The sequence below is a fragment of the Streptomyces sp. NPDC005803 genome (assembly GCF_040630435.1).
GTDB lineage: Bacteria > Actinomycetota > Actinomycetes > Streptomycetales > Streptomycetaceae > Streptomyces.
Map to the genome: position 1 here is coordinate 219,807 of NZ_JBEXXO010000009.1, position 57,671 is coordinate 277,477.

Consider the following 57,671-nt stretch of genomic DNA (forward strand, 5'->3'; position numbering starts at 1 on the left):
TCCCCGTCCGACCGGGACGCCCCCGGCGGCTCGGCGGACGACTGCCGGGCGTCCCCCACGGCCGGTGACTCCCCGACGGCCGGTGACTCCCCCGGCGCCGGCGCGGGCGCTTCCGACGGCTCAGCCGCCCCTGGAGCTCCCGGCGCTTGCTCCGGCCGGGGTGATTCTGACGTGTGCTCTGATGCCACGGGACCCCTCCCCACCGGCAGTGCGCGCACGCGAGCCATGGGCAGCGCGCCCCCCGGCGTCTCATTCGGTGCACGCCCGTGGTGGTGATCACCGCGGGCGGCGTGGCCGAAAGAGTAACCGCCTGTGACGATCGTCAGCCCTACAGGGCAACGCTGTGGCAGTTCCGTGACAGTCGGGCACCGACGACGGCGGCGGACGGCGTGGTGGCGCGCGGCGCTGTCGGGCGCCGTCGGCGGCCTACCGCGTCATCCAGTCGGGCAGCTCTTCCGTCTGCGCCGTCCACTCCGCCGGCGGCGCACCCGCGGTGCCCGCCGCGACGACCCCGCCGACGATCGCGCACGTCGTGTCGACATCGCCGCCGGCCTGCGCGGTCACCCAGAAGGCCTGCTCGAAATCGCCGAGGCTGCGGGCCGCGGACCAGAGGGCGAAGGGGACGGTGTCGTGCGCGCTCGTGCGGCGACCGTTGCCCAGGACCGCGGCGACCGTGCCCGCGTCCTTGTAGTCCAGCATGTCCCGGGCCCTGCGCAGCCCGGCGCCGACCGCGCTGCGCGGCACGAGCGCGATCACGCCGTCCAGGAGATCGGTGGGCGTCGGGGGCCCGGTGGGCGAGGCCGCGAGCGAGGCCGCCGCCGCGACCGCCATCGCGCCGACGACGGCTTCCCGGTGCTGGTGCGTGGTGTACGAGGAGATCTCGGCCTGGTGCGTGGCCTGCTCGGGGTCGTCCGCGTACCAGGCGCCGAGCGGCGCGATGCGCATCGACGAGCCGTTGCCCCACGAGCCCTGTCCCTGGAAGAGCGCAGAGGCCAGCTCGCGCCAGTCCTCGCCCTCCCGGACCAGCCTGAGCAGGCGGTTCACGGCGGGGCCGTATCCCCGGTCGAAGTCGTGGTGCACCGCGAAGGAGCGGGCGAGCGCGTCCTGGTCGATGCGGTGGTGCTTCGCGAGCACGGCCAGCACCGAGGCGGCCATCTCGGTGTCATCGGTCCACTGCCAGGGCCCGGGCGGCAGGGCCCGGTCCTTGAGGAGCGGATAGTTGGCGGGCACGAAGAACTGGGAGCCCAGGGCGTCCCCCACGGAAAGGCCACGCAGGCTGGCAAGGGCGCGGTCGAAGCGCTGGTCGGAAGCGGATGCGGTCATCGCTCCCACTCTATCCGGTGATGCCGTACGGCTCAGGGGTGCGCCAGCGCTCGAACGGCCTGTCCAGCGTGTAGCGGCCGTCCTTTCCGAGTACCAGCGCCCGGTATTCGCCGTTGCCCGGATTGGAGAGCGATTCGAATTCGGCCACGGACCAGTGGAACCAGCGCATGCAGAAGAGCCGCATGGTCAGTCCGTGGGTGACCAGCAGGACGTTCGGCGGGTGGTCGGGGTCCTCGAAGCTGCGGTACAGGCTCTCCAGGAACGCGCCCACCCGGTCGTACACGTCCGCACCGGACTCGCCCTGCGCGAACCGGTAGAAGAAGTGCCCGTAGGCGTCCCGGTAGGCCTTCTGGAGGCGGACGTCGTCCCGGTCCTGCCAGTTCCCCCAGTCCTGCTCGCGCAGCCGGGGCTCCTCACGGACCCGGACGCGTTCGAGATCCAGCCCGAAGGACCTGAACGTCTCGTGCGTACGGCGGTAGGGCGAGACGTACACGCTCACCCGCTCCTCGCCGAAGAGTTCGCTCAGCCGGGCCCCCGTCTCCCGGGCCTGCCGCAGTCCGGCATGGGTGAGTTTCAGTGCGTGGTCGGGCTCGCGCTCGTACACGGTGTCGTCGGCGTTCCCCTCGGACTCACCGTGCCTGACGAGGACAATGCGTTGCGGTCGTGCCATGTACCGACCCTAGATCGAGTGGCGACCGTTCGAGCAGTTGTCCATAACCAGGCGGTGCATGTCGCCGGTGAAACCGCGGTTGCGCCGGCCGGTCAGACGGTCCAGGCCGGTTCGAGCTGGACGACGTCGCCGGCGAGCGAGGCCACGTCGTCCTCGGTCTGCGCCCGCTGCGAGAGCCGTTCGACGCTCGCCGGCCGGTACTTGCCGCGCTCCGCGCTCGACTGCCACATCGACAGGACCAGGAACTCGTGCCCGGGCGCCTCCCCGCACACACCGCGCAGCATCCCGGGTGATCCGGCCATCGCCGGGTTCCAGACCCGCTGCTGCATCAGCGCGAAGTGCTCGACACGGTCCTCGTGCACCCTGCTGTGCGCGACCCTGACCACATCGGCGTCCGTGAAGTGGGGTTCGAAGCCGGTCTTCACGTCGAAGCGGTACTCGAACAGCTTGACCTGGATGTCGTTGCACGTACCGGCCTGTGCCGCGGCCAGGGCGTCGTGCCCGCGCGCCATGAACGAGTCGTAGAAGACCCTGTTCTCCCAGAACGCGAAGACATGGGCCACCTCCGGCCGGCTGCGGCTCCAGCCACCGCCCTGCCCCCTGAACCCCGGCTCACCCAGCAGCCCCGCCCACTTCCGCTGCCCCCGCTCGAAACCGCGACGGTCCCCCACACTGCAGCGAATCCACTTGACCAGCACTGAACCATCGTACGGGTGACGGACGTGGCGTGGGTCACGCTCCGTCGGAGTGCGTCAGAACCGGTCACGGGTGATCGCACAATGATCGCCATGACCTCGCTGCACACCAACCCACTGTTCGAACGCCTCGATGCGGCTGAACGGATCCTCGTCGCCGGTGCGGGCGGCGGCTTCGACATCTACGCGGGGCTCCCCCTCGCGCTCTCCCTGATCCACCGGAACAAGCGGGTGCAGTTCGCCAATCTGTCCTTCAGCGCACTCGAAGGACTTCCCCTCGACTCCTGGCTCGCCCCCGACCTCGCCGTCATCACCCCCGAAACCTCCCCGCACCAGCTCTACTTCCCGGAACGGACCCTCGCGCAGTGGCTCGCCCTGCACGGCTACCCCGGGACCGTCCACGCCCTGTCCCGCACGGGGGTCCAGCCGCTGCGGGCCGCCTACCGCGCACTGATCGAGCGGTACGACATCGATGCCGTCGTCCTCGTCGATGGAGGCACGGACATCCTGATGCGGGGCGACGAGTCCGGCCTCGGCACCCCGGAGGAGGACCTGACCAGCGTCGCGGCGCTCGCCGCGATCGAAGGACCGGACCGCCTGGTCGTCTCCATCGGCTTCGGCGTCGACGCCTACCACGGCGTGAGCCACGGCCTGGTTCTGGAGAACATCGCCGCGCTCGAACGCGACGGCGCGTACCTGGGAGCGTTCTCCGTGCCCCGTACGACCCGCGAGGGCGCGCTGTTCGTCGACGCGGTGGCCCACGCCCAGGAACACACGCCCGATCATCCGAGCATCGTCAACGGATCGATCGCCGCGGCGGTCCGTGGTGAGTTCGGCGACGTCCGGTTCACCTCGCGCACGAGCGACAGCGAGCTGTTCGTCAATCCTCTGATGTCGCTGTACTTCGCCTTCGAGCTGGAGGGGGTCGCCCGCAACTGCCTCTATCTGGACCGCATCGAGCACACCCACCTCATGCGTCAGGTCAGCAGCGCGATCGAGGCCTTCCGCGACGAGGTGCGCACCCGTCCGCCGCGCCGGATCCCGCATTGAGACACCCGGTCGTCCTCGATGGCCCGATTACACCCTCGCGGCTCCGAACCGGTTGGTTCCAGGGGCCGTTGCGGACATGATCGGGCTATGAACCGGAGCGACGGCCCCGCGCGAAGGAGCGAAGCCCGATGAGTACTCCCAACAAGGACATCGAGAAGGTCGAGATCAGGGTCAAGTGGGACCCCAGTCCTCACGGCGAGCCCGCCAACGACCTCGACATCATCGCGGCGACCTACGCGGTGGAGGAGCCGTACGGCGCCCCCGCGTACCTCGTGCACTTCGACAGCCGGGCTCCCGACGGCACCATCACGCTCAACCGCGACAGCCGGACCGGGCAGGGGCTGGGGTACGACGAAGTCATGACACTGGAGCTGAACCGGCTCTCGGAGGCGTACTCCCGGGTCGTCGTCGGCGTCGCCATCCAGCAGCGCGACGGCCGCAAGACGTTCGGGGCGATAGAGAGCACCGGCGTGCAGATCCGTGAGGGGTACACCAGCCTCTCCGAGGACGACTTCTCGGGGGTCGGGGCGGCGACGGCCGCCGTCGTCGCCGAATTCGTACGGGACTCCTCAGGAGTCTGGCAGTTCCATGACACGGTGCGCGGCTTCGACGGCGACGCCGACTCGTTCGCCGCGGCGATGGGCAGCCGCCCGCCCGGGCCGTGAGGCTCCGGGGGGACGGCCGAAGGGGGCGGGCAGGAACTCCGTGACCGGAGTCCTGCCCGCCCCCTTCGTCGGGCCTGGCCCCTGCCGGGGCACCCGGTCCGGTACTGGCGGAGACCACTTATTCCTGGCGTGCGCTATTCCTCGGCATCCGGCTCTCGATCGGGGAACGCACGCAGCCTCAACTGTGGCGCCCTGTGATCGGCGAGCCACCGCATCCGGTTGTCATCCGCCGCCAAGCCGGCGCGTGCGGTGTGGGTCCACTCCTCTCGGTCGAGGACCTCGAGGTACGTCGACCGGAGCTCTTCCTGCTGCGTCGCGGTGCACCCCGCAGCCTTGGGAGACTCCGTGGTCAGGTGCTGAGTGAGCAGAGCGATCGTGAAGTAGCGCTCGACGGTCGGGCTGAGAGAACCCACATGGCGAGCATGAGCTTCCAGGACCACTCCCGAATGGGGGTAGTGAGCGAGGGTCAGCCCCATCCCCCCGCAGTCGCTCATCAGATGGAGTATCCGACCGATATGGTCGACCATCTCGCTGTCAGAATCGAGGTCTGTAAGCGCCTCATGGAGCTTAGCGACTGTGGCGACCTTGCCGGCGAAGTATCCGTTGAGGAAGTCGCCGTCACAGGCCCTGCGAAGCAGCCACGGCCGGGCAGTTGGATCGTCGAGCCTGCAGAGTGCTTCAACGACATACACGCGTCCCCAGCCTGTGACTCGCTCGGCGAGCCAGATCAGGGCTTCGACTCCTCCTGTCTGCTGCTCGAAGGCGTGCGCCGCCAGTGGCCCGAAGCGGTCGGAGAGCAGCCCGATCGTCTGAATCAGTGGGGTGTCGTCAGCGGTTGCCACAACGGCGAGCAGGGCGAGCCCGACGGTGACTGAGCAACGATCGGTGCCATAGCGGACGAGCCAGCGGCCCGTTTGACGAGCGCGTTCTGTCTCCACCCGCGCAGCCGCGGCGGCAATATGCTCGTTGTGGTGAATCGGGATGTAGACGTCGTGAAAGACGTCGGCCAGTTCGCTGGGCAGGGCAGCGACCCTCGCGAAATGCGTATCCAGAATGAGCGCAATTTCCTTGCCGGCCAAGTGCCGGTCTTCGGGTGCCTTCGGGCCTCGGCGACGGTGCAACGCGTCGTCGGGATAGGGGTACCCGTCGCGCGGAAGCGGATCATCCGGAGCTTGTTGGTGTAGCCACAGCGCGTGTTCGAACAGCGTTGTCGGTGATCCGGGCAGTCCTGTCCCGGTCGTCTCGCTCATCGGCGGACGGCGGACTCGATTCTCTTGATCATGGCTCGGAGCATGCCACGACAGCAATCGCCACGACAAGCCCTCGACTCGGCGGCGGGTTGCATCAAACGCAATAGCCAGGCGTCACGCGTGTCAGGGCGGTGGAGCCGCGAGTTCGGCTCCACCGCCCTGACCAGCCACTTCATGCCCCTCAAGGCACTCGGTGTACTGGCGGAGGGGGCACCAATCTCTGAGGTGCCGTATTCCTGTGGGATCACATCCTGTGCCGTTGCGGCCAGGGGTAGCCGAGCTGGCGGGCGAACTCCGGCGAGCCGCCGCAGACTTCGGCTGCCACGCGCGGGTCCCCCGCCGTGAGTTCCTCCACCAGCCGGCGGGTCTGGGTCGCTGGGTCTCCGCTGGAGATGTTCAGGGTCACCTGGAACTGGAGCCAGGGGCGGTCTTCCGTGATGGCGGATCGGCCCGGGTGGAAGAGGAAGAGATTGATCTGGTCCGGTGGCTCCCAGAGCCGGGCGGACACACTGCCAAGCTCGCAGTCCCAGCGTTCGAGCCAAGCAGTCCGCTGCCGGAGTTCGTCTTCAAGCAGCCGGGCAACAGTCCTTGCTGGCCATTCCCAGGAGCGATCCAACGTTGCACGCTCGAGCTCTGCTCGGTATTGCTGAGCGTCGAACCTGAACTCTGGCAGGGCAACCTCATCTTCATCGGGGTTACGCCACGCATCCCAAACCACTTGGTCGCCATCACGACGGATCGTCACATAAAGAGCTCCGCAGCACCCTTCAGTGCAAGTTGCCTCCGCCAATCGGACCTCGCGTGGGTCCACGCTTGCATGCAGCGGCCCGTCGGGAAGGAGGAGGTAGCGAGGGTCCTCGCCCGGCCCCTCGTCGAATACCTCAGCCACTACGTCCCGCCCATCGATGTGGGGACGTACTTCCACTGCACTTCCACGAGACACCTGGTCCGGAACAACAACACGGAGGACGAAACTCTGCAGGTCAAGGGTCACGGGACGATCGTCGGCCAGTGGCGGGCCGTTGTCACCTGGTTTCCTGCGGGCCATCTCCGCTGGAAGCCCTGGCCTCGATGAAGGCAGCCCAGTCACGCTTCATGTATCGCACCCAGTCGACTGCCGTATTGATGTGCACGCCGAGGATCTCGCTGAGGATGGACGCAGGCAAGTCAGAAGCGAGAGCCAGCACCGCACTGTTCTTTGCCGGCCGCACAGCGATGCCATGGGAAATGAGCCTATTCGCCAGTGGAGTCGCGCCCGTTGGCCGGCCGGCCAAGTCCGGCCAAGTTGCCAGGGAAGACCCACTTTCTCGTTGTGTTGGGCCTCTCGACCAGCGAGCGAGGCACCGTCCTGGCCTGCTCAACCACAAGTTGAGCGACGGCGGGAGGCATGAGGACTGGATGCCGACCGAGAGTGATATAGGTACCGCTGGACCGCTCTTCGACATGCTCCAGAGTTAGTTGAACAATCCGGCTGACAGGTACTCCGTAGAGGAGAACAAGGGATCCGGCGGCACGAACATCCAAGGGCAGGTCCGCGTCTTGGACGCAATGCTTGAGGAGTTCAACCTGCTCCTCTTCGCTGTGGAAATTCTCAGGATCGCCTGAAGTGGGTGCTTCCCGACCACACCGCTTCCTGACACTTCCTTGCGTACCGACTGGTCCACCACAACCACTTCGATCAGTTGCTCAACACCACAGCCGAGAATGTCGCAAAGCGCAGCCAGCGTGTCCATGGAGAGTCGCTGCGGAGGCTGCGTGACGAGTCGGAAGACTTGCTCACGCGACAGATGAACACCACGCTCGGCAAGGAGCGGGACCAGGTCAGTTGTCTGAAACATTCCCTGGGATGCCATTAGCTGGCGAAGGTGCCAGTTGTATCCCATCTTCTTAATCATTCTCCTGGACCCCATAGATGCGCGTGACGCGATTTCAGGGATCTCTGCACTAGTCGGTTCCGGTACTCATCAGAAACTCCCGAGTAGATGGCAGTAGTTGATGCATACTCATGACCAACCTGATCCTGAACAAATCGCTCCGGGTAATCAAATTCAAGCAGGTGCGTAACGTACGAATGCCGCAGGCAATGGAGGTCGAGCTCGTCAGGGAGACCAGCTAGGGTTCGAGCCGTACTGAACGCCTCATCCAAGCGCCGCAAGGAAAGGCGCCCGCGGCGCTCTGTTACCCATAGAGCCGGATGCTTCCCTGGAAGAAACTCTGGACGAACTTCTTCGAGATACTGATTCAAGACGTCAACTACCCAGTCGAATTCTGGGACAGTCAAGACTGTGCGCCGTTTTGGGCGTCCCCCCTTGGAAGACTTTCCGTAGCGGACGAACAAGGCACCGTAACGCCCGTAGTCGGGCACCTTGGGATTGCGCCGAAGGTCTGCCAAGTCCAGCCAGCAAGCCTCTCGCCGTCTCAGACCAAAGGCGTAGACAACCTTGAGCGCAGCGGAATCCCTCAGGGCTGCCAAAACGCCCTTTCTGCGGCGAGATCGAATCGAATCCGTTCGACCATCAGCTGCATCAAACAGTGCCTGAACTTCGTCGTACGTGAACGGCCGACGCCCAGGTGCCCCCTCGTACTCGCTGGAATGGGTGACGGTATTCCACTCGTGCAGAATCTGCGCAGGCACTTGGCCAAAGGCGTCCAGGCACTTGATGGGCCAGCCATAACGAGCGTCGGTTACGTACTCACAGAACAGCCTTAGGGCATTTTGGTAGCCACGTGCGGTCGAAACCGCCAAGTGTGGCCTCCGTGACCGCAGATGGCCGATGAAGGCCTCGGCTTCTTCTGCCTGCCACTGCCACGGATACTGGTTGGTGAACTCCGCGAATCTCTGAATCAGCCTGAGCCGCGGCGTGATCGTACCGTCCTCGTCCAGGAACCTGGCCCGTTGCTGCACGGCCCAACCAGCCAGCATCGCTTCGAAGGCCGCGGACTCCGGGTCCAGATACACAACCCCGCCAGCCATCACCAGGTGTGCCGCACCTGGGAGATCCACCCCTCTACTCGTGATGCATCTAACGCAACATCGTTGAATTGGTTACGCAGCCCAGGTCCCGGGCACGACGAAGGGGACCGACCAAAGGTCGGTCCCCTTCGTGAGCTGCTGGTCAGCTACGTGCGCGGGCTACGTCGGATGTTGCATCCAACGCAATTCGCCTGGTTTCAGCTGCAGCCGCTGGTCGAGCCGCAGCCCTCGCAGATGTAGCAGGAACCGGCGCGCTGCATCTTCGTACCGCAGGAGAAGCAGAGCGGGGCGTCCGCGCTGATGCCGAGCTGCATCTCGACGAGCTCCGCCGACGTGTGCGCCGTCCTCGGCGCGGCGGTCTCGGTCTCCGCGACCGGGGCCACCGCCTTCAGCGGCTCCGGCCGCACGGGGGCGGACTGGGCCAGGCTCTCGGCCTCCATCTGCTCCTCCTCGAACGACGGCTCGTAGGAGCCGGTGTCGAGGTGACGCTGACGCTCCTCGGCGGAGTGGATGCCGAGGGCCGAGCGGGTCTCGAAGGGCAGGAAGTCCAGCGCCAGGCGGCGGAAGATGTAGTCGACGATCGACTGCGCCATCCGCACGTCCGGGTCGTCCGTCATACCGGCCGGCTCGAAGCGCATGTTGGTGAACTTCGAGACGTACGTCTCCAGCGGGACGCCGTACTGCAGACCGACCGAGACGGCGATGGAGAAGGCGTCCATCATGCCCGCGAGGGTCGAGCCCTGCTTCGACATCTTCAGGAAGACCTCGCCGAGACCGTCGTCCGGGTAGGAGTTGGCGGTCATGTAGCCCTCGGCGCCGCCCACCGTGAAGGAGGTGGTGATGCCGGGACGGCCCTTGGGCAGGCGCTTGCGGACCGGGCGGTACTCGACGACCTTCTCGACCGCGGTGCGGATGGTGTCCTCGGCCTTGGCGGTGACCGCCTCCTTCTCCTTCTCCTTGGTCTTCGCGGAGAGGGGCTGGCCGACCTTGCAGTTGTCGCGGTAGATCGCGAGCGCCTTGACGCCCATCTTCCACGCCTCGAAGTAGACCTCTTCGACGTCCTCGACGGTGGCCGTCTCCGGCAGGTTCACCGTCTTGGACAGCGCGCCCGAGATCCACGGCTGGATGGCCGCCATCATGCGCACGTGGCCCATCGCGGAGATGGAACGCTCGCCCATCGCGCAGTCGAAGACCTCGTAGTGCTCGGTCTTCAGGCCGGGGGCGTCGATCACATTGCCGTGCTCGGCGATGTGGGCGACGATCGCCTCGATCTGCTCCTCCTGGTAGCCCAGGCGGCGCAGGGCCTGCGGGACCGTGCCGTTGACGATCTGCATCGAGCCGCCGCCGACCAGCTTCTTGAACTTGACCAGGGCGAGGTCGGGCTCCAGGCCGGTGGTGTCGCAGGACATCGCGAGACCGATGGTGCCGGTGGGAGCGATGACCGAGGCCTGCGCGTTGCGGAAGCCGTTCTTGGCGCCGAGGCGGATGACGTCCTGCCAGGCCTCCATCGCGGCGGCCCAGACCGGGTTGTCCAGGTCGTCGGCGTGTACGGCCACGGCGTTGGCGTCGGCGTGCTGCTTCATGACGCGCTGGTGCGGCTCGGCGTTACGGGCGTAGCCGTCGTACGGGCCGACGACCGCGGCCAGTTCGGCGGAGCGCTTGTACGAGGTGCCGGTCATCAGCGAGGTGATGGCACCGGCGAGCGCGCGGCCGCCGTCACTGTCGTAGGCGTGTCCGGTCGCCATCAGCAGGGCGCCCAGGTTGGCGTAGCCGATGCCCAGCTGACGGAAGGCGCGGGTGTTCTCGCCGATCTTCTCGGTCGGGAAGTCGGCGAAGCAGATGGAGATGTCCATCGCGGTGATGACCAGCTCGACGACCTTGGCGAAGCGCTCGGACTCGAAGGACTGCTTGCCCTTGCCGTCGTCCTTGAGGAACTTCATCAGGTTCAGCGAGGCGAGGTTGCACGAGGTGTTGTCCAGGTGCATGTACTCGCTGCACGGGTTCGAGCCGTTGATCCGGCCGGACTCGGGGCAGGTGTGCCACTGGTTGATCGTGTCGTCGTACTGGATGCCGGGGTCGGCGCAGGCCCAGGCCGCCTCGGCCATCTTGCGGAAGAGGGACTTGGCCTCGACCTCTTCGATGACCTCGCCGGTCATCCGGGCGCGCAGCCCGAACTTCCCGCCGGACTCGACGGCCTTCATGAACTCGTCGTTGACCCGGACCGAGTTGTTGGCGTTCTGGTACTGGACGGACGTGATGTCGTCGCCGCCCAGGTCCATGTCGAAGCCCGCGTCACGCAGGGCGCGGATCTTCTCCTCCTCCTTCACCTTGGTCTCGATGAAGTTCTCGATGTCGGGGTGGTCGACGTCGAGGATGACCATCTTGGCCGCGCGACGGGTGGCGCCACCGGACTTGATCGTTCCGGCGGAGGCGTCGGCGCCGCGCATGAAGGAGACCGGTCCCGAGGCGTTGCCGCCGGAGGAGAGGAGTTCCTTGGAGGAGCGGATGCGGGAGAGGTTCAGGCCGGCGCCGGAGCCGCCCTTGAAGATCATCCCCTCTTCCTTGTACCAGTCGAGGATCGACTCCATGGAGTCGTCGACGGCCAGGATGAAGCAGGCGGAGACCTGCTGCGGCTGGGGCGTGCCGACGTTGAACCAGACCGGCGAGTTGAAGCTGAAGATCTGGTGCAGGAGGGCGTACGCCAGCTCGTGCTCGAAGATCTCGGCGTCCGCGGGAGAGGCGAAGTAGCTGTAGTCCTCGCCGGCCTTCCGGTACGTCTTCACGATCCGGTCGATCAGCTGCCGCAGACCGGTCTCGCGCTGGGGGGTGCCGACGGCCCCGCGGAAGTACTTGCTGGTGACGATGTTGACCGCGTTCACCGACCAGAAGTCGGGGAACTCGACGCCACGCTGCTCGAAGTTGATCGAGCCGTCGCGCCAGTTGGTCATGACGACGTCACGGCGCTCCCACGCCACCTCGTCGTACGGGTGCACGCCGGGAGTGGTGTGGATGCGCTCGATACGCAGGCCCTGCTTGGTCGCAGTCGACTTGGTCCCCTTGGTGCGGGAACCTCGTGCCGGGCCGCTCGCCGTCTCTGTCATGCCGCCTCCCATATGTGGGCAAAAACGCCCTGAAGTGCCGAGAACTTCCCCGGGCACAGTGTGTGTCTGATGCTTCGGACGCCGCGTACGTCATGCGCCGTCCGGAGCAGGTCCTGGTGCCGGCCCGCACCCGATCTCCCGATCAGCGGGGCCGGGATGCCGCTCAGTCGGCGGCGACGGCGGGAACGGGGACCTCGAGGGTCTCGCCGGTCCCGCGTCCTTGTACGGGAGGCCGCCGCTCGCGGAGTTCCACGATGGCGGCCTCGAAGTCTTCGAGGCTGTCGAACGCCCGGTAGACGGACGCGAACCGCAGATACGCGACGAGGTCGAGTTCCTGCAGGGGGCCGAGGATGGCCAGACCCACGTCGTGGGTGGTCAGCTCCGCGCTGCCGGTGGCCCGCACCGCCTCCTCGACCCGCTGGCCGAGTTTGGCGAGCGCGTCCTCGGTGACGGGCCTCCCCTGGCACGCCTTGCGCACGCCGGAGATGACCTTGGTGCGGCTGAAGGGCTCGGTGACACCGCTGCGCTTGACCACCATGAGCGAACAGGTCTCCACCGTGGTGAAACGGCGGGAGCAGTCGGGGCACTGGCGACGCCGGCGGATCGAGGTCCCGTCGTCGGTGGTGCGACTGTCGACGACCCGGCTGTCGGGGTGCCTGCAGAAGGGGCAGTGCATGGCTCCCAACCCTCCTTCACAGCGCGACTGAATAGCCTCTTCAGGCCCGGTGAGGGGCCTTCGAAGCGGTCTCAAGCATAGGCGATGACCACACCCCCGATGGACGGGGACCACAACTTCTGGGTGGCCGTAGCAATCCAACCACTAGATCTTGGGTTTGGTCGCGCATTTGGCCCTGGCGCGTGTCGCGTACCCGGGCGGCCGGAAGGCAGCGTACGACCGACCACGAGGGTACGGGAAGCGGCCGGCGCCACCGAGTGCGGGGCGGCCCCACCGGGGCCCCGGGGACGGCCGGCCGACGGCCTCTGGGGACATCCGGGGCGGCCGGTCCGGGCCACCCCGCACGCCGGCGCGGCGGGCGCGGACGGTAGCGTCATGGGTGCACGTCGCCGGGCCGCCCGCGCACGAGGGACACGGTCGGACCGACGGTCCGGAACGACCGCGGGACACCGTTCCCGGCTTCGCTCATACACCCGGTACTGAACACTCGGCAGACTTTTATTCGTTTTTCACTCGAACGTGTGTTTGGCGCAACCTTTCGAAAGCTACTACCGTTGTCCAGCTAGGGAGACCATTCGAGAGGGGCCGACGTGACCACCACCGCAGACAGTGCCATCATCACTGCCCAGGACCGCTCCCAGAGCCGACTCGAGCCGGTGCATGCCATGAATGACTCAGTCACGAACACGGAGGGGGCCGAGCCCGCGCGCCCCGCGCGCTCGCTGCCCGGACGACCTCCTGGAATCCGGGCGGACAGCTCGGGGCTCACGGACCGGCAGCGGCGAGTGATCGAGGTCATCCGGGACTCCGTACAACGCCGGGGTTACCCCCCGTCGATGCGGGAGATCGGTCAGGCGGTGGGCCTTTCCAGCACGTCCTCCGTCGCGCATCAGCTGATGGCCCTGGAGCGCAAGGGCTTCCTTCGCCGCGACCCCCATCGCCCGCGGGCGTACGAGGTGCGCGGCTCGGATCAGCCCAGCACGCAGCCCACCGACACCACCGGGAAGCCCGCGGCGTCGTACGTGCCGCTGGTCGGCCGGATCGCGGCCGGTGGCCCGATCCTCGCCGAGGAGTCGGTCGAAGACGTGTTCCCCCTTCCCCGCCAGTTGGTCGGGGACGGAGAGCTCTTCGTCCTGAAGGTCGTCGGTGACTCGATGATCGAAGCGGCGATCTGTGACGGGGACTGGGTCACCGTACGACGCCAGCCCGTGGCGGAGAACGGAGACATCGTGGCCGCCATGCTGGAGGGCGAGGCCACGGTCAAGCGTTTCAAGCGGGAGGACGGCCACGTCTGGCTGCTCCCGCACAACTCGGCGTACCAGCCGATCCCCGGCGACGAGGCGACGATCCTCGGCAAGGTCGTGGCGGTGCTCCGGCGGGTGTGAACCCCGGCCGCGTGTGACAGGGCCCCTGGATCCGCCGGACGGATCCCGGGGCCCTGGCCGTGTCTCCGACCCGGTCCTACTTCCCTTCGGCCCTGGCCGCCGCATCGATCGCGGCGAGTGAGCGGCGTGCCTGGTTAGGGTCGGTCGTGTACCAGAAGTCGGGCATCGAGGCGCGCAGATAGCTGCCGTACCTGGCATTGGCCAGGCGCGGGTCGAGCACCGCGACGACGCCCTTGTCCCCGGTGGCGCGGACCAGGCGACCGGCACCCTGCGCCATCAGCAGCGCCGCGTGCGTGGCGGCCACGGCCATGAAGCCGTTGCCCCCCGCCTCCTCGACCGCCTTCTGTCGTGCGCTCATCAGCGGATCGTCGGGCCGCGGGAACGGAATGCGGTCCATGACCACCAGCTGACAGCTCGCGCCCGGGACGTCGACGCCCTGCCAGAGCGAGAGCGTGCCGAACAGACAGGTCTCGGGGTCGGCGGCGAAGTTCTTGATCAGCTCGCCCAGGGTCTCCTCGCCCTGGAGCAGGATCGGCTTCTCCAGCCGGCCCCGGAGCTCCTCGGCGGCGGCCTGCGCGGCCCGCATGGAGGAGAACAGTCCGAGGGTGCGCCCGCCGGCGGCCTCCACCAGCTCGGCCAGCTCGTCCAGCATGTCGGTGCGGGAGCCCTCCCGGCCGGGGGTCGCCAGATGCCGGGCGACGTACAAGATGCCCTGCTTCGGGTAGTCGAAGGGTGAGCCGACGTCCAGACCCTTCCACTGCGGGACGTCGTCGCCCGCGATGCCCTCCGGGGAGAGCCCGAGGGAGGCCCCCACACCGTTGAAGTCCCCGCCGAGCTTGAGGGTGGCCGAGGTCAGGACCACGGAGCGCTCGGCGAAGAGCTTCTCGCGCAGCAGCCCGGAGACGGAGAGCGGGGCGACCCGGACGGAGGCGCCGAAGCGGTCGTGGCGCTCGAACCAGACGACGTCGTACTCGGAGCCCTGCGTGATGCGCTCGGCGACGCCGTGGATCGTCTCGACCGAGGCCAGAGCCTGCTTGCGGACCGCGTCCTCGTCCTGGACGGCCTTGTCGCGCGTGGAGCCGAGCGCGGTGATCACCGTACGCGCGGCGTCGCGCAGGGCCATCAGCGCGTATCCGAGGTCCTCGGGCACCTCCTCGAGCCGGCCGGGCAGGGCCAGCTCCATCACCCGCTCGAACCCCTCCGAAGCCGTCTGCAGGGCGTCGGCCGCCTTCTCGTTGACCAGCTTCGCCGCGCGGCGCACCGCGCGGTTGACCTGGCCGGGGGTGAGCTCGCCGGTGGCCACTCCGGTGACCCGGGAGACCAGCTCATGGGCCTCGTCGACGATCAGTACCTCGTGCTGCGGGAGCACGGGGGCGCCCTCGATGGCGTCGATGGCCAGGAGCGCGTGGTTCGTCACCACCACATCGGCGAGCTTGGCGCGCTCCCGGGCCTGCTCGGCGAAGCACTCCGCCCCGTACGCGCACTTGGTGGCGCCCAGGCACTCCCGGGAGGAGACGGAGATCTGCGCCCAGGCCCGGTCCGAGACACCGGGGGTCAGGTCGTCCCGGTCGCCCGTCTCCGTCTCGTCGGCCCAGTCCCGCATGCGCAGCAGGTCCTGACCGAGCTTGCTCGACGGGGCCGCCGCCTCGAACTGGTCGAAGAGCCCCTCTTCCTCCTCCTGGGGCACGCCCTCGTGGAGACGGTGCAGGCAGAGGTAGTTCGACCGGCCCTTGAGCATGGCGAACTGCGGGCGGCGGCGCAGCAGCGGATGCAGGGCGTCGACCGTACGCGGAAGATCGCGCTCCACGAGCTGGCGCTGGAGGGCCAGCGTCGCCGTGGCGACGACGACTCGCTCGCCGTGTGCCAGGGCGGGCACCAGATAGCCGAGCGATTTGCCCGTGCCGGTGCCCGCCTGGACGAGCAGGTGGGATTGGTCGTCTACCGCCTCGGCGACGGCGCCGGCCATGGCGGCCTGGCCGGGTCGCTCCGTGCCGCCGACGGCGGTCACGGCGGCGTGCAGGAGCTCGGGGAGGGATGGCTTCGTCATAGCCCGGCCAGCCTACGGGGCGCCACTGACAACCACGGTCACTCCCGGCCTCGGGCGGAGAGGTGGAGCGGGTTGGGCACCGTGCCGTGGATCGCCGCGTGCGGGCGCTCGGGCCGGTCACGGTAGCCGTCCAGGTGCAGACGGTTGCGGTTGAGGCAGAGACGTTCGATGCGGGGCGTCAGCATGTCGAACATCTCGAACCTCTCCTTCATCCCGGGAAAGCGCGCGTGGTGGCGCAGGATCTCCGCCCGGACGAGTGACCAGAACTCGTCCTCCGGGACACCGAGCTGCTCTTCGCAGAGCGGGGACAGGAAGCGGAAGACCCCGGTGAAGAGACCGGAGTGGATGAACTGGGTGAGGAACGCGGGTTCCTCGGTGAGCAGGACCCGCCGCACGTCCGGCGGCATCGTGTCGTGCTCGGGCAGCGGCCGGGCGCTGACGTTCACGTCGTCGACGAAGTCCTTGATCGCCAGGCGGACCGGGACGTCCTGGTCGTCGAAGACGACGATGGCGTTCTCGCCGTGCGGGGAGAAGACGGTGCCGTAACGGTAGAGGAAGTGCAGCAGCGGCGGGAGCAGCGCGGCGAAGAGCCGGGTGAGCCAGACGGTGGGCGTCAGACCGGAGCGGGCGACCAGCTCGGCGGTGAAGGCGCGGCCCTGCGGATCGGTGTGCAGCAGCGAGGCGAGCGTGCGGGCGCGCTCGCCGGGCGCCAGGCGCGGCAGAAGGGGCTCGCGCCAGATCGCTCCGAGGATCTCCTTGAACTGGTACGGCGTCTCGGGGAGGTGGTCGTAGAGGGGATGCTCGACCGTGACCGAGGCGACCTCGCCGAGGAGGATGACGCCGCAGGTGTCGCGCAGGAACGGATCGTTGTCGCGCATCCCCTGCACCCACGTGGTGACGGCGGGTGCGGCGAGGGTCCGTTCGGTCGGCAGTCCGCGCCAGACCAGCGTGTTGAGGATGGACAGCGGGAGCTTGACCGTGTGCCGGTCGGGGCGCGCCAGATTGGCGAAGGTGCGGATGGACTGCTGCGGCAGTCGCAGGTCCGGGTCGGCGTGCAGGGGGACGATGTCGCCGGCGGCGATGGCCGGGGCGAACAGGGGCACGATCCACTCGTCCCACTGCCAGGGGTGGACGGGGAGGCAGTAGTACCCGGCCGGGTCGAGGCCGCGGCCGCGCAGGGCGGCGGCGAAGGACTCGCGCACCGCCGGGTCCAGCTCCTGGGCGTAGAGCAGGCCGGGGTCGGCGAGGGTGCTCACGCCCCGGTAGGCGGCGATCCGGGAGGAGACGGCGATCCACGGCAGCGTGACCGGTGTGCGGGCCTCGGGGGTGAAGAGGGCCGCGTCCGTGGCGGAGAAGCCGAGCCGTCCCTTGTTGGCGACGATCCACGGGTGGCCCGTCTGGTGGCCTTCGAGCTCGGCGTAGTCGAGGTCGGCCAGCTCGGCGGCGCTGAGTGCGCCGTGGTCGAGGCGGGCGTCGGCGGTGAGCGTGGTGGTGAGCTCGCGGACGAGATGGCCGAGGGTGGCGCCGTCCAGCCCGAGGAGGCGGCGGGCGCGGGCCAGGAACAGCAGCGGATCGCGGAAGGGGACGCTCCCCGCGATCTGGTCCGGAGCCGCCACCCCTGCCTCCGCACCGGCCCCGGCCCCACCGCCGGGACGGGCAGTCCTGTCCGCCTCCGCCGGCGCGCTGCTCGTTCCCCGGCCGGCCGAGCCGGCTTCCGATACCGCGCGGTTCGCCTCTCGCACGGCCGCATCCGCCTCCGTCGCCGCGCAGTTCGCCTCACGGATCGAGTCGGGGGCGACGCGCCAGCTGCCGTAGACCCCTCGCCGGGCGGTGAAGGTCAGGCTGCCGCCGTCGTCGAGCACGAGGGTGTACGTATCGCCCCCGGGGGATCGTGGTGCGGGCCGGACGACTTCCTCGTAGGCGAATTCGCCGAGCATCTTGGCGAGCAGCCGGGCGGCGGCCCGGTCCCAGACCGCTCGGTTGAGCTCCGGGGTGCTGAGCAGCGTGGGCGACTGGGCTGCATCACGGCTCGCGGGATATTTCGGCACGGGGACTCCTCGGGTGGGAACCGACGGGGTTCGAGCGGTGTGGGCAGGGCAGCGGTTCGTTCACAGCTGGGCACGGTGGGCTCGGTCGCGGACCATCAGCGCGGCTCGCTTCTCCGGGAGTTCGACCTCGGCGGAGTAGCGGAATCCGGCGTTCAGGAAGGCGGAGACGGATGGGGTGTTGCGCAGGTCCGGCTCGGCCACGATCCGCGTGCACCGGGGGTGGTGGTCGAGGACGAGGTCGGAGACGGCCCGGAGCAGGGCGGTCCCGATCCCGTGACCCCGCCGGTCTCCGTCACCGATGAGGACGTGGAGGCCGGTGTCGAAGGGCCTGAGCGGGCAGTGGCGGGCGAGGGGGTCGAGGTCGGCCCGGTAGATCTCCCAGTAGCTCATCGGCACGCCCGAGAGCACTCCGAGACAGGGAATGCTCCGCCCGTCGCCGTCGAGTTGGGGGGCCAGGTGTCCGGCGGTGACGGTCTCGGCTCCGGCGAGTTCCCAGAAGGCGGCGACGGAGGGGTCGTTCATCCAGCGGCTGATCACCGCGAGATCGCGTTCCAGTCGCACGGGAACGAGTTGGAACACTCCGGCCGGGGTCGTGACCGGCTTCCACTCCGCGGGACGGCCGAGGAGCCCGGAACCCTCCGGTCCGGGCGGGGACGCGGGGGGCCGGGGCGCGAGGGCCTCGCCTGCGGGGGCCTGGGGCGCGGGGGCCGGCGGTGCGGGGGCCTGGGGCGCGGGGGCCGGCGGTGCGGGGGCCCTGGGGGCGGGGGCCGCCTCCCCCAGGGACGCGAGCAGTTCGGCGGTGAGCCGCAGATCCAGCGTGTCCTCGGCGCCCGGGCAGCCGGCCTGGGGAGCGGGGCCGGGCCCGGGGGCGGTGGGCGCATCGGCGGGAGGCACGGTGACGCTCTCCTTACTCGGCGGTCGGCGTCCCGGCGGGGACGGGTGTGGTTTCCTCAGCCGCACAGGGGGTTGGTGATGGTGACGTAGACGGACTGGGTGTCCACGGGCCCGACGAGTTCGTCGAGGCCGCGCAGACGCGTCAGCATGTTGGCCTTGCAGCGCAGGCGGGGGGTTTCCAGCAGCTGCGCGGGGAGCGGGGACCCCAGTGCGGTGACCGCTTTCAGGAAGCGCCGGAAGGCGGCGAGGAGCACCTGTTCGTCGGCGAGCTGCTGGGCGCCGAACGCCCCGATCAGACCGAATACGTTGTTGATGCCGAGGTAGTACGCGAAGCGTTCGTCGGTGACGGCGTCGGAGACGAACGTGTCGCTGACCGCTCCGATGCCGGGGAGCCTGCGGTCGAGTGCCGCGCGGTGGGACTCGCGGAAGTAGTAGCCCTGATTGTCGCGGTAGCGGCCGCCGACCGGCCAGCCCTCGGCGTCGAGCAGGACCAGGGTGTTCTGCTGGTGCGCTTCGAGGGCGACTCCCGCGTTGCCGTCGAGCCAGAGGACCGGCCGCACCACGCGGTCCAGGTAGCGCAGGAACCACTCGGCGGCGACGGCGGTCGTGGTCCGTCCGGTGGCGGCGCCGAGGCGGCGGACGATGTCGGCGAGGCGGGAGCGCATGCCCGTCCGGTCCGGCCAGGGGCGTGGCGCGGTGAGCCCGGCGACGCAGACCGCGTCGTCGTACCGCTCGAAGGGGTTGTGGCGCAGCATGACATCGAGTCCCGCGATGGGTTCGCCGTCGAGGCCGTCCACCGCGAGCCACGCGGGGTCGCGGACGATGTCGAACTGGGGGTGGACCGCGTGCCACTGCCGGGCGAGCCCGCTGCGCAGCAGCCGGTGGACCTCGACGCCCCGGTGCAGTTCCTTGCGCAGGTTCTCCCGGCGGGAGTTGGTGATGCGTACGCCGAGGGAGAGCTTCAGCATCAGGCCGACGCCGGGCCGTTGCACGGTGCGTACCGAGGAAGTGGGGTGCCAGCGCTCGCCGTGGGGACCGAGGTCGTGCAGCAGGCCGGAGTCGGCCAGAGCGGCGACTTCGGGCCGCATCGCCAGGTCCCGGGCCTGCCAGGGGTGGAGCGGGATCGGCGCGGTGTGCGCGGGCAGCCGCATGCCCTCGGCGTGGCGGGCGACGAGTTCGGCGGCCGGGACCGGGCGTCCGTGCTCGGTCCAGGCCGAGTCGGTGGCCAGTACGGACCGGTCGACGGCCATCCAGTGGAGGGGGAACGAGCCGTGTGACTCGGGCGAGTAGAGGCGGGACTCGGAGTCGGAGAGGCCTTCCCGGCTCTTGGGCGAGGGGTGGAGCGGGTGGCCGAGGAGGAGTGACTGCTCCGCGGTGAGGAAGAGATCCGCCTCGGCGGACGCGGTGGGCCGCCGCCGTTGTCCGTCGATGAACCCGGCGGTCCGCCGGACCGAGTCGGCCACCCTGCCCACCATGTCGGCGCTCTCGTGGTGGCCGGCCTCGCGGCCCAGGAGGGCGGCGACGGTGACGGCGTCGGCGGCGGGCGCGCCTTCGGGGGCCTGCTCCAGGAGGGGCGGGCCGAAGCGGTGCCAGCCGGTGGCGGACCAGTGGCGGAGGGGGACGAGCAGGGCGGTGCCGCTGGCGGGGAGCGGGATGCGGAGGGTCTCCCCGTCCGGGCGGGGCAGGTCGCATTCGCGGACCCAGCAGCGCAGCAGGTTCTCGATGCCCGCCGCGTCGGCGGCGCGCAGCGGGTCGGGGTGGTCCAGCGGGTCGGACGCCGGTGCGGGGCAGGCCGTCGCCGTCCGGTGGGCTTGCCACTGACCGTGCGGCACCTCCTTCTGGCGCGGCACGGTCGACGTCTCGACGGCGAGGTGGCCGGAGGTTCCGGCCTCTCCCCGGTGGTGGCTGGAGGGAGGGCCGTCGGCCTCGGGCGCGGGGGTGGGGTTCACGGCGGTCTTTCCTGTGGTGGTGTCCGGGGTCAGCGGATCGACCCGGTCGCGGTCCGGCGGTGCGGTGAGCGTTCAGCGGCTGCCAGGGCGTCGGCGAGACGGTCGACGACCGCCGTCGCCTGTTCGTCGGTGAGCGTGAGGGGCGGGAGCAGGCGTACGACCGTGGAGTGGCGGCCGCCGAGTTCGACGATGAGCCCACGGCGCAGGCACTCCTGCTGGACGGTCCTGGCCAGGACGGGATCCGGCGCCGCCTCGCCGCCCACGCCCACCGGGGCGGCCTCGGGGTCGACGAGTTCCACTCCGATCATCAGACCCCGTCCGCGGACGTCGCCGATGCACGGATGACGGGAGGCCAGGCCCCGCAGGCTCGCCAGCATCCGGGCGCCGAGGTCGGCGGCCCGTTCGGCGAGCCGGTTCTCCCGCACGTACGCGAGGGTGGCGGTACCGGCCGCCATGGCGAGCTGGTTCCCGCGGAAGGTGCCCGCGTGGGCGCCCGGCTGCCAGGTGTCGAGTTCGGAGCGGTAGACGATCACGGCGAGCGGGAGCGAGCCTCCGATGGCTTTGGACAGCACCATCACGTCGGGCACGATGCCGCTGTGTTCGACGGCCCAGAAGGCGCCGGTCCGCCCGACGCCGGTCTGGACCTCGTCGGCGATCAGGGGGACGGACCGGGAGGCGGTGATCGCCCGCATCCGGCGCATCCAGCCGTCGGGGGCGGGGTTGACCCCGCCCTCGCCCTGGACGGGTTCGAGGATCATCGCCGCCGGTGCGGGGGTTCCGCTCTTGGGGTCGTCCAACACGCTCTCGGTCCAGCGCGCGGCGAGCTCCGCACCGTGCTCGCCGCCGGCGCCGAAGGGGCAGCGGTAGTCCTGCGGGAAGGGAAGCCGGGTCACCCGCACGTCCTCGGCGCCGCCGGACGCGGCGAGCGCGCCCGCCGTCATGCCGTGGTAGGCGCCGGTGAAGGCGAGCAGACCGCTGCGGCCGGTCGCTGCGCGGACCAGGGTGAACGCCGCCTCGACCGCGTCGGTGCCGGCCGGCCCGCAGAACTGGATCCGGGCGTTGTCGGCGAACTCTCGCGGGAGGGTGGCGAACAGCTCCGTGGTGAAGGCGTCCTTGACCGGCGTGGCCAGATCGAGCACGTGCAGCGGCGCACCGGAGTCGATGACCTTCTTGATCGCCTCCAGCACGACCGGATGGTTGTGCCCGAGAGCCAGCGTCCCGGCTCCTGACAGACAGTCCAGATAGCGCCGCCCGTCCGCTCCTTCGATGGTCAGGCCCCGTGCCCGTACCGGCACGATCGGCAGGGACCGCGCGTAGGTACGGGCGGCCGATTCACGCAGCGACTGGCGGCGCAGGATGCCTTCGTGCGGCGCGAGTGGTGGTGCCGGAGCTGGTTCGGTCACGGCCACGGCTGTTGATCCTCCTGCTGTAACAGTTGCGTTGCACGTCAGCACGATTCCGCAAGGACGGACCGCGGGGGTGAACGCTGTCTCCGTGTCCCCCGTACGTACCAACGACGCCGGGGGCGGAGGATCACGGGTACGTCCGAAGATCCTTGCGGGCCGGGAACCAGGCCCTGCCGCGCACCGTCCACAGCCGCACCGGCATAGTGGGGGGCCGTGCCGTGGCGCCGGGACAACCTCCCGGCCACCGCGGCATGCCCGGAGAGGCACCCGGACCGCCGTCCGCCGGAGCCGTTCCGTAGGCGGCACAGCAGTGCAGAAGTGCAGTACGGAAGCGTTGAGTTACGAAGTCCCAGGGGGATCACCAGATGCGACTCATTCGACCAGCATTCACCGCACGCCGTGGGGGGAGCGCCCGACGCTCCCCCTCTCCCGTGCTCGCCGTCGCGGCGGTCACCGCCGTCCTCGCCCTCACGGCGACGGCCTGCGGGCCGAGCGAGGACGACGCGAGCACCGGGCCGGGCAGTTCCGCGGGCCAGACGTCGGACGACAAGATCACCATCCCGGATGATCTGAAGGACCGGCTCAAGGAGCACGGGATCGACCTCGACCAGTGGAAGCACGGCGAGTGGAAGAACTGGGACAAGGACAAGTGGCTGCGTGAGGCCAAGGACTACATCAATCCCATCATCGAAGGCCTCTGGGACGCGGACCGGATGCAGGACGCCGACAAGGCTCCCGAGCAGCCGGTCGACAACGACATCTCCGGCGACGAGGGCGTGACGGACCCGACGCCCGTTCCGGTCCGAGCCGTTGCCGCGAAGACGCCGTACCACGCCAGCGCCGCGGAGTCGGGGAAGCTGTTCTTCGACGGACCCGAGGGCTCGATGGTCTGCTCGGCGACCGTGGTAAAGGACCCGGCGCACCCCGGCAAGTCCAACATGGTGTGGACGGCGGGCCACTGCGTGCACGCGGGCAAGAAGGGCGGCTGGTACCGCAACATCGCGTTCGTGCCGTCGTACAACGACAGCGGGCTGTCGACCGACGAGCTGCGGAACAACCCGCCCAAGGAGAAGGTCGCCCCGTTCGGCGTGTGGTGGGGCTCGTGGGCGCAGACCTCCCAGCAGTGGATCGACCAGGGCGCCTCGGTCGGCGGTCTCGGCGCTCCGTACGACTTCGCGGTGCTGCACGTGACGCCGGAGAAGGGCTCGACCGGCAAGTCCCTGGAAGAGACCGTCGGTTCGGCGCTGCCGGTCGATTTCAACGCCCCGGCGGTGCCCAAGATCGCCGAAATGACCGCCACCGGCTTCCCGGCCGCTCCGCCGTACGACGGCCAGAAGCTCTTCCAGTGCGAGGACAAGCCGGGCCGGCTCTCGCTCACCAAGGACGACCCGACCATGTACCGCATCGGCTGCTCGATGACCGGCGGTTCCTCCGGCGGCGGCTGGGTCGCCGCGGGCCAGAACGGCAAGCCCGCGCTGGTCTCCAACACCTCCATCGGGCCGGTGGCGGCCGGCTGGCTGGCCGGCCCCCGCCTCGGCAAGGAGGCCAAGGGCGTCTACGACTCGGTCAGCGAGAAGTACGCGGGGCAGTGAGCACGGATCGCCGTCCCTCCGGGCGCGGATGACGGCAGCGCAGGGGCCTTCGGCGGGATACTTTCCGCCGAAGGCCCCTGTGCCGTCCGGGGCACGCGGGGCTCCGGGCCGCCGTGGCGACGGCTGCCGGGCGGAGCGGACCGGTGACAGCCGGCCGGCTCGCCGGACCGGACCTCGGCGAAGGCCCCCAGGAGCGTCTGGTCCGGCGACCGGCAGCGGCCCCGCCCGGACGACGGACGGCCCGCTCCCTGGCGAGGGAGCGGGCCGTCCGCAGGTGCTGTCGAACCGTCCCGCGGTCAGTGCACCGCGGGTACGAACGCGGCGAGGTCCGCGGCGAGCTGCTCGTGCACCCGTGCCTTGAGCAGCGTGCCCTCCGACGTGTGCTCCTCGGAGATCACCTCGCCCTCGGCGTGCACCCGGGAGACGAGTCCGCCCTGGGTGTACGGCACGAGCGCCTCGATCTCGACCGACGGCCTCGGCAGTTCGCTGTCGATGAGCGCGAGCAGCTCGTCGATACCGGCGCCGGTCCGTGCCGACACCGCGATCGCGTGCTTCTCGTTGCGCAGCAGCCGCTGGAGGACCAGCGGGTCCGCCGCGTCCGCCTTGTTGACGATCACGATCTCGGGCACGTCCACCGCGCCCACCTCTCGGATCACCTCGCGCACGGCGGCGAGCTGCTCCTCCGGCACCGGGTGCGAGCCGTCCACCACGTGCAGGATGAGATCGGACTCGCCGACCTCCTCCATGGTGGAGCGGAACGCCTCGACCAGGTGGTGCGGCAGGTGCCGTACGAACCCGACGGTGTCGGCGAGCGTGTAGATCCGCCCGCTCGGCGTCTCGGCCCGGCGCACGGTCGGGTCGAGGGTGGCGAACAGGGCGTTCTCCACCAGCACACCCGCTCCGGTCAGCCGGTTGAGCAGCGAGGACTTGCCCGCGTTGGTGTAGCCCGCGATGGCGACGGAAGGCACCTTGTTGCGCTTGCGTTCCTGGCGCTTGATCTCGCGGCCGGTCTTCATCTCCGCGATCTCCCGGCGCATCTTCGCCATCTTCTCGCGGATCCGCCGCCGGTCCGTCTCGATCTTGGTCTCACCGGGACCACGGGTCGCCATGCCGCCACCGCCGCTGGAACCGCCGCCGCCCATCTGACGGGACAGCGACTGACCCCAGCCGCGCAGCCGCGGCAGCATGTACTGCATCTGTGCCAGCGAGACCTGCGCCTTGCCCTCGCGGGACTTGGCGTGCTGGGCGAAGATGTCGAGGATCAGGGCGGTCCTGTCGACCACCTTGACCTTGACGACGTCTTCCAGGTGGATCAGCTGGCCGGGGCTGAGCTCACCGTCGCACACGACGGTGTCGGCCCCTGATTCGAGGACGATGTCGCGCAGCTCGAGGGCCTTGCCGGAACCGATGTAGGTGGCCGGGTCGGGCTTGTCACGGCGCTGGAAGACGGCGTCGAGCACCTGCGCTCCGGCCGTCTCGGCGAGTGCCGCCAGCTCGGCGAGGGAGATCTCCGCGTCGTGCACCGTGCCGGAGGTCCAGACACCGACGAGCACCACACGCTCCAGGCGCAGCTGCCGGTACTCGACCTCGGTGACGTCCTCGAGCTCGGTGGAGAGTCCGGCCACGCGCCGCAGGGCGGCACGGTCGGAGCGGTCCAGCTGGTCGCCGTCCCGCGCTCCGTCGATCTCGTGGCTCCAGGCGACGTCCTCTTCCATCAGGGCGTCCGCCCGAAGGCTTTCGGTGAGGCTCTCGGTGACGTTCTCCGTGGCACTCTGCGCGTCCTGCGCGTCCTGGGGAAGGGAAGAAGAGGAGGTCATTGGATCCTTACGTCGAGAGGAATCGTTTACATCAGTCACAACGCGTGACCTCCCGGGATGATTCCCGCTGGGGGATTCCTCCGGTCCGGCCGCTGCGGCGACTCGTCGATACTGGCACGGCGGGCCCGGTCCGTCACTCGGGTTTCCCGCTCCCCGCCGGTGGCGTACTGCGCCAGTCCGGGTGTCCGGGCATGGGCGGGGTCTTCTTCCCGTACAGCCAGCCGTCGAAGAAGGCGGTCAGGTCGCGTCCGGCCACCCGGGACGCCAGGTCGGTGAAATCGGCCGTGGCGGCGCTGGAGTCACGGTGTGTCCTGACCCATAGCCTCTCCAGCCGGTCGAAGGCGCCGCTGCCGATCTCCTGGCGGAGCGCGTACAGGACCAGTGCGCTTCCGTCGTACACCACCGGCCGGAAGAGGCTGATCTTCTCGCCCGGTACCGGCGCGGCGGGGCGGGCCGGCGGGCCGCCTTCGGCACGCCAGCCGTCCGACCGGGTGTAGGCGTCGCGCATGCGGCGCTCCAGCGGCTGGTCGGCGTGCTCCTCGGCGTAGCGCGCCTCGTACCAGCTGGCGTGTCCCTCGTTGAGCCAGAGATCGGACCAGGTCCGCGGAGAGACGCTGTCGCCGAACCACTGGTGGGCCAGCTCGTGGACCATGACCGAGTCGACGTACCACTCGGGGAAGGTGACGTCGGTGAACAGCCGGCGTTCGAAGAGGGTGAGCGTCTGGGTCTCCAGCTCGAACCCGGTCTCGGTGTCGGCGGCCAGCACGCCGTAGTTCTCGAAGGGGTAGCGGCCGACCTGCTGTTCCATCCATTCCAGCTGGCCGGGGGTCTTCCTCAGCCAGGGTTCCAGTTTCTCCCGGTCGGCGACCGGCACGACGTCGCGCACGGGCAGCCCGTGCGGTCCGGTGCGTTCGACGACGGTGGACCGGCCGATGCTGACCTGGGCCAGTTCGGTGGCCATGGGGTGTCCGGTGCGGTACGTCCAGGTGGTGCGGTCGCCGTGCCGGACCCGCCCGGTGCGCTGACCGTTGGCCACCACGGTCAGATCCTGCGGGGCGGTGACGTGGAAGGTGAAGTACGCCTTGTCCGCGGGGTGGTCGTTACCGGGGAAGACCCGGTGTCCGGCGTCGGCCTGATTGGCCATGGCGAGCCCGTCTGCGGTGCGCACCCAGCCCCCGCTGTCCTGCTCGCCCGAGGGGTCGCTGGTGTGGCGGACGGTGATGCGCAGCGGCGCTCCCGCCGGGAGGCCGGACGGTGGCTCGATGATCAGGTCCTCGTCCTCGGTCGCGAACCCGGCACGCAGACCGTTGACCTCGACGGATTTCACGGTGCCACGGGTGAAGTCGAGGTTGATCCGGTCCAGCGGCTCGGTCGTCCGCGCGGTGATCGTGGTGACGGCGTCCAGCGGTTCGCTGTTGCGCCCTTCGTAGCTGAGGCCGATGTCGTAGGCGAGTACGTCGTATCCGGGGTTGCCGAGGTGCGGGAAGAGGGGGTCCCCGATACCGAGGGGCACCGGGGCGGGCAGGGTGGCGGCGACGAGGGTGGCCGATGCGGTGGCCAGCAGGGCGGCCTGCAGACGACGGGAGAGGAACGGCATGGACTACGGCTACCAGCGCCGCCCCCGCCGTTCCGGGACGGCGCGCACCGCGCCACCCGAAAGATCCGCCGAGGCGGACCGTGCGGACCCCTGAGGTCAGAGCGCGGCGGCCGGGTGCTGGGCGCGGCTCACGTCGTACACCCCCGGTACGTCGCGCATGGCGCGCATCAGCGCGGGCAGGCCGGCGGCGTCGGGGAGCTGCAGGGTGTACGTGTGGCGTACGCGCTGTTCGCTGGGGGGTTCGACGGTGGCGGAGATGACCGCCGCGTCCGCTCCCGCGATCGCCTCGGTGAGGTCCGCGAGGAGCCGGGGCCGTCCGAAGGACTCCGCCACCAAGGTCACCCGGCAGCCGGCCGCGTCTCCCCAGCTCACGACGACCGGCACGCGGCCGACGGCCTCCATCCGGGCCACGACCGGGCACTCCAGCCGGTGCACGGTGACGGCGCCGCCGCGCACCGTGAATCCGGTGACGTCGTCGGGGGGCACGGGGGTGCAGCAGCCCGCGAGGCGCACCGTGGTGTCGGGTGACTCGACCACGGCGCTCACCGTGCGGCCGGCCGTCCCGGCGGAGCCGGACCCGGTGGGGCGGGCGGGCTGCGGGCCGGGCCTGCTGCCGGCGGGCGGGCTTCCGGCTGCGGATTCCGTGTCCTGCGGATGGGCGTCGAGCCAGCCGGTGATGGCGATCCGGGCGGCGGGGGTCCGTGCGTGGTCGAGCCAGTCGGGCGAGGGCCCGGACGCGGCGTCCTCGGCGAGGAGCGGCTGGACCGTGTCCCCGTCGACGAGCACGGTGCTGAGGGTGGCCAGGCGGCCGTTGACCCGGGCCCCGATACAGCTGTGCGCGGCGTCCCCGTACTGGGCGTAGGCGGCGTCGACGCAGCTGGCGCCCGCGGGCAGGCCCAGCGTGCCGCCGTCGGTGCGGAAGACGGTGATCTCGCGGTCCTGGGCGAGGTCGGCGCGCAGGGTGGTCCAGAAGGTGTCCGGGTCGGGTGCGGACTGCTGCCACTGGAGCAGCCGGGAGAGCCAGCCGGGCCGGGTGGGGTCGGCCCGTTCGCCGTCGGCGGGTTCGGCGCTCGGTGCCGTACCGTCCGCGGCGTACGGGTTGCCGAGCGCGATGACGCCCGCCTCGGCGACCTTGTGCATGCGGTGGGTGCGGATGAGGACTTCGGCGACCTCGCCGTCCGGGCCCACCACCGCGGTGTGCAGCGACTGGTACAGGTTGAACTTGGGCGCGGCGATGAAGTCCTTGAACTCGGAGATCACCGGGGTGAAACAGGTGTGGAGCTCGCCGAGGACGGCGTAGCAGTCGGCGTCCTCGCCCACGAGCACCAGCAGGCGTCCGAAGTCGCTGCCGCGCAGTTCGCCGCGTTTGACGCGCACGCGGTGCACGGAGACGAAGTGGCGTGGCCTGATGAGCACTTCGGCGGGGATGCCGGCCTCCCGCAGCACTGCGGCGACGTTGCCGGCGATGGCGTCGAGGGGGTCCGCCGTGCCGGTCGCGGCGGAGATGACGGCACTGGTGTGTGCGTACTCCTCGGGATGGAGGATGGCGAAGACGAGGTCCTCCAGCTCGGTCTTGAGCGCCTGCACCCCGAGCCGCTCCGCGAGGGGGATCAGCACGTCACGGGTGACCTTGGCAATCCTGGCCTGCTTCTCCGGGCGCATCACGCCGAGCGTGCGCATGTTGTGCAGACGGTCGGCGAGCTTGATCGACATCACCCGGACGTCGTCGCCGGTGGCGACCAGCATCTTGCGGAAGGTCTCCGGCTCGGCGGCGGCCCCGTAGTCGACCTTCTCCAGCTTGGTCACGCCGTCGACGAGGTAGCAGACCTCGTCGCCGAACTGCTCGCGCACCTGGTCCAGGGTCACCTCGGTGTCCTCGACCGTGTCGTGGAGGAGGGACGCGGTCAGCGTGGTGGTCTCGGCCCCGAGTTCGGCGAGGATGAGGGTGACCGCGAGGGGATGCGTGATGTACGGCTCGCCGCTCTTGCGTGTCTGTCCGCGGTGCGAGCTCTCCGCGAGGACGTAGGCACGGTGCAGTACGGAGAGGTCGGCGTCGGGGTGGTGGACCCGGTGCGCCTCGGCGACGTGGCCGATGGCGTCCGGCAGCCGGTCCCGGGAGACCGGGCCGAGCAGGGCGACCCGGCCGAGCCTGCGGAGATCGATCCGGGGACGGCCCCGCCTGCGGATGGGAGCATCTGGGTTGGTGGCCTCTGCGCTCATGGGGGCACCTCCGGCGACGTCGACCGGCGGTGCAAAGGTGCGGTCGCGCCTCCGGGCCGGTGCTTGATGCTACCGACCCCACCACGTGGCGGAGTCCGGCTCTCGCCCAGCGTGAAACGGATCACCCATTCGAGCGAAGCACTATCCCCTGAGCGTTTCGAGCCAGGCCGGATCGATCATGCCCTCGGACACGATCACGGCCGCTCCGGTCATCTCGATCTCCCCGTCCGGGTGCTCGGTGATGACCAGGGTGCCGCCCGGCAGATCGACGGTGTACGTGACCGGGGCCCCGGTCACCGCCGGGTCCGCCGCGTCCCGGCGGGCCGCGGCGACGGCCACGGCGCAGGCGCCGGTGCCGCAGGAGCGGGTCTCGCCCGAGCCGCGCTCGTGGACCCGCATCGCGACGTGCCGCGGCCCGCGGTCCACGACGAATTCGATGTTGACCCCGTCGGGGTAGACGGCGGCGGGCGCGAAGGACGGCTCGCTGAACAGGTTTCCGGCGTGCGCCAGGTCGTCGACGAACGCGATCGCGTGCGGATTGCCCATGTTCACGTTGCGGGCGTCCCAGCTGCGGTCGCCGACGGTGACGGTGACGCCGTCGCCGGGGAACAGGGCGCGGCCCATGGAGACGGTGACGTCTCCGTTCTTGGCGAGGTGCACCTTCTTCACGCCGCCGCGGGTGGCGACCGCGAGGTCGCCTTCCCCGACGGCGCCGGCGCGCTGCAGGTAGCGGGCGAAGACCCGGACGCCGTTGCCGCACATCTCGGCGACCGAACCGTCGGCGTTGCGGTAGTCCATGAACCACTCGGCCTCGCCCGCCATGGCCCGCGCCTCGGGGTGTGCGGCGGACCGCACGACGTGCAGCAGCCCGTCGCCGCCGATGCCGGCGCGGCGGTCGCACAGCGCGGCGACGAGGGACGCGGGCAGGTCGAGGGCGTTGTCCGGGTCGGGAACGATGACGAAGTCGTTCTCGGTGCCGTGGCCCTTGAGGAAGGCGATCTGCGAGGTGGTCACAGGACAACTGTACGAGGCCGCGCCGACAGCGCGGAGAACCGGCCCGCCGGACGGGAGGGGGCCGGCCGGGTCATCGCCCGGCGTCCCGTCAGCCCCGCAGTCGTGCCACGCGCCAGACGGCCAGCGCGACCAGTGCGGCGCACACCGTCACGTACAGCGCGATCACCCGCCAGTCGGCCCGCTCCCCGGACCCCCGGGACGGCAGTCCCGGCCAGGCGTACCCGACTCGGCGGGCGGCCATCATGCCCCAGCCGGCGGCGCAGCAGCTGATCAGCAGTCCCAGCATCGCGACCACCGGGCCGCCGTCGCCCACCTCGAAGGCGAGCGGGAAGGCGAACATCAGCGATCCCAGAGCGGCGAGCATGACGATCGGCGCGAGCTGCCAGATGCGCATCCGCCGGGCGGGACGCAGCTCGACCTCGACCTCAGGGGTCACGGCGAGCTCATCGGGCCCGTCGGGGCTGAGGTGTCCTGCTCCGTGGTGCGCGTCCGGTGCGTCTTGCTCTGTGTCGCGAGGGCCGGCCTCCATCGCCACGCGCCCTCCCAACTCGGACTTCACTGGTCGATCGATGCTCGATGATGGCACGCCGCAGGTCGCCGAATTGACGGGCAGGGCTTCCCGATGCCATCACGTGATCAGGCTGTTATAGCCCCCCTTCAGGGTTTATGCAGGTCAGACGCCTGCTGCTGGTCGGCGAGTCAGCAAGAGGCCAGCAATAGCCCCAGGTCAGGGCCCCGATCGCCCGGTCGCGACCAGGCCGAGGAGGGAGCCATCTCCCCCATGTCGAACAAGCTTGCGCGGGGTGTGGGGAGCTTCCTTCAAGCGCTGCGAGTGCCGCAGGCGGTCGAGCTGCCGGCCCGTCCGCCCCATCCGCTTCCGCGATGCCCGGGGCAAGCGGGCCGAGGAGCCCGGCTTCCCACCCAGGAGCCTCCATCGAGCGCGGACGGGGCTCTCCCGCGCACGGCAGGAGCGCGCAGTCCGCCCCGGTACGGCCAAGCACAAGTAGCCAGGTCCACACGGCTCGACGAGACCCGGCGGCGCGGTGGTGAACCTGATGACCGCTGGAGGACCGGGGATTGCTCGTGCCGGCCTCCTGGCGACCGGGCTTGATGACCGCTGGAGGACCGGGGATTGCTCGTGCCGGCCTCCTGGCGACCGGGCTTGACGATGCGCCGGCTCTCGCGGCTGACGGGCTGTGACCGTGGCTCGCAGACGGCCTGGATGGAGAAGGTCAGTGCGTGACCCCAGGTGGGGAGCGTCATGGGTGAGTGCGGCGACGGGCAAGGTCACAGCGACGCGGCGATGCCCTCCCGGTTGTCGGGCAGCCCGGCCGCGCGGAACCACAACGCGTTCCCGCCGATGCCGCCCGTCGACTCGTCGGCGTCCGCAAAGGCCCGCGACAGACCGCGTCGGGCGGGAGTGAGCGGGCGGGCCGGGTCGTAGCCACCGGCGAAGGCTCTGAGCAGGATCGGCCCGCGTTCGGGCGGCCCGCCAGGTGCGCGGCGGCCCGTCATCCCACGGGAAGTGCCCTTCGTGCTCGGCGAGGCCCACGGGATGCTCGAGGATCGCGGCGACGAACAGTGCCGCGGGCGCGGTGACGGTGTACAGCGAGCCCTGGTGCAGCACGCCCATGTCCAGCGCGGCCAGCGCCTCGGACCGAACCTCGGGATCCTCGTCCACGAGGGAGCGCAGGGCGCCGGGTATGTCCTCGCGGGAGCCGTAGGCGTGCTGGAGGGACCCCCAGTCCGTTCCCAGGAGCAGTTCCCGGGCCGCCGCAGGCAACCCGCTCAGGCTCCGCGTCAGGCGGGCGGCTCCCGTCATCGGTCATGCCCGCACCCTGTCAGCACCCACCGACAACGCCGCCTCTCGGAAGGTGCCCGCACGTCACCGGCCCCCCGTCCTGCGATCAGGCGGTAACCGCTCGCTCGACCAACGCCAGCGCCCGGCCCGGGAGTTCCTCACGGTGCTCCGCGGCGCCGTTCAGCCACTGGACGCGCGGGTCACGGCGGAACCAGGAGTCCTGGCGGCGCGCGAAGCGCTTGGTGGCGCGCACGGTCTCGGCGCGCGCCTCGTCCTCGGTGCACTCCCCGGCCAGCGCGGTAAGCACCTGCTGGTAGCCGAGCGCCCGGGAGGCGGTGCGCCCTTCCCGCAGACCGTGCGACTCCAGGTCGCGCACCTCGTCCACGAGTCCGGCCTCCCACATCCGGTCGACCCGCACGGTGATGCGCTCGTCGAGCTCGGGGCGGGCCACGTCGACGCCGATCTGGACGGCGTCGTAGACCGCGTCGTCACCCGGGAGGTTGGCGGTGAAGGGCTTGCCGGTGATCTCGATGACCTCGAGGGCCCGCACGATGCGCCGGCCGTTGCTCGGCAGGATGGCACGGCCTGCCTCGGGATCGGCCGCGGCGAGCCGCTCGTGCAGCGCTCCGGAACCGCGCTCGGCCAGTTCCGCCTCCAGCGCCGCGCGGATGCCGGGGTCCGTGCCGGGGAACTCCAGGGCGTCGATCGCACCCTTCACGTACAGACCGGAACCGCCCACCAGCACGGGGGTGCGGCCCTCGGCGAGCAGCCGGTCGATCTCGGCGCGGGCCAGGCGCTGGTACTCCGCGACGCTGGCGGCCTCGGTGACGTCCCAGATGTCCAGCAAGCGGTGGGGTACCGAGCCGCGCTCGGCGACGGTCAGCTTGGCGGTGCCGATGTCCATCCCCCGGTAGAGCTGCATGGAGTCGGCATTGACCACTTCGCCCCCGAGCTGCTGGGCGAGGAACACCCCCAGGTCGGACTTTCCGGCTGCGGTGGGACCGACGACGGCGATGACCCGCGGTGCGGGAGCTGGGCTTGTCACTGCCACAGTCTCGCAAACCTCGGGGCCGATACCGAATGGGTGACGCACGGGTCGTGCGGTGGCCGGCCCGTCACCCGCCGTCACGTGCCGTCGAGTAAAATGGTGTCTCCATATGGGTGGTTTCTCACGGTTCCGCCGTTCGTCCTCCCTGGCCGCCGAGGCCGTGGCAGGACGAGTAGAGGCCGGTCAGGCGGGTATCGGGACCGGAGAGAGCACGCGCACGCAGCCCCCAGCAGAGAAGGTGTCCGATGGGCTTCATGGACAATTTGAAGGCGAAGCTGAGCCCGGCGAAGGACAAGGTGAGCGACCTCGCGCAGCAGCACGGGGACAAGATCGACCAGGGGCTCGACAAGGCCGCGCGGACGGTGGACGCGAAGACCAAGGGCAAGTACAGCGACAAGATCGTGACCGGCACGCAGAAGGCCAAGGAAGCCGTGGACCGGCTGTCCCAGAAGGACGGCGGCGGTACGCCGCCCCCTCCGGGCAGCACGCCGCCCGCTCCCTGACCGCCGCGGGGCCGCAGCGCGTCACGGCGGCCGTGGAGCGGCATCGGCACCGCTCCACGGCCGCCGTACGCGCAGCCCGTCCTCGTGCGGTCGGTACGCGCGGTCCGGTCTCGTGCGTGCACCGGGCGCGGCCCGCGTCTGCGCGCGGTCAGTACGCGCAGGCGCGCCCTCGTACGGGCCGTACGCGCGGCCCCGGCCTCGTCGGTCAGTACGCGCGGCCCCGGTCCTCGTCCGGTCAGTACGCGCGGCCCCGGTCCTCGTCCGGTCAGTACGCGCGGCCCCGGTCCTCGTCCGGTCAGGACCAGGTCGCGACCATGTAGCCCACGCCGTACGGCGCGTCGTCGTACAGCAGCCGCCCCTCCAGGCCGGCTCCCTCGGCGGCCCCCGCCAGCACCTGCCAGGGTGCGCGTCCCGCGGCCTTGAGTTCGTACGCCAGCGCCTCGTCCAGCGCGATCAGCGCGTCGGTGTCGGCCGCCCCCAGCGCGCGCGAAGCCGCCGCGTCGAATCCGGCGGCGCGCTCGTCGAGGTAACCCGGCGCCTTCAGGGTGCGGCAGGCGCTGCCGTCACCCATCACCAGCAGCGCGACCCGGTCCGCGCGGGCGGCGAGGGTGTGCCCCGTCTCGACACAGCGGCCGGTCTCTAGCGGTTCCCCCACGCCGAGCGCCTCGACCGGGGTGCCGGCCCATCCGGTGCGGGCCAGCAGCCAGGCGCCGACCGCGAGCGACGGGGCGAGCGGGCGCTCGACGGCCGTGCCCAGGTCCCGACCCAGCCGTACGTCGAGGTCCACGCCGAACTCCTGGAAGCCACCGGTGGCGCCCTCGGGGTGGGGGCCACGGCCGGCGAGGTCCGCCGGGCCGATCACGATCAGCAGATCGGGCCGGGAGGCCGCGAGGACGCCCAGGGCGTCGGTGCACGCGGTCCTCGCCCCGTCGAGCTCGGGCGCGGCACCGGCGGCGACGTCGGGGACCAGCAGCGGCGGACAGGGGCAGACAGCGGCGGCGACAAGCATGAGGGGCAGCGTACTGGGCGGCCGCCGGCCCCGCGCAGGGAGCCGTACCGCCGTCGGTCGCCGCCCCGCGCCCAGGCCGCGTTCGCCGCTCAGTCGCAGCCGCATCCCGGCGTCGAGGCCGCGGGCAGCGGTGCCGGGGCGCCGATCCCGGGCAGGCCCAGCATGACGCCGGCCGGCTTGGCGGCCGCCGCGGCGGTGCGCTTCTCCCAGGCGTCCCCCGAGCGGGTCCGCCGCACTCCGAGGGGCGCGCCCTCGGCGAGCAGGTGGTGCGGGGCCGCGTAGCTGATCTCGACCGTCACCACGTCGCCGGGCCGCACGTCATCGTCCGGCTTGGTGAAGTGGACCAGACGGTTGTCGGGAGCGCGGCCGGAGAGCCGGTGCGTGGCACCGTCCTTGCGGCCCTCGCCCTCCGCGACCATGACCTCCAGCGTGCGGCCGACCTGCTTCTTGTTCTCCGACCAGGAGATCTCCTCCTGGAGGGCGGACAGGCGCATGTACCGCTCCTGGACGACCTCCTTGGGAATCTGCCCGTCCATGTCGGCGGCGGGGGTTCCGGGGCGCTTGGAGTACTGGAAGGTGAAGGCGTTGGCGAAGCGCGCCTCGCGGACCGCGTGCATGGTCTGCTCGAAGTCCTCCTCGGTCTCACCGGGGAAGCCGACGATGATGTCGGTGGAGATCGCGGCGTCCGGCATCGCGGCCCGCACCTTGTCGATGATGCCGAGGAAGCGTTCCTGCCGGTACGAGCGGCGCATCGCCTTCAGGATCGTGTCCGAGCCGGACTGCATGGGCATGTGCAGCTGCGGCATCACGTTCGGCGTCTCGGCCATGGCGGCGATCACGTCGTCGGTGAAGTCGCGCGGATGCGGCGAGGTGAAGCGGACCCGCTCCAGGCCCTCGATCCGCCCGCAGGCGCGCAGCAGCTTGGAGAACGCCTCCCGGTCGCCGATGTCGGAGCCGTACGCGTTCACGTTCTGACCGAGCAGGGTGATCTCGGAGACGCCCTCGGCGACCAACGCCTCGATCTCGGCGAGGATGTCGCCGGTCCGGCGGTCCTTCTCCTTGCCGCGCAGCGCCGGGACGATGCAGAAGGTGCAGGTGTTGTTGCAGCCGACGGAGATCGAGACCCAGGCGGCGTAGGCGGACTCGCGGCGGGTCGGCAGCGTCGAGGGGAACGCCTCCAGGGACTCGGCGATCTCGATCTGCGCCTCCTCCTGGATACGGGCGCGCTCCAGCAGCACCGGCAGCTTGCCGATGTTGTGCGTACCGAAGACGACGTCGACCCAGGGGGCCCGCTCGACGATGGTGTCGCGGTCCTTCTGCGCCAGGCAGCCGCCGACCGCGATCTGCATCCCGGGGCGCTTCGTCTTCATCGGGGCGAGCCGGCCGAGGTTGCCGTAGAGCTTGTTGTCGGCGTTCTCCCGCACCGCGCAGGTGTTGAAGACGACGACATCGGCGTCACCGTCGGAGCCCTCGGGCGCCCGTACGTAGCCGGCGTCCTCCAGCAGTCCCGACAACCGCTCGGAGTCGTGGACGTTCATCTGGCACCCGTAGGTGCGCACCTCATAGCTTTTTCTGACGTCCACTGCTTCGCTCCGGTTGCCGCTGCTCATGCGACAAGGGTAGGCGCTGCACGGGCGCCTCCCGCCGCGGGCGGCTCGCGGGCCGTGCCCCGGCCCCCGCGAAGGCCGGGAGATCCGAGGGCGCCCCTGGCCAGGGCCGGGAGGCACCTGGCAGGATCGCCGCCATGTTCCTGGCTTTGTCCCGAATCGGCCGGCGTCGCTCGCTGCGCGCGGGCGCCGCCCTCGTCGTCGTGCTCGGACTGCTGCTCTGGTGGCTGCTCCCCCTCAGGGACCCGGCGCCGAACGGGACGCTGACGTTCAGTACCGGGGTGCGCAGCGGCGTGTACCAGCGCTACGGCGAGCGGCTCGAGGGTGCGCTCGCCAAGGATCTGCCCGAAGTGTCGATACGGCTCCGGACCAGCGAGGGCTCGCAGCAGAACATCGCCCGGGTGGCGACGGGCAAGGCCGACTTCACGATCGCGACCACCGACGCCGTCGCCACGTACCTCCGGGACCGCAAGCCGGGCGCCGACCGGCTGCGCGGCTGTGTCCGCCTGTACGACGACTACATACAGCTGGTCGTGAAGCGGGACTCGAAGATCCGCAAGGTCGCGGATCTCCGGGGCAGGACGGTCGCGGTCGGACAGCCGGGGTCGGGGGTCCGGCTGGTGGCCGACCGGCTGATGACGGCCGCGGGACTGGATCCGGTCGCCGACGTGACGGCCGTGCCGGCCGGCATCGACACGATGCCGAAGCTGCTGGAGGACGGCCGGCTCGACGCGTTCTTCTGGTCCGGCGGGCTGCCCACCAGCGCGGTGGCCGATCTCGCGGACCGGTTCGCGATCCGGCTGGTCCCGCTGGAGGACCCGCTCATCAAGCAGCTCCAGGCCGCCGGCGGGTCCACCCGCTACTACCGCTCGGCCGTGATGCCCGCCGACGCCTACGGCAACGCGCAGCAGGGGCAGGCCGTCCCCACGGTCGCGGTCGCCAACGTGCTGGTGACCACGGACCGCACCGACGCGGCGATGACGGAGGCCTTCACCCGGACGGTGATCGACAGCCGGGACCGGATCGGTCGCGAGGTGCACGCCGCGCAGCTGGTGGACCTGCGGACGGCGATCTACACGGATCCGCTGCCGCTGCACGAAGGGGCCAAGCGCTACTACCGCTCGGTCAAGCCCTGACGGTCCGGGGGCCCCTTCAGCCCTGCGGCCCGCTGCGGGGCACCGAGACCGTCACGCGCAACCCGTGCGGTTCGTTCCGCGTGCAGGTGAGCGAGCCGGCGCTCGCGGCGAGGAGCGCCTTCGAGATGGAGAGGCCGAGGCCGGATCCCCGGACGTTCTGGTGCTGGGAGCTGCGCCAGAACCGGTCGCCGACGCGCTCCATCTCCTGATCGGTGAGCCCCGGTCCGCCGTCCGCGACGACGACGGTGACGTTCGCGCTGTCGGAGGCGACCGTGACGCGGACCTCCTCGCCCGCGGGGGTGAACTTGAGGGCGTTGTCGATGATGGCGTCGAGCGCGCTGGACAGGGCGATGGGGTCCGCCCAGGCGGTGACGGCCCCGATGCCGTCCGCCCGCAGCCGTACGCCCTTCTCCTCGGCCACCGGCCGCCAGGAGGCGACCCGCTCGGAGCTGAGCGCGCCGATGTCCGTGAGCTGCGGATCCGCGCCGGCGTGCTCGGCCAGCGCCAGGTCGAGCAGGTCGTCGAGGACCTGGCCGAGGCGCTTGCCCTCCGTCCGCACGGAGGCGATCTCCTCGTTGCCCTCGGGGAGTTCGAGGGCGAGCAGCTCGATGCGCAGCAGCAGTGCGGCCAGGGGGTTGCGCAACTGGTGCGAGGCGTCGGCGACGAAGGCGCGCTGCTGTTCGAGCACGTCCTCGACGTTGTCGGCCATCTCGTTGAACGAACGGGCCAGCCGTCTGAGTTCCGGAGGCCCGCCCGACGCCACGACCCTGGAGCGCATCCGGCCGCTGGCGATGTCGTGGGCGGCGACGTCCAGCGTCCGCACGGGGAGCAGCACCCAGCCGGTGAGCCGGTTCGCCGCGCCGACGGCCACCAGCATCGCGACGACCTCGCCCGCGGCGATCACCAGCCAGCCGCGGAGCGTGGCGGCCCGCATCTGGTCGGTGGGCGAGTCGATTACGACGACGGCGATCACATCACCGTCCCGTACGACGGGCGAGGCGACGACCACCCGGCCGTCCTGCCAGGGCCAGACCTGCGGCGGATCGTGGCTGCGACGGCCGAGCAGCGCCTCCTTGAACGCCTCACGGCCCTCGCCCTCGACGGGGAGCCGCCAGGACGCCGGCGCCTTGGCCATCGCGGAGTCGTCGCGGTAGAAGACGCCGGCGCGGATGCCGTACACGGAGTCGTACGTCTCCAGCTCGCCCTGGAGGGTGCGGCGCCGTTCGTCGTAGCCGCTGGTGCGTTCGGTGATGAACTGCGCGAGTGCGGCGAAGCGCGCCGTGTCGTCGATGCGGTCGATCACGACGCCCTGCTGCCGGGCCGCCGCCACGCTGACGGCCAGCGGGAAGCCGAGCGCGAGCAGGACGCTCGCCATGAGGACGATGAGCAGCGGAAGCAGCCGGGTGCGCAACGGGAACGTACGCCTCTACGCGGACGGTGCGACGAGGCGGTAGCCGACCCCGCGCACGGTCTCGATCAGGGCGGGCAGCCGCAGCTTGGAGCGCAGGGAGGCGACATGCACCTCCAGGGTGCGTCCCGTCCCCTCCCAGCTTGTACGCCACACCTCGCTGATGATCTGTTCCCGGCGGAACACCACGCCGGGCCGCTGGGCCAGCAGCGCGAGCAGGTCGAACTCCTTGCGGGTGAGCTGGACTTCACTTCCGTCCACGCTGACCCGGCGGGTGGGCAGCTCGATGTGCACGTGCCCCAGGCGCAGCGCGGCGACCGGCGTGGGGGCGGTGTCCTCGTTGCCCGTCTTGCGCCGGCTGACGGCGTGGATACGGGCGAGGAGCTCACCGGTGTCGTACGGCTTGGTCACGTAGTCGTCGGCGCCGAGGTTGAGTCCGTGGATCCGTGAGCGGACGTCGGCCCGCGCGGTCACCATGATCACCGGTACGGAGCTGCGCTTGCGGATCTTCCCGCAGACCTCGTAGCCGCCCTGGTCGGGCAGGCCGAGGTCGAGGAGCACGACGCCGAAGGGTTCCGTGTCGGTGGGCAGGAGCGCCTGCAGGGCCTCCTCGCCGCTGCGGGCGTGCACCACCTGGAAGCCGTGCCGGGCGAGGATCGCGGACAGGGCGGCGGCGACGTGGTTGTCGTCCTCTACGAGCAGCAGTCTCATGGCCCCCCTCTCCTGAGGTCCGGTGTCGGTACGGTCTCGTGCTCCCCCGGTCACTTCCCCGTAGCGGGGCGTTTCGCGTCAGGGTGTACCAAGGCATCCACCCCGATGACCGGTATGCCAGTCAAGTGCCCGCCCGTTGCATCCGGGTTTCCGTTATGCACCCGGTACGCCCCGGGGGTCTCCCGAGGCGTCCCCTTCACACGGAGTGTCCGGTTGCCGCCGGATCGTTATGCTCAATTTCCGCTCAGATGTAATGACGCTGGTCGCACTGCGTCACTAAGGTCCTTCCCAACCGAGGAGGACGGAGCATTAAGCCGATGAGCGGAGTTTCAGTGACCAAGGGCGCCGAGGACGCTGCACCCGCGGCCGGCGACGACCTGGTCGTGCTGAGCAACGTCAACAAGCACTTCGGCGCGCTGCATGTGCTCCAGGACATCGACCTGACGATCGCCCGTGGCGAGGTCGTGGTCGTCATCGGGCCCTCCGGGTCCGGTAAGTCCACGCTGTGCCGCACGATCAACCGCTTGGAGACCATCGACTCGGGCGCGATCTCGATCGACGGGAAGCCGTTGCCCGCGGAGGGCAAGGAGCTGGCAAGGCTGCGAGCCGATGTCGGCATGGTCTTCCAGTCGTTCAATCTCTTCGCGCACAAGACGGTGCTGGAGAACGTGACGCTCGGGCAGCTCAAGGTCCGCAAGGCGGACAAGAAGGCTGCCGAGGACAAGGCGCGCGCCCTGCTCGACCGGGTGGGCGTCGGAACCCAGGCCGACAAGTACCCCTCCCAGCTCTCCGGCGGCCAGCAGCAGCGTGTGGCGATCGCGCGGGCGTTGGCGATGGACCCGAAGGTCATGCTCTTCGACGAGCCGACCTCCGCGCTCGACCCCGAGATGATCAACGAGGTGCTGGAGGTCATGCAGCAGCTCGCCCGCGACGGCATGACCATGGTCGTCGTCACCCACGAGATGGGCTTCGCCCGCTCCGCGGCGAACCGGGTCGTCTTCATGGCGGACGGGAAGATCGTCGAAGAGGCCACGCCCGACCAGTTCTTCAGCAACCCGCGCAGTGACCGGGCCAAGGACTTCCTGTCGAAGATCCTGCACCACTGACGGAGCCTTCGACGCCGGTCTCGACACCGGCCGATCACTCACACCGCGTCAACTCTAGGGAAACTCACCATGCAGCTTCGTAAGGTCACCGCCGCCTCGGCCGCCGTGCTCGCCCTCGCCCTGACCGCCACCGCCTGCGGTTCCGACGACAAGGACGACGCGTCCGGTTCGGGCGGCGGCAAGAAGATCACGATCGGCATCAAGATCGACCAGCCGGGTATCGGCCTCAAGACCCCGGACGGCAAGTACACCGGCTTCGACGTCGATGTCGCCACGTACGTCGCCAAGGAACTGGGCTACGACGCCGCGGACATCACGTTCAAGGAGACCAAGAGCGCCGACCGTGAGACCGCGATCGAGCGTGGCGACGTGAAGTTCATCGCCGCCTCGTACTCGATCAACGACAAGCGTCTCGCCAAGGTCGACTTCGCCGGTCCGTACCTCCTCGCCCACCAGGACATCCTGGTCCGCGCCGACGACACCTCGATCAAGTCGCCGGAGGACCTGAACAACAAGAAGCTCTGCTCGGTCACCGGCTCGACCTCGGCGCAGAACGTCAAGGACAAGCTGGCCCCGAAGGCGCAGCTCCAGGAGTACGGCGGCTACTCGGAGTGCCTGACCGGCCTGGAGAACAAGGTCATCGACGCGCTGACCACGGATGACAGCATCCTGGCCGGTTATGCCTCGCAGGACGCCAACAAGGGCAAGTTCAAGCTGGCCGGCTTCAAGATGACCAACGAGAACTACGGCATCGGCCTGAAGAAGGGCGACGCCGACCTCAAGAAGAAGATCAACGACGCGCTCACCAAGATGGTCTCGGACGGTTCGTGGAAGAAGGCCGTGGACGCCAACTTCGGCCCGGCGGGCTACAAGAACGAAGAAGCCCCGAAGATCGGCAACGTCGTCAAGTGAAGTAGGGCTGACCGGGCGCGCCGCCACTGAGGGCGGCGCGCCGTGCCCTCCTACACGCGGAAGCGCGGGAGATCGTGTTCGACTTTCTTGAAGGTTACGACCTGCTGGGGGCCTTCTGGGTGACGGTGCAGCTCACCGTCTACTCCGCCCTCGGCTCCCTCATATGGGGAACGCTGCTGGCCGGCATGAAGGTCAGTCCGGTCCCCCTGATGCGCGGTTTCGCGACCGGCTACGTCAACGTGGTCCGGAACATTCCGCTGACCGTGATCATCCTCTTCTCGTCGCTGGGGCTGTATTCGACGCTCGCCATCAGTCTCGGTGCGTCCGACATCACGGATGTCAACTTCCGCCTGGCGGTGCTGGCGTTGAGCGCGTACACCGCCGCCTTCGTGTGCGAAGCACTGCGGTCGGGCATCAACACGGTGCCGGTCGGCCAGGCCGAAGCCGCACGCGCCCTCGGCCTGAGTTTCGCCCAGGTACTGCGGCTGATCATCCTCCCGCAGGCCTTCCGCTCGGTCGTCAATCCGCTCTCCAATGTGCTGATCGCACTGACGAAGAACACCACCGTCGCTTCCGCGATCGGGGTGGCGGAAGCCTCGTACCTGATGAAGGGCATGATCGAGAACGAAGCACAGCTGCTCCTGATCTCGGCAGTCTTCGCGTTCGGGTTCATCGTCCTGACCCTCCCGACCGGCCTCATCCTCGGCTGGGTGAGCAAGAAGGTGGCGGTGAAGCGATGACTTCGGTCCTCTATGACGCCCAGGGACCGCGCGCCAAGCAGCGGAACATCCTCTACACGGTCCTGTTCGTTCTCGTTGCCGCGGCCGTGGTGTGGTGGATCTACGACGGTCTGGCCTCCAAGAACCAGCTCGACTGGATCAAGTGGAAGCCCTTCTTCACCAGCTCCCAGCCGTGGGAGACGTTCATCTGGCCCGGGCTCCAGAACACGCTCAAGGCGGCGTTCTTCGCACTGATCATCGCGCTGCCGCTGGGCGCCCTGTTCGGGATCGGCCGGCTCTCGGACCACCGGTGGATGCGGGCGCCGTCCGGTGTGGTCGTGGAGTTCTTCCGGGCCATTCCGGTGCTGATCCTGATGATCATCGCGAACGCGGTGTACTCCGAATACACGAACATCAGCACCGACGCCCGTCCCCTGTACGCCGTGGTCACCGGACTGGTGCTCTACAACGCCTCGGTGCTCGCCGAGATCGTGCGCGCCGGCATCCTGACCCTCCCGCGGGGGCAGACCGACGCCGCCAAGGCGATCGGCATGCGCAAGGGCCAGACGATGGTCTTCGTGCTGCTGCCGCAGGCGGTCACCGCGATGCTCCCCGCGATCGTCAGCCAGCTCGTGGTCATCGTGAAGGACACCGCCCTCGGTGGCGCGGTGATGACGTTCCCCGAGCTGCTGGCGTCGGTCCGGCCGATGGCGGCGAACTACGGCGCGAACACCATCGCGTGCTTCACGATCATCGCCGTGATCTACATCGCGCTGAACTTCACCCTCACCTCGTTCGCGAGCTGGCTGGAGCGGAGGCTGCGGCAGCGGAAGAAGAGCACCGGCGCGGTGGTGGCCACCGGCCCGGCGGGCGAACTGGAGACGGCCGGTGCGCCGTCGCTCGAAACGGTCGACCGGACCACCTCCTGACGACTCGTCGATTCAGGCCCACGAGGGGCGGGGGCGCACGCGCCACCGCCCCTCGCCGCGTTCCGGTGTCACTTGACGCACGCACCGGCAGTAGGTTGCATACGTTCTGTGATCGCGCCCCGAGCCTCCGCTGCCGCATCTCCTTCGACGCCGCCCTCCGCCTCGGCGGCCGTCCCGGCCCCGTCCGTCCTGTCGTGTGCCTCCCCGCGTCCGTCCGCAGGTGTTCCGGGGGCCGCGCCGTGGACCCGGTGATCGTGGTCGGCGCCGGGCCGGTCGGCCTGGTGCTGTCGCTCGCCCTCGCGGCTCAGGGCGTGCCCTCCGTGCTCCTGGACGAGGACCCGGGCAAGGACGAGACGCGCCCGGCCCGCACGGTCGTGCTGCGTGAGGACACCGCCGACCTGGTGGAACGGCTCGGCTGCAAAGCGGTCCAGGACAAGGGCCTTCGCTGGTCCGGCTGGCGGTCCATGCGGCGCAGGCAGCTCGTACGGGAGCTGCCGCTCGGTACCGGTTCGCCCGCCGGCGACCGGCCGGCCGCCCCCGTCCATGTGCCGCAGCACGCGCTGGTGCGGGGGCTGCGGGACGCGGTGGCCGCGCACGAGCTCGTGCAGACGGCGGGACCCAGCCGGATCGACACGCTGGAGCAGGACCCGGCCGGGGTCACGGTGCACACCCGGGAGCCCGGTTCCACCTGGTGGCGCGGGAGCTACGTGGTCGGCTGCGACGGGGCGCGGTCCACCGTGCGCAAGCTCCTCGACATCCGGTTCCCGGGCCGCACGGCGGTGGAACGGCATGCCGTCGCCGCGCTGCGCACCGAGCTGCCGTGGCCCGGAGAGGCTGTGCTGCACCGGCTTCCGCCCTGGCGCACCGGCGGCGCCGAGGTCACCGCACGCCCGCTGCCCGACGGGGTCTGGCGGCTGGACTGGCTGCTGCCGCCACGCGGGGAGCTGGTCACACCGGACGTGCTGGTCACCCGGGTCCGGGACACCCTGGCGGGGTGGTGCGGCGAGACACCCCCGTACGAACTCCTGGACACCGGCGTCTACACGCTCCACCACCGGCTCGCCCGGCGGTGGCGGGTCAAGCGGGCCTTCCTGGCCGGGGACGCCGCCCATCTGCTGGGGGCCCTCGGCACCCAGGGGCTCGACGAGGGGCTGCGGGACGCCGAGAACCTGGCGTGGAAGCTGGCGCTGGCCTGGCATCACGGAGCCAGTGACGTCCTGCTCGACAGCTATCAGGCCGAGCGGCGGGCCGCCGTCGCCTCACGGCTGCGCGCCGCCGACCAGTCGCTGCCGATACTGCGGGGCGGCGGGGGCCTGCGGACCCTGGTCCCGGGGAGCGCACGGGGGCACGACTCGCTGCTCACCGATGGACATCTGGGATGCGGACCGCTCGGTGCGCCCCCCTCCTACTCCCATTCCCCCCTTGCGCCCCCACGCGCCGAGGCGCACACCTCCGTGGGTACGCCCCCCGGTGCGCCGGTCACCGATGTGCGGGTCACCGCGCCGGACGGAACGCCCGTGCGGCTCAGGGAACGGCTGGGGCAGGGGCACCTGCTGGTGGTGCTCGTGGCGCCGGGCACCGGGGTATGGGACCGGCGGCACTGGATGCGGGCCGGGATCATGCCGCGGCTCGTCGAGACCGTCGACGGCCTCCCCGTGAAGGCGGAACTGCTGGTCGCCGAGAGCTATCCCGGCGCCCCCGCGCACACCGTGCTGCTCATCCGGCCGGACGGCCATCTCGTGGAGTCGTTCGGCGGGGTCCGGCCGGCGGAGCTCCTCGCGGCGGCGGACGCGGCGCGCGGCGGCGCGCTCCTCACGTCCGTACGCTCCGACCGGACCGCGGACGTCAATTGACCCCCGCAGGCGCACATGGTCTACTCCGGAACATGACCGACACCGATGTGCGCCTGTGGCGGAGGGTCCACATGGACCTGCTCCGCTACGCGGGCTGCGTGTGTCGCCCGTCCTGCTGAATCGCCTTCTCCCGCTCCCCGTGCGCTGTGACGTACGGCAGGGGCGCCCACGCGAACCCTCAGGACGGTCCCTGTGTCTGCTTCCCCCTCCCCTGTTTCCGTGCGTACGACCGCCTCCGGTCCGAGCGCCGCGGAACTGCTCGACTTCGTCCGCCGCACCGCCGCGGACACCGCGCTCGTCGCCTCGCTCCCCCTCGACCCCGAGGGCCGCACCTGGATCCGGCTCGACGGACCCGGCGGCAGCGAAGCCTGGCTGATCGGATGGCCACCCGGCTCCGGCACCGGCTGGCACGACCACGCCGACTCGATCGGCGCCTTCCTCACCGCGGCCGGCACGCTGAACGAGCACTCGCTCGCGGCGCGGCTGCCCACCGACGGCTGGAAGACCCTGGAGCTGGCCGAGGACCTCGACCGGTCGCGGACTTTGACGGCCGGTCAGGGCAGGGCGTTCGGCCGCCACCACGTCCACGAGGTGCTGAACCGGTCCGCCACGGAGCACGCCGTCTCCGTCCACGCGTACTACCCGCCGCTGCCGCGGATCCGGCGCTACAGCCGCACCGGAGCGGTGCTCCGCCTTGAGCAGACCGAGCGCCCGGAGGACTGGCAGTGAGCGAGGAACGGCACGACGGGGGCGACCACCGGATCGGGATCGACGAGCTCCTGGAGCGGGTCCGGGCCGGATACGAGCGGCTCGGGCCGCAGGAGGCGAGCGCGGCGGCCGAGGAGGGCGCGCTCCTCGTGGACATCCGCTACGCGGAACTGCGGGCACGCGACGGGCTGATCCCCGGGGCGCTGGTCGTCGAGCGCAACGAACTGGAGTGGCGGCTGGACCCGCAGGGAAGCCATCGCGCGGCGCAGGCCGTGAGTCACGATCTGCGGGTGGTGGTGATCTGCAACGAGGGGTACGCGTCGAGCCTCGCCGCCGAGTCGCTGCACCGGCTCGGGCTGTACCGGGCGACGGACCTGATCGGCGGCTTCCAGGCCTGGCGCGCGGCGGGACTGCCCGTCGAGGCGTGACCGGCGACGGGGCGGCCTGAGGGCCCCCGAACCGGCAGGGCTCCCGGTCGCACGCTGACCGGGAGCCCTGCCGGTTCGGGCCGTCGGTCACCGGCTCGTGACGGCCTCCACCGGGCGGGCCTTCAGGGCCAGCCTGCCGGGCAGTGCCGTCGCGATCAGGGCGAGCAGGGCGGCGGCGCCCACCACGGTCGCGTACACCAACGGCACCACGGTGGGCGCCGCACCGCCCGTCATCCCGATACTGAAGGCGGTCAGCACCGCGAGCGAGATCCCGGTACCGAGGGCGGCGGCCAGGACCACCACCGACAGCGTCTCGATGCGCAGCATCCGCAGCACCTGCCGGCGGGTCGCCCCGGCCAGCCGCAGGAGCGCGAACTCCCTGAGCCGCTCGGAGACCGACATGGCCAGCGTGTTGACGACGGCGATGGCGGTGAAGGCCAGGACCAGGCCCATGGCGAGCAGGTTGACCTCGGCGTTCTGCCGCCGGCGGTCCGCCTGGAGCCGGTCCGCGGCGGCCGGGGCGAGGACCGCGACGGCCGGGAACTCCGCTACTGCGGCGGCCAGTTCGCCGCGGCTCGCGTCACCTGCGACGAGGACGGTCGCGGCCAGCGGGTTGTCCATGTGCCGGGCGACCAGGTCGTGCGGCAGCGTCAGGTCGCCGAAGCCCGGTCCGCGGCGGTAGACGGCCGCGATCGTGAGGGTGACGGGGGTGCCGTCGCCCAGGTTCAGCTTCAGTGCGCTGCCGGGGCGCAGGTGGAGCTGCCCGGCTGCCCGTTCGCTGATGGCGGCCGAACGGGAGTCGGCGGTGAACGCGGCCATCGACCCGCGCGTCACGTCGGGGTCCCAGGTGCGAGCCAGCCCTGCCGTGGTGACTCCCTGCGCCGGGTACGCGGCGAGCCCGACCCGGACGGTCGTGCGGACCACCTCCGTGGCGGCGGTGACTCCGGGCGTCCTCCGGACGGCCTCGGCCGCTTCCGACGGGACGCCGGGGCCCTGCGCGCCCAACACCCAGGTGGCGCGGGTGCCTTCCCGGGCCTGGGCCAGGGCGGCGTCTGCGAGGGTCGGCTGGACGAAGAGGACCGTGCAGGTCATGCCGATGAGCAGGGTGAGCGGGGTGACGACGGAGGCCATCCGGGTGGAGTTCCCGCGGATGTTCGCCGTGGCCAGACGGCCGACGTGTCCGGTGGCACGGAGCGCGCCCGCCGACAGGAAGGCGCCCACCCGGACCAGGAGCGGGCCGAGCAGCGACACGGCCGTGGCCAGCACCACCACGGCCAGGAAGGTGACCGGCGTCGAGGCCGCCTCGGTGTGCAGGATGCCCAGTACGGCGACGAGTACCCCGCCGGCCAGGAGCAGCACCAGGCCGGCGGCGATTCGGCCCCGAGCCGGACGGCGGCGCTCGACGGCGGACTCGGCCATGGCCTCGGCAGGGCGGAGGCGCGCGATACGGCGGCCGGAGATACGGGCGGCGGCCCAGGCGCCGAGAAGGGTGACGACCAGAGCGGCGCAGGCGGGCAGGATTCCGGCCGTCCGCTCCAGCGTCGCCGGCACCACGCCCGAATCGACGAATCGACTGTGCAGCCAGCCGGCCAGCGGCAGCCCGGCGAGGGCGCCCAGTACCCCGGCGACGGCGCCCACCACCAGCGCCTCGCGGCCGAGCAGACGGCGGACCTGCCGTGAGGTGGCCGCGATCGTCCGCAACAGGGCCAGCTCACGATGACGTTGCTGGATGGAGAGCGCGAACGTCCCGACGACCACGAGCACCGCGACCAGGAGCGAGGTCCCGCCCATGGCACCGCCCATGGAGACCAGCTTGACGCGCGCGCCCGCGGCATCCAGGAACTCGACGGGCCCGCGATCGTCACCCGTGGAAACCTGGGCGGTGGTGCCCTTGAGCACCTGCGCGACCCGCTGCTTCAGCCGGTCGGTGTCCGTACCGGCTACGGGCAGCACGCCCAGGGCGGAGACCTGGCCGGGACGGGCTGCGAGGCGTTCGGCCTCCGCCGTGGAGAAGAACAGCGACGTCTGCTGCCGGAGTTCGCCGTGTCCGTCCGGGGCGGCGATGCCGCTGACGCGGTAGGTGCGGGGCGCCTGGGTGGACTGCACGGTGAGCCGGTCGCCGGTCGTCAGGCCCGCCCGTTCGGCGAGGCCCCGGTCGATCACCACGTCGTCGGCCGAGGCCGGGGCGCGGCCCGTGGTGAGGGCGAACGGGGTGAGGGGGGCGGAGTCCCAGGAATGTCCGTAGCCGGGCGTGCCGCCGCCTTCCGTACGGCCGGGCAGGCCGCCCGGCAACGGCTCGGCGAGGAAGGTCAGTTCGGGGACGACCGCTCGCACGCCCTGCAGGGCGCGGATCCGGTCGCCGACGGTGGCGGGGAGCCAGGCACGCTCGGCGACCGGCTTGGCCTTGTGCTTGGCCTTCGTCTTCCCGTTGCCCTTGTGCTTCACGGTGGTCCGGTGGACGTTCTGGTCGGCGGAGACGATGAGCGGGGTCGCGGCGTAGCGTTCGGTGGCGATCCGTCCGCGCAGGCCGGTCTCCAGAAGGGTGCCGCAGGCCGTGACGAGGGCGGCCGCGCACATGAGGGCCAGCAGCGCTCCGAGGAAGCCTCCTTTGCGGTCGCGGACCGTACGCAGGGCATAGCGCAGCATCATGACGCGTCCGTCCTTCTTCTGTTGTCATCCGTGGAGACGACGCCGTCGGGGCCGGGGGTGTCTCCGCCCGGGCGGTAGACGCCTTCGCTCGGGGCAGGGACGTCTTCGCCTGGGGAGGGGACGTCTTCGCCTGGGGCAGGGAGGTCTTCGCCTGGGGCACGGACGTCTTCGCTCGGACCGGGGAAGGCGAGCAGGCGGGTGTGGACCGTGCGGGCACCTGGCGGGGTCTCGTCGTCGGGCCGCTTGTAGCGGTTCATGAGGGCGATGTACTCCTCGAAGAACTCGTGGAGCTCGGGTGCCGTGAGCTTCAGGGAGCCTCGTGAGTACGCGTGCGCGTCGGCCCATTCGTCGGTCTCCCCGGCCTCTGCGGCGGCGCCGCTCTCGCGCTGGAGCCGCTCGAACAGTGCGAGGTCGGCGGCGTACGCATGGCGGTTCAGCTCGTCCATGACGAGCCGCATCCCGGGTGTCCGGCGGGACGGCGGCGGAAAGCGGCGGTCACCGGGGACGGCCCGCCACCACCGTGCCCGGCGTACGCCCGGCTCCTGCGGCACCGTGTCGGCGACGAACCCGTACCGGGCCAGTTCGCGCAGGTGATAGCTCGTGGCCCCGGTGTTCAGGCCCAGGGCGCGGGCGAGGATCGCCGACGTCGCGGGGCCGTGCAGGGTGAGGTGCTGGAGGATCTGCTGGCGTCGTGGCTGGGCGAGGGCCTTCAGGGCCGCCAGCTCCGTGATCTCGGTACCACCGGGCTTCTCTGGCATGCGTCACACACTGCTCTGTGCACAGATGTCTGTGCACTGGAGCGTTCCGGCGTCTTCGCAGGGGGGTTATCCCCCGAACCCGGCACTCCCCTGGCCTGGATTCGCGGCCGGGATTCGCCACCCCTGACCGCCGAGGGCCATTGCTGATCGCCCCTGGTCCCCTTCTTCACCCCCGATCGTCCCCGACCGCCCCTGATCCCCCTCATCGCAGACACGGAGTCGGCGGATTCCTCGAATGCGTAGCGACACACCCGTATGGCCTTGCTCCGGTGGAGCGAACCGCGGACCGGATGGACATTCGCCTCAACGCCAAGGTCCGCCATGGCATCGCCATCACACCGCTACGGCACGGCCTTGCCTCCGCCACGGCATCGCCTTGCCTCCGTACGACGGGAAGCCCGCACCCATGCCCCCCACCGCGCTCACACCCGACGAACTCGACGCCCAGGCCGCTCGCCTCCATGACACCGAGGCCTGGCAGCAGATCGTCACGGGTTGGGACGTCACCGTCCCGGAACCCGTGCGCCCCGCCTCACCCGGTGGCGTCCAGGAGCGGCCTGCCCCCTCCGACGACTGGCGCGCTCTCCTGTCCGTGCCGGTGGATCAGCTCATCGCCGAGACGGTCCGCGCGCTGCCCGGTCCCGCGCCGCACGGACGCCCGCTTCCCGGACGTCTCGGTGCGGTGCTCCCCGACCGCCTTCATGCCTGGCGTCGCATCGGGCAGCCGGAGGTCCGACCCTCTGTCCACCTCGCCCATGCGCGGCAGATCCTGACCGAATGGGGCTGGCAGAACACCCCGTACCGGCTCCGCAACACCCGGGGCGCCCGCTGCATCTGTGGCGCCATGCTCACCGCGCACCGCCTGGGCTACGGATCGGCGCACACCGTGGACCGAGCCGGCGCCTGGATGGTCGCCGAACTCCGCTCCCAGGGCTGGACGGGGCTGATCGGCCCGTGGAACCGCTACCCGGGGCGCACCGCCGCCGACGCCCTCGCCCTGATCGACGCCACGATCAGCCGTGCGGCCCGCGCCGGACAGTGACGGCCGGACCGTAAGAGCCAGTGCGGCAACAGGTCGCCGCGCGGGCCTCGTCCGGCAGCAGGCCGCCGCGCAAGCCAGGCGCGGCAGCAAGTCGCCGTGCAAGCCAGGCGCGGCAGCAAGTCGCCGTCAACGCCAGGCGTAGCGGCAGTCGAACCGTCGGAGCCAGGCAGCGGCAGGTCGAACCGTCGAAGCCAGGCGTAGCCAGCCGGGCGTAGCCAGCCGGGCGTAGCCAGCCGGGCGTAGCCAGCCAAGCTGAGAAGGCCGCGCGCCGCCAGCCCGGTGCCAGGTGCCAGGTGCCACAGGCCAGGGTGGCTGGCTGGTTGGTTGGTAGGGGAATGCGGGCCAAGGAGCGCGGAGCGAGGAACAGAGGCAGCCCTCAACCGCCCCAAGCCGTCGACGCGCAGTAGGCACACTCGTGCCGACGCTCAGAAGGGCTCGTCCAGCCCTTCGGTGTCCTCGCCCTCCTCCTCCAGTGCCCGGCGCACCACGCGCAGGGCCATACCCTCCCCGTACCCCTTGCGGGCGAGCATGCCCGCAAGACGGCGAAGCCGTTTGTCGCGCTCCAGGCCCCGGGTGGAGCGGAGCTTGCGCGCGACGAGTTCCCTCGCCGTCTCCTCCTCCTGCTCGGGGTCGAGCTGACCGACGGCCTCGTCGATGACGACCGAATCCACACCCTTGGTCCGCAGCTCACGGACGAGCGCGCGGCGGGCCAGGCCGCGGCCGTGATGCCGGGACTCCACCCAAGCCCCGGCGAACGCCGCGTCGTCGATCAGTCCGACGTCCTCGAAGCGCGACAGCACTTCTTCGGCCGCCTCGTCCGGGATCTCCCGCTTACGCAGGGCGTCCGCGAGCTGCTTGCGGGTGCGCGGAGTCCCGGTGAGCAGGCGCAGACAGATGTTGCGCGCCTGCTCGACCGGATCCCGCGGCTCCCCCTTCTCGGCCCTCGACGAGGTGGGGGAGCCGCTGTCCCTGGAACGGGAGCGGGACCGGCGCCCCGCTCCCTCGCCGAATCCGGCGCCCGGGCCCGCACCTCTGCCACGGCCGGACCTGACAACCGGTTCGTGGGAGAGGTCGGACTCGTTGTCGGATCCGGCCGTGTGTCCGGCGGCGAATTCGGGGCCGGGGCCCGCACCGGGGTCGGCGGTGCTGCCCGGCCACTCCGTACGACGCGTCACGGTCTAGCTCTTGGCCGCCGCCGTCTTGGCCGGCTTGGCCTTGCCGGCCGGGGCGGGCGCCGCCTTCGCCGCACCGTCGGCCGGAGCCGCGGCCACGCCTGCCGCGTCCGCGGCGGGCTCGGTGGCATCCGCCTCGGGCCGGACTCCGACGCCCAGCTTCTCCAGGATCTTCTTCTCGATCTCGTTGGCGAGGTCGGGGTTGTCCTTGAGGAAGTTGCGGGCGTTCTCCTTGCCCTGGCCGAGCTGGTCGCCCTCGTACGTGTACCAGGCGCCGGCCTTGCGGACGAAGCCGTGCTCCACACCCATGTCGATCAGGCCGCCCTCGCGGCTGATGCCCTGGCCGTAGAGGATGTCGAACTCGGCCTGCTTGAACGGCGGCGCGACCTTGTTCTTGACGACCTTGACACGGGTCCGGTTACCGACCGCGTCGGTGCCGTCCTTGAGCGTCTCGATGCGGCGGATGTCGAGACGCACCGAGGCGTAGAACTTGAGCGCGCGGCCACCGGTGGTGGTCTCCGGCGAGCCGAACATCACACCGATCTTCTCGCGGAGCTGGTTGATGAAGATCGCGGTGGTCTTGGACTGGTTGAGCGCGCTGGTGATCTTCCGCAGCGCCTGGCTCATCAGACGGGCCTGCAGACCCACGTGCGAGTCGCCCATCTCACCCTCGATCTCCGCGCGCGGCACGAGCGCCGCGACGGAGTCGATGACGATCAGGTCGAGCGCGCCCGAGCGGACCAGCATGTCCACGATCTCGAGGGCCTGCTCACCGTTGTCCGGCTGGGACAGGATGAGGTTGTCGATGTCGACGCCGAGCTTCTTCGCGTACTCCGGGTCGAGCGCGTGCTCCGCGTCGATGAAGGCCACCGAGCCGCCGAGCTTCTGCGCGTTCGCCACCGCGTGCAGCGTCAGCGTCGTCTTGCCGGAGGACTCCGGTCCGTACACCTCGACCACGCGGCCGCGGGGCAGCCCTCCGACGCCGAGCGCGACGTCGAGAGCGGTGGACCCGGTGGGGATCACCTCGATGGGCTCGTTCGGCCGCTCGCCGAGGCGCATCACCGCGCCCTTGCCGAATTGCCGTTCAATCTGTGCGAGTGCGGCGTCCAACGCCTTCTCGCGGTCGGTTCCTGCCATGGGTTCCACCCGATTTGCTTGAGTCGATCGCTTCACGTCAAAGACGCTAACCCCTGCCACTGACAATGGGCCTCGACGTCCTCCCGGCCTGTGGATAACTCCACGGGCCGAGCCCGGAAAAACCCGGCCGGAATCCCATGAGAATGGATGTTCGATTTTGGTGTCAAGCGCACCACGCCGCACCGACCAGTCCCCAGGATAGCGCTCTAGCATCGCCCCTTCGGGCAGTCAAGTTCGCTTGCGCGATGCCCTATCAAATATCGGCTATATGGGAGCAAACCGGACCGAAAATGCGGCTCCGGCGGTTCGTGCCGCACGTCGGCAGGCCGCGGACGTCACCGCCCAGCGGGGCGCCGCGAGAGCGATCGGCTGCGTCACCGGGCGGACGAGCGGGCTCCGCGCACGGACAAACAGGCCACCCCGGACCATCGAGGAGACGTCTGTCCCGCACCTCAGGAACGCGGCTGCGGGCCCTGCGCCTCCGCGTCCTCCCCCTGCCCGCCCTCGGCTTCGGGGGCGTGCCAGAGCCGGCGCAGCCGCACGGACACCGATCCATCGCGTCGCCACTGACGGCGCCCGTGCACCCGGGGGTCGTCCGTGACCTCGTACCGCTTCACGTAGGCGCCGAGGAAGGCCTGGAGCGTGGCCACGGCCGGGATGGCGATCAGCGCACCGACGGCGCCCATCAGTGCCGTGCCGGCGATGACCGAGCCGAACGCCACCGCCGGGTGGATGTCGACGGTCTTCGAGGTCAGCTTGGGCTGCAGCACGTAGTTCTCGAACTGCTGGTACACCACGACGAAGCCGAGCACCCACACCGCGTACCAGGGGTCGACGGTGAACGCGATCAGCATCGGCAGGGCGCCCGCCAGGTACGTACCGATCGTGGGGATGAACTGTGAGACGAGTCCCACCCAGACCGCGAGCGCCGGTGCGTACGGCACTCCGAGCGCCAGCAGCAGGATGTAGTGCGCGATGCCGGAGATGAGCGCCATCAGACCGCGCGAGTAGAGGTACCCGCCCGTCTTGTCGACTGCGATCTCCCAGGCCCGCAGCACCTCGGCCTGGCGAGTGGGCGGAAGGACGGAGCACAGCGCGCGGCGCAGCCGTGGGCCGTCGGCCGCGAAGTAGAACGAGAACAGGAAGATCGTCAGCAGCCGGAACAGGCCGCCGAGGACCGTGGTGGAGACGTCGAGCACGCCGGTCGCACTGTTCTGGACGTACTTCTGCAGCCAGTCGGAGTGCAGAAGGCTGTCCTGCACCTCGACGCGGGAGAGCTCCGTGTGGAAGCTCTGGTTGACCCAGTTGATCACCGAGTCGAGGTACTTCGGGAAGTCCTCCACCATGTCGACGATCTGACCCGCGAGCATCGAGCCGAGCAGCACGACGAAGCCCGCACCGGCGATCAGGACACCGAGGAAGACCAGGAAGGTGGCGAAGCCCCGGCGTATCCCGCGGGCCGACATCCAGCTCACGGCGGGCTCGATGGCGAGCGCCACGAAGAAGGCGATCAGCACATTGATCAGCAGACCGATGAGCTGGTCGAAGGCCCAGCTGCCGAGACGGAAGCAGGCGTAGAGCGCCAGGGCCAGCACCATGGCACGCGGCAGCCAGCCAGGCATGCGGGCGCGCCCGGTGCCGGACGGCGGGGTCGGTGGCGCAGTCGGCGGGACGGGCGGGTCGAGGGGCGGCTGGGTCTGAGCGGTCTCGTCTGTCGGTGCCACGGAGCAAGTCTCGCCTACTGCCCGGACCATCGGTCGCGCACCCCGGTGACGTCCCGCACACCACACCACCCGGACCGCGCTTCAGTGCTCGCCCTCGCGGGTACCGGCCGTCGCGTGGGCTCCGCCGCCCCGTCCGTCAACGCTCCACAGCTACGCCGCCCGTACGGACCCGCACCAAGCGGAGCGGTGCGCCAGGGCCCTTCCCGGCCGCCGGTGTGGCCGGCCCTCCGGGCCCGGCACGGCCTGGCTGCCATGAGGAGCCGGAGCCACGCCGACCGCCCGCGGTCCCGCGCAGCACGACCCGCCGCCGCTCACCGACACCCATGAACAGCTGCCGCACAGCCCCGCCCGACACACCGTGCGTCAACGCTTGTCCGCGGGGATGCCGACGGCCGTGCAGACGCCGCGCCAGACGTCCTTCGCCTCCCACCCCGCGTCCAGGGCCTGGTGCACCGTGCGCCCGCCGAGCTCGGCCATCACATGATCGCGAGCGAAGGAATCGGCGTACCCCGCCCCGAAGTGGTCCGCCATCCGTTCCCAGAAAATCGTCAACCGCATGCCACCAGTATCCCGCTCCTGAGAGTGCAGCCGGGCCGCCCGGCCTCGCCGAGGGCGCTGACCGTCCTACGGTCGGTACATGGCTGGAACCGGAACAAGTCCCCTCAATCGTGCCGAGCAGTTCATCTGGCTCACGGCCCGCGTCCTCGAGCAACGCCGCTTCGCCCATCACTTCCTGCGGGGAAGCGCGGATGCCGTGGAGACGGCCCTCGCCGCCTTCCGCAACGAGGACGGCGGCTACGGCCACGCGCTCGAACCCGATCTGCGAGGCCCCGTCAGTCAGCCGCTGCACACGGCGCACGCGCTGAGCGTCCTCGACTCCATCGACCGCTGCGACGGACTCCGGGTGGAGCGGATCTGCCGCTTCCTGACCGATGTGTCCACCAAGGAGGGGGCCTTACCCGCACTGCTTCCCTCGCAACGCGGCTACCCGGCCGCTCCCTTCATCCCGATCGTGGACGACCCCCCGGCCGAGCTGCTGGTCACCGGGCCCGTCGTCGGGCTGCTCCACCGCAATGCGGTGTGGCACGCCTGGCTCTTCCGGGCCACGGATTTCTGCTGGGCGGCCGTCGACGCCCTGGAGGTGTCACATCCGTACGAGATCGAAGCGGCGGTCGCCTTCCTCGACGGTGCGCCGGACCGGCCACGGGCCGAGGCCGCGGCCGACCGGCTCGGCCGTCTGGTGCGCGACCAGCGGCTCGTCGTCCTGGACCCGACGCGGCGCGCGGAGTACCCGGTGGCGCCCGGGTACGCGCCGGGTGAGCAGCACTTTCCGTACGACTACGCCCGCGCGCCCGAATCCCTCGCCCGGCGTTGGTTCACCGAGGCGGAGATGGATCGCGCGCTGGACCATCTGGCGGCCGGGCAGCAGGCTGACGGCGGCTGGCCGGTGACCTGGCGGCAGTGGGCGCCGGGGACCGCCCTGGAGGGGCGCCCCCTGGTCACGCTCAGGGCCCTGCAGACGCTGCATGCGTACGGTCGCGGCCTCAACTGATGTTGGCGGTCGATCGCCGGCCTGCCGCGGCCGTGGGGCGCGGCGCCGCGACACGTCCCGCGCGGGCGGGGCTGGCGACGGCCTGTGTGGTCCGCGGCGTCGACCCCCGTGTGCGGCCTATCCGAGTGCTCGCACTCCGGCGGTCACGGCCACGGCAACCCCCACGACGACGAGGAAGGGCGCGCGCAGGACGAGGGCGAGCGCGGCAGCGGCCAGGCCCGCGCCTCTGGCGTCGAGCACCAGCTGCCGGCCGTCGCCGAAGGCCTGCTGCGCGGTCAGGGCGGCCAGCAGGGCCACCGGCAGCAGGGCGGCGAGGCGCTCCACGAGGGGGCGTTCCAGGGCGCTGGCGGGCACCAGGAGACCGAGGAGCTTGGCGAGGTAGCAGCCGACTGCGGTCAGCGCGATGGCGATCCAGACGTTCATCGGCCCTCCTCCGACGAAGGGGGACCCGATTCCCCGGACTTTCGTGTGTCCTTCACTTCCTTCGCCTTCGCCTTCGCCTTCGCCTTTGCCCCTGTCCCGGCTGTCCCTGTACCTGACCCTGCCCCGGCCTCTGTCCCTTTCCCTGTCTCTGTCCTTGTCCTTGTCTCCGGCATCGCCTTCTTGCCTCGTCCTCTCAGGAAGAGGACGACGGGCGCCGCGAGCGCGGACAGCAGGACGGGCAACCCCGCGGGCAGTACCGGCAACAGGCCGAGTGCGAGCAGAACGGCGAGCGCGGCCGTGGCCCGCTCCGTCGTGCTCTTCAGCATCGGTGCGAGCAGGGCGAGGAAGACGGCAGGGCTTGCCGCGTCCAGCCCCCAGGCGGCGGTGTCGCCGAGCGCCTCGGCGCCCAGCGCGCCGCCCAGCGTGGTGAGGTTCCACAGCACGTAGAGCGTGAGCCCGGTGACGGTGAAGCCGATACGGGCTGCGCGCCGGGTGGGCTGGGGCAAGGTCACGGCGGTCGTCTCGTCGATGACCCACTGGGCCGCGAGGGGGCGCATGACACGCGGGAGCGCGAGAAGCTGCGACAGCCGCAGGCCGTAGAAGGCGTTGCGCACGCCGAGGAAGAAGGCACCGGCCGCCGCGGTGTAGGGGTTCCCACCGGCGGCCAGAGCGCCCACGAGGGCGAACTGGGAGGCGCCGGTGAACACGAGGAGGCTGAGCGCGCAGGTCTGCAGCAGGCTCAGCCCGGAGCCGGCCGAGGTGACGCCGAAGGCGAAGCCGGAGAGACCGACGGCCGTGCCGACGCCGAGAGCGTCACGGACGACGGCCGCGTCCGGCTTGGCCCCGGCGGCGGGGGCGCTGCCGTGGGGCGGGCCGCCCGCGCTCTGAGGGGGTGCTTTCTGTTCTGCCACGCCCGGGACGCTACCTGGGCAGGTGAGGGCGGGTCTTGTTCGTTCTTGCACG

Annotated in this window: 47 protein-coding genes and 3 pseudogenes (1 of these 50 only partly in view); 16 read left to right on the forward strand and 34 right to left on the reverse strand. The window is 70.6% G+C overall.

The window, feature by feature from the left end:
* Positions 1-426: 426 nt before the first annotated feature.
* The 3 genes from ABZ454_RS15625 to ABZ454_RS15635 all read right to left on the reverse strand — a co-directional run bounded on the left by ABZ454_RS15625 (position 427) and on the right by ABZ454_RS15635 (position 2,691).
* On the reverse strand, positions 427-1,323 hold the full coding sequence (locus ABZ454_RS15625; RefSeq protein WP_359538289.1) for an ADP-ribosylglycohydrolase family protein: 897 nt from the start codon (positions 1,321-1,323) through the stop codon (positions 427-429).
* Between the two features lie 10 nt (positions 1,324-1,333).
* Positions 1,334-1,993 (reverse strand): histidine phosphatase family protein, encoded by a 660-nt coding sequence (locus tag ABZ454_RS15630; RefSeq protein WP_356324580.1) that lies wholly within the window; start codon positions 1,991-1,993, stop codon positions 1,334-1,336.
* A 92-nt stretch (positions 1,994-2,085) separates the two neighbouring features.
* A complete protein-coding gene (locus tag ABZ454_RS15635) occupies positions 2,086-2,691 on the reverse strand; it encodes a YdbC family protein (protein WP_356324582.1) in 606 nt (201 codons plus the stop codon).
* 90 nt (positions 2,692-2,781) lie between these two features.
* On the opposite strand from ABZ454_RS15635, the gene ABZ454_RS15640 reads away from it, so the two are divergent.
* Entirely contained in the window at positions 2,782-3,738 is a 957-nt protein-coding gene (locus tag ABZ454_RS15640) for a DUF1152 domain-containing protein (protein WP_359538291.1), read from the forward strand.
* A gap of 128 nt (positions 3,739-3,866) precedes the next feature.
* Entirely contained in the window at positions 3,867-4,403 is a 537-nt protein-coding gene (locus tag ABZ454_RS15645; protein ID WP_359538293.1) for a TerD family protein, read from the forward strand.
* Positions 4,404-4,537: 134 nt separating this feature from the next.
* Here the strand turns inward: ABZ454_RS15645 and ABZ454_RS15650 are convergent, their stop codons facing one another.
* The 6 genes and pseudogenes from ABZ454_RS15650 to nrdR form a co-directional block, all read right to left on the reverse strand.
* The gene (locus ABZ454_RS15650; protein ID WP_359538295.1) at positions 4,538-5,653 is read right to left on the reverse strand and encodes a hypothetical protein; all 1,116 of its coding nucleotides are present in this window, start codon (positions 5,651-5,653) and stop codon (positions 4,538-4,540) included.
* 244 nt (positions 5,654-5,897) lie between these two features.
* A complete protein-coding gene (locus ABZ454_RS15655) occupies positions 5,898-6,647 on the reverse strand; it encodes a hypothetical protein (RefSeq protein ID WP_359538297.1) in 750 nt (249 codons plus the stop codon).
* Positions 6,648-7,296: 649 nt separating this feature from the next.
* Positions 7,297-7,548, reverse strand: a pseudogene (locus tag ABZ454_RS15660) (helix-turn-helix transcriptional regulator); the annotation flags it as partial.
* Entirely contained in the window at positions 7,545-8,627 is a 1,083-nt protein-coding gene (locus tag ABZ454_RS15665; RefSeq protein WP_359538378.1) for a tyrosine-type recombinase/integrase, read from the reverse strand. The pseudogene ABZ454_RS15660 and the gene ABZ454_RS15665, both read right to left, overlap by 4 nt.
* Before the next feature lie 197 nt (positions 8,628-8,824).
* Entirely contained in the window at positions 8,825-11,728 is a 2,904-nt protein-coding gene (locus ABZ454_RS15670) for a vitamin B12-dependent ribonucleotide reductase (protein WP_359538298.1), read from the reverse strand.
* Between the two features lie 163 nt (positions 11,729-11,891).
* Positions 11,892-12,404: a transcriptional regulator NrdR gene (nrdR, locus tag ABZ454_RS15675; RefSeq protein ID WP_350997351.1), complete on the reverse strand. Its 513-nt coding sequence runs from the start codon at positions 12,402-12,404 to the stop codon at positions 11,892-11,894.
* A 590-nt stretch (positions 12,405-12,994) separates the two neighbouring features.
* On the opposite strand from nrdR, the gene lexA reads away from it, so the two are divergent.
* A complete protein-coding gene (lexA, locus tag ABZ454_RS15680; RefSeq protein WP_359538300.1) occupies positions 12,995-13,789 on the forward strand; it encodes a transcriptional repressor LexA in 795 nt (264 codons plus the stop codon).
* Between the two features lie 76 nt (positions 13,790-13,865).
* On the opposite strand, the gene ABZ454_RS15685 is transcribed toward lexA, so the two are convergent.
* The 5 genes from ABZ454_RS15685 to ABZ454_RS15705 are packed head-to-tail and all read right to left on the reverse strand — an operon-like array spanning position 13,866 to position 22,136.
* Positions 13,866-15,836, reverse strand: coding sequence for an ATP-dependent DNA helicase (locus ABZ454_RS15685; RefSeq protein WP_359538303.1), 1,971 nt, complete (start codon positions 15,834-15,836; stop codon positions 13,866-13,868).
* A gap of 38 nt (positions 15,837-15,874) precedes the next feature.
* Positions 15,875-17,884: an IucA/IucC family siderophore biosynthesis protein gene (locus ABZ454_RS15690; protein ID WP_359538305.1), complete on the reverse strand. Its 2,010-nt coding sequence runs from the start codon at positions 17,882-17,884 to the stop codon at positions 15,875-15,877.
* 60 nt (positions 17,885-17,944) lie between these two features.
* Entirely contained in the window at positions 17,945-18,778 is an 834-nt protein-coding gene (locus ABZ454_RS15695; protein ID WP_359538307.1) for a GNAT family N-acetyltransferase, read from the reverse strand.
* 56 nt (positions 18,779-18,834) lie between these two features.
* Complete coding sequence (locus ABZ454_RS15700; RefSeq protein WP_359538309.1) at positions 18,835-20,727, reverse strand: IucA/IucC family protein; 1,893 nt, start codon at positions 20,725-20,727, stop codon at positions 18,835-18,837.
* Between the two features lie 29 nt (positions 20,728-20,756).
* A complete protein-coding gene (locus ABZ454_RS15705; RefSeq protein WP_356324601.1) occupies positions 20,757-22,136 on the reverse strand; it encodes a diaminobutyrate--2-oxoglutarate transaminase family protein in 1,380 nt (459 codons plus the stop codon).
* 362 nt (positions 22,137-22,498) lie between these two features.
* Here ABZ454_RS15705 and ABZ454_RS15710 point away from each other — a divergent pair, with 362 nt between their 5' ends.
* Positions 22,499-23,725, forward strand: a complete 1,227-nt coding sequence (locus tag ABZ454_RS15710; RefSeq protein ID WP_359538311.1) for a hypothetical protein — start codon at positions 22,499-22,501, stop codon at positions 23,723-23,725.
* A 296-nt stretch (positions 23,726-24,021) separates the two neighbouring features.
* On the opposite strand, the gene hflX is transcribed toward ABZ454_RS15710, so the two are convergent.
* From hflX to miaA, 7 genes are all read right to left on the reverse strand, one after another.
* The gene (gene hflX, locus ABZ454_RS15715; protein WP_359538313.1) at positions 24,022-25,542 is read right to left on the reverse strand and encodes a GTPase HflX; all 1,521 of its coding nucleotides are present in this window, start codon (positions 25,540-25,542) and stop codon (positions 24,022-24,024) included.
* Between the two features lie 133 nt (positions 25,543-25,675).
* Positions 25,676-27,139, reverse strand: coding sequence for a M1 family metallopeptidase (locus tag ABZ454_RS15720; RefSeq protein WP_359538314.1), 1,464 nt, complete (start codon positions 27,137-27,139; stop codon positions 25,676-25,678).
* Positions 27,140-27,235: 96 nt separating this feature from the next.
* On the reverse strand, positions 27,236-29,359 hold the full coding sequence (locus ABZ454_RS15725) for an HD domain-containing protein (protein WP_359538316.1): 2,124 nt from the start codon (positions 29,357-29,359) through the stop codon (positions 27,236-27,238).
* Positions 29,360-29,500: 141 nt separating this feature from the next.
* On the reverse strand, positions 29,501-30,373 hold the full coding sequence (gene dapF / locus ABZ454_RS15730) for a diaminopimelate epimerase (RefSeq protein ID WP_359538317.1): 873 nt from the start codon (positions 30,371-30,373) through the stop codon (positions 29,501-29,503).
* Positions 30,374-30,461: 88 nt separating this feature from the next.
* Positions 30,462-30,902, reverse strand: coding sequence for a hypothetical protein (locus tag ABZ454_RS15735; protein ID WP_359538379.1), 441 nt, complete (start codon positions 30,900-30,902; stop codon positions 30,462-30,464).
* A 758-nt stretch (positions 30,903-31,660) separates the two neighbouring features.
* Entirely contained in the window at positions 31,661-31,888 is a 228-nt protein-coding gene (locus ABZ454_RS15740; RefSeq protein WP_359538319.1) for a hypothetical protein, read from the reverse strand.
* 392 nt (positions 31,889-32,280) lie between these two features.
* On the reverse strand, positions 32,281-33,219 hold the full coding sequence (miaA, locus tag ABZ454_RS15745; RefSeq protein WP_356322005.1) for a tRNA (adenosine(37)-N6)-dimethylallyltransferase MiaA: 939 nt from the start codon (positions 33,217-33,219) through the stop codon (positions 32,281-32,283).
* 248 nt (positions 33,220-33,467) lie between these two features.
* Between miaA and ABZ454_RS15750 the strand changes: the two genes are divergently transcribed.
* Positions 33,468-33,725 carry an antitoxin gene (locus ABZ454_RS15750; protein ID WP_359538321.1) on the forward strand — a complete coding sequence of 86 codons (258 nt, stop codon included), beginning with the start codon at positions 33,468-33,470 and terminating at the stop codon, positions 33,723-33,725.
* Between the two features lie 295 nt (positions 33,726-34,020).
* Here the strand turns inward: ABZ454_RS15750 and ABZ454_RS15755 are convergent, their stop codons facing one another.
* Together ABZ454_RS15755 and miaB are read right to left on the reverse strand one after the other, a co-directional pair.
* The gene (locus ABZ454_RS15755) at positions 34,021-34,734 is read right to left on the reverse strand and encodes a class III extradiol dioxygenase subunit B-like domain-containing protein (protein ID WP_359538323.1); all 714 of its coding nucleotides are present in this window, start codon (positions 34,732-34,734) and stop codon (positions 34,021-34,023) included.
* A gap of 89 nt (positions 34,735-34,823) precedes the next feature.
* Positions 34,824-36,344, reverse strand: coding sequence for a tRNA (N6-isopentenyl adenosine(37)-C2)-methylthiotransferase MiaB (gene miaB, locus ABZ454_RS15760; protein ID WP_359538325.1), 1,521 nt, complete (start codon positions 36,342-36,344; stop codon positions 34,824-34,826).
* A 134-nt stretch (positions 36,345-36,478) separates the two neighbouring features.
* Here miaB and ABZ454_RS15765 point away from each other — a divergent pair, with 134 nt between their 5' ends.
* Positions 36,479-37,477 (forward strand): TAXI family TRAP transporter solute-binding subunit, encoded by a 999-nt coding sequence (locus ABZ454_RS15765; protein WP_359538327.1) that lies wholly within the window; start codon positions 36,479-36,481, stop codon positions 37,475-37,477.
* 16 nt (positions 37,478-37,493) lie between these two features.
* Here ABZ454_RS15765 and ABZ454_RS15770 read toward each other — a convergent pair whose 3' ends face one another.
* Positions 37,494-38,888 (reverse strand): HAMP domain-containing sensor histidine kinase, encoded by a 1,395-nt coding sequence (locus ABZ454_RS15770; protein WP_359538329.1) that lies wholly within the window; start codon positions 38,886-38,888, stop codon positions 37,494-37,496.
* 15 nt (positions 38,889-38,903) lie between these two features.
* A complete protein-coding gene (locus tag ABZ454_RS15775; protein ID WP_359538331.1) occupies positions 38,904-39,596 on the reverse strand; it encodes a response regulator transcription factor in 693 nt (230 codons plus the stop codon).
* A gap of 317 nt (positions 39,597-39,913) precedes the next feature.
* On the opposite strand from ABZ454_RS15775, the gene ABZ454_RS15780 reads away from it, so the two are divergent.
* The 8 genes from ABZ454_RS15780 to ABZ454_RS15815 all read left to right on the forward strand — a co-directional run bounded on the left by ABZ454_RS15780 (position 39,914) and on the right by ABZ454_RS15815 (position 46,251).
* Positions 39,914-40,702: an amino acid ABC transporter ATP-binding protein gene (locus ABZ454_RS15780; RefSeq protein ID WP_356322012.1), complete on the forward strand. Its 789-nt coding sequence runs from the start codon at positions 39,914-39,916 to the stop codon at positions 40,700-40,702.
* A gap of 69 nt (positions 40,703-40,771) precedes the next feature.
* Positions 40,772-41,614: a glutamate ABC transporter substrate-binding protein gene (locus tag ABZ454_RS15785; RefSeq protein WP_356322013.1), complete on the forward strand. Its 843-nt coding sequence runs from the start codon at positions 40,772-40,774 to the stop codon at positions 41,612-41,614.
* Positions 41,615-41,688: 74 nt separating this feature from the next.
* Positions 41,689-42,354: an amino acid ABC transporter permease gene (locus ABZ454_RS15790; RefSeq protein ID WP_356322014.1), complete on the forward strand. Its 666-nt coding sequence runs from the start codon at positions 41,689-41,691 to the stop codon at positions 42,352-42,354.
* Positions 42,351-43,262 carry an amino acid ABC transporter permease gene (locus ABZ454_RS15795; RefSeq protein ID WP_359538335.1) on the forward strand — a complete coding sequence of 304 codons (912 nt, stop codon included), beginning with the start codon at positions 42,351-42,353 and terminating at the stop codon, positions 43,260-43,262. Before ABZ454_RS15790 ends, ABZ454_RS15795 begins: the two co-directional genes overlap by 4 nt.
* 239 nt (positions 43,263-43,501) lie before the next feature.
* Positions 43,502-45,115 (forward strand): FAD-dependent monooxygenase, encoded by a 1,614-nt coding sequence (locus ABZ454_RS15800; protein WP_359538337.1) that lies wholly within the window; start codon positions 43,502-43,504, stop codon positions 45,113-45,115.
* Positions 45,116-45,147: 32 nt separating this feature from the next.
* The gene (locus ABZ454_RS15805) at positions 45,148-45,234 is read left to right on the forward strand and encodes a putative leader peptide (RefSeq protein WP_311307652.1); all 87 of its coding nucleotides are present in this window, start codon (positions 45,148-45,150) and stop codon (positions 45,232-45,234) included.
* A 100-nt stretch (positions 45,235-45,334) separates the two neighbouring features.
* Positions 45,335-45,844, forward strand: coding sequence for a cysteine dioxygenase (locus ABZ454_RS15810; RefSeq protein ID WP_359538339.1), 510 nt, complete (start codon positions 45,335-45,337; stop codon positions 45,842-45,844).
* Positions 45,841-46,251, forward strand: coding sequence for a rhodanese-like domain-containing protein (locus tag ABZ454_RS15815; RefSeq protein WP_359538341.1), 411 nt, complete (start codon positions 45,841-45,843; stop codon positions 46,249-46,251). Before ABZ454_RS15810 ends, ABZ454_RS15815 begins: the two co-directional genes overlap by 4 nt.
* 87 nt (positions 46,252-46,338) lie before the next feature.
* On the opposite strand, the gene ABZ454_RS15820 is transcribed toward ABZ454_RS15815, so the two are convergent.
* Both ABZ454_RS15820 and ABZ454_RS15825 read right to left on the reverse strand, forming a co-directional pair.
* A complete protein-coding gene (locus ABZ454_RS15820; RefSeq protein WP_359538343.1) occupies positions 46,339-48,900 on the reverse strand; it encodes an FtsX-like permease family protein in 2,562 nt (853 codons plus the stop codon).
* Positions 48,897-49,658: a helix-turn-helix domain-containing protein gene (locus ABZ454_RS15825; RefSeq protein WP_359538344.1), complete on the reverse strand. Its 762-nt coding sequence runs from the start codon at positions 49,656-49,658 to the stop codon at positions 48,897-48,899. Before ABZ454_RS15825 ends, ABZ454_RS15820 begins: the two co-directional genes overlap by 4 nt.
* A gap of 406 nt (positions 49,659-50,064) precedes the next feature.
* Here ABZ454_RS15825 and ABZ454_RS15830 point away from each other — a divergent pair, with 406 nt between their 5' ends.
* Complete coding sequence (locus ABZ454_RS15830; RefSeq protein WP_359538346.1) at positions 50,065-50,700, forward strand: hypothetical protein; 636 nt, start codon at positions 50,065-50,067, stop codon at positions 50,698-50,700.
* A gap of 425 nt (positions 50,701-51,125) precedes the next feature.
* On the opposite strand, the gene recX is transcribed toward ABZ454_RS15830, so the two are convergent.
* From recX to ABZ454_RS15850, 4 genes are all read right to left on the reverse strand, one after another.
* Positions 51,126-51,875, reverse strand: coding sequence for a recombination regulator RecX (recX, locus tag ABZ454_RS15835; protein ID WP_359538348.1), 750 nt, complete (start codon positions 51,873-51,875; stop codon positions 51,126-51,128).
* A 3-nt stretch (positions 51,876-51,878) separates the two neighbouring features.
* Positions 51,879-53,009, reverse strand: coding sequence for a recombinase RecA (gene recA, locus ABZ454_RS15840; RefSeq protein WP_356322023.1), 1,131 nt, complete (start codon positions 53,007-53,009; stop codon positions 51,879-51,881).
* Between the two features lie 452 nt (positions 53,010-53,461).
* Positions 53,462-54,631 carry an AI-2E family transporter gene (locus tag ABZ454_RS15845; protein ID WP_359538380.1) on the reverse strand — a complete coding sequence of 390 codons (1,170 nt, stop codon included), beginning with the start codon at positions 54,629-54,631 and terminating at the stop codon, positions 53,462-53,464.
* A 465-nt stretch (positions 54,632-55,096) separates the two neighbouring features.
* Positions 55,097-55,291, reverse strand: coding sequence for a DUF3046 domain-containing protein (locus ABZ454_RS15850; protein WP_356322024.1), 195 nt, complete (start codon positions 55,289-55,291; stop codon positions 55,097-55,099).
* 79 nt (positions 55,292-55,370) lie between these two features.
* Between ABZ454_RS15850 and ABZ454_RS15855 the strand changes: the two genes are divergently transcribed.
* On the forward strand, positions 55,371-56,285 hold the full coding sequence (locus ABZ454_RS15855) for a hypothetical protein (protein WP_359538350.1): 915 nt from the start codon (positions 55,371-55,373) through the stop codon (positions 56,283-56,285).
* A 117-nt stretch (positions 56,286-56,402) separates the two neighbouring features.
* Here the strand turns inward: ABZ454_RS15855 and ABZ454_RS15860 are convergent, their stop codons facing one another.
* The 3 genes and pseudogenes from ABZ454_RS15860 to ABZ454_RS15870 form a co-directional block, all read right to left on the reverse strand.
* Entirely contained in the window at positions 56,403-56,708 is a 306-nt protein-coding gene (locus ABZ454_RS15860) for an AzlD domain-containing protein (protein WP_359538351.1), read from the reverse strand.
* Between the two features lie 185 nt (positions 56,709-56,893).
* Positions 56,894-57,619: pseudogene (locus ABZ454_RS15865) on the reverse strand (AzlC family ABC transporter permease); the annotation flags it as partial.
* 10 nt (positions 57,620-57,629) lie between these two features.
* Positions 57,630-57,671, reverse strand: a pseudogene (locus ABZ454_RS15870) (AraC family transcriptional regulator) (its annotated part continues 63 nt past the right edge of the window); the annotation flags it as partial.

Excerpts from the sequence above, each read along its gene's own strand:
- ABZ454_RS15630 (WP_356324580.1), bottom strand. The coding sequence starts at position 1,993 with ATGGCACGACCGCAACGCATTGTCCTCGTCAGGCACGGTGAGTCCGAG.
- ABZ454_RS15735 (WP_359538379.1), bottom strand. The coding sequence starts at position 30,902 with ATGGAGGCCGGCCCTCGCGACACAGAGCAAGACGCACCGGACGCGCAC.
- ABZ454_RS15780 (WP_356322012.1), top strand. The coding sequence starts at position 39,914 with ATGAGCGGAGTTTCAGTGACCAAGGGCGCCGAGGACGCTGCACCCGCG.
- ABZ454_RS15625 (WP_359538289.1), bottom strand. The coding sequence starts at position 1,323 with ATGACCGCATCCGCTTCCGACCAGCGCTTCGACCGCGCCCTTGCCAGC.
- ABZ454_RS15830 (WP_359538346.1), top strand. The coding sequence starts at position 50,065 with ATGCCCCCCACCGCGCTCACACCCGACGAACTCGACGCCCAGGCCGCT.
- ABZ454_RS15765 (WP_359538327.1), top strand. The coding sequence starts at position 36,479 with ATGTTCCTGGCTTTGTCCCGAATCGGCCGGCGTCGCTCGCTGCGCGCG.
- ABZ454_RS15640 (WP_359538291.1), top strand. The coding sequence starts at position 2,782 with ATGACCTCGCTGCACACCAACCCACTGTTCGAACGCCTCGATGCGGCT.
- ABZ454_RS15785 (WP_356322013.1), top strand. The coding sequence starts at position 40,772 with ATGCAGCTTCGTAAGGTCACCGCCGCCTCGGCCGCCGTGCTCGCCCTC.
- ABZ454_RS15670 (WP_359538298.1), bottom strand. The coding sequence starts at position 11,728 with ATGACAGAGACGGCGAGCGGCCCGGCACGAGGTTCCCGCACCAAGGGG.
- ABZ454_RS15710 (WP_359538311.1), top strand. The coding sequence starts at position 22,499 with ATGCGACTCATTCGACCAGCATTCACCGCACGCCGTGGGGGGAGCGCC.
- ABZ454_RS15805 (WP_311307652.1), top strand. The coding sequence starts at position 45,148 with ATGACCGACACCGATGTGCGCCTGTGGCGGAGGGTCCACATGGACCTG.
- ABZ454_RS15685 (WP_359538303.1), bottom strand. The coding sequence starts at position 15,836 with ATGACGAAGCCATCCCTCCCCGAGCTCCTGCACGCCGCCGTGACCGCC.
- ABZ454_RS15845 (WP_359538380.1), bottom strand. The coding sequence starts at position 54,631 with ATGCCTGGCTGGCTGCCGCGTGCCATGGTGCTGGCCCTGGCGCTCTAC.
- ABZ454_RS15850 (WP_356322024.1), bottom strand. The coding sequence starts at position 55,291 with ATGCGGTTGACGATTTTCTGGGAACGGATGGCGGACCACTTCGGGGCG.
- ABZ454_RS15860 (WP_359538351.1), bottom strand. The coding sequence starts at position 56,708 with ATGAACGTCTGGATCGCCATCGCGCTGACCGCAGTCGGCTGCTACCTC.
- ABZ454_RS15740 (WP_359538319.1), bottom strand. The coding sequence starts at position 31,888 with ATGACGGGCCGCCGCGCACCTGGCGGGCCGCCCGAACGCGGGCCGATC.
- hflX (WP_359538313.1), bottom strand. The coding sequence starts at position 25,542 with ATGACCTCCTCTTCTTCCCTTCCCCAGGACGCGCAGGACGCGCAGAGT.
- ABZ454_RS15825 (WP_359538344.1), bottom strand. The coding sequence starts at position 49,658 with ATGCCAGAGAAGCCCGGTGGTACCGAGATCACGGAGCTGGCGGCCCTG.
- nrdR (WP_350997351.1), bottom strand. The coding sequence starts at position 12,404 with ATGCACTGCCCCTTCTGCAGGCACCCCGACAGCCGGGTCGTCGACAGT.
- ABZ454_RS15645 (WP_359538293.1), top strand. The coding sequence starts at position 3,867 with ATGAGTACTCCCAACAAGGACATCGAGAAGGTCGAGATCAGGGTCAAG.
- ABZ454_RS15820 (WP_359538343.1), bottom strand. The coding sequence starts at position 48,900 with ATGATGCTGCGCTATGCCCTGCGTACGGTCCGCGACCGCAAAGGAGGC.
- ABZ454_RS15665 (WP_359538378.1), bottom strand. The coding sequence starts at position 8,627 with ATGGCTGGCGGGGTTGTGTATCTGGACCCGGAGTCCGCGGCCTTCGAA.
- ABZ454_RS15775 (WP_359538331.1), bottom strand. The coding sequence starts at position 39,596 with ATGAGACTGCTGCTCGTAGAGGACGACAACCACGTCGCCGCCGCCCTG.
- ABZ454_RS15720 (WP_359538314.1), bottom strand. The coding sequence starts at position 27,139 with ATGCCGTTCCTCTCCCGTCGTCTGCAGGCCGCCCTGCTGGCCACCGCA.
- ABZ454_RS15795 (WP_359538335.1), top strand. The coding sequence starts at position 42,351 with ATGACTTCGGTCCTCTATGACGCCCAGGGACCGCGCGCCAAGCAGCGG.
- recA (WP_356322023.1), bottom strand. The coding sequence starts at position 53,009 with ATGGCAGGAACCGACCGCGAGAAGGCGTTGGACGCCGCACTCGCACAG.
- ABZ454_RS15750 (WP_359538321.1), top strand. The coding sequence starts at position 33,468 with ATGGGCTTCATGGACAATTTGAAGGCGAAGCTGAGCCCGGCGAAGGAC.
- ABZ454_RS15725 (WP_359538316.1), bottom strand. The coding sequence starts at position 29,359 with ATGAGCGCAGAGGCCACCAACCCAGATGCTCCCATCCGCAGGCGGGGC.
- ABZ454_RS15650 (WP_359538295.1), bottom strand. The coding sequence starts at position 5,653 with ATGAGCGAGACGACCGGGACAGGACTGCCCGGATCACCGACAACGCTG.
- ABZ454_RS15855 (WP_359538350.1), top strand. The coding sequence starts at position 55,371 with ATGGCTGGAACCGGAACAAGTCCCCTCAATCGTGCCGAGCAGTTCATC.
- miaB (WP_359538325.1), bottom strand. The coding sequence starts at position 36,344 with ATGAGCAGCGGCAACCGGAGCGAAGCAGTGGACGTCAGAAAAAGCTAT.
- ABZ454_RS15755 (WP_359538323.1), bottom strand. The coding sequence starts at position 34,734 with ATGCTTGTCGCCGCCGCTGTCTGCCCCTGTCCGCCGCTGCTGGTCCCC.